General features: G+C 67.4%; 49 protein-coding genes, 1 tRNA gene and 1 other RNA gene (1 of these 51 only partly in view). 39 read left to right on the top strand and 12 right to left on the bottom strand.

Features of this window, described 5'->3' with window-relative positions; translation table 11 throughout:
* Window positions 1-3036 carry the 3' portion of a UvrD-helicase domain-containing protein gene (locus AC3WQZ_RS11430; protein ID WP_492298574.1) on the top strand. Its footprint begins 573 nt before the window's first position, so only the last 3036 of its 3609 coding nucleotides appear in the window; its start codon lies off the left edge, out of view; its stop codon occupies window positions 3034-3036.
* A gap of 159 nt (window positions 3037-3195) precedes the next feature.
* Here the strand turns inward: AC3WQZ_RS11430 and ffs are convergent.
* Window positions 3196-3294, bottom strand: an RNA gene (ffs, locus tag AC3WQZ_RS11425) — signal recognition particle sRNA small type.
* Between the two features lie 167 nt (window positions 3295-3461).
* Between ffs and AC3WQZ_RS11420 the strand changes: the two genes are divergently transcribed.
* The 11 genes from AC3WQZ_RS11420 (at window position 3462) to AC3WQZ_RS11370 (ending at window position 16753) form a co-directional block, all read left to right on the top strand.
* Window positions 3462-5945 carry an adenosylcobalamin-dependent ribonucleoside-diphosphate reductase gene (locus AC3WQZ_RS11420; RefSeq protein ID WP_010814261.1) on the top strand — a complete coding sequence of 828 codons (2484 nt, stop codon included), beginning with the start codon at window positions 3462-3464 and terminating at the stop codon, window positions 5943-5945.
* A gap of 120 nt (window positions 5946-6065) precedes the next feature.
* Window positions 6066-8348: a DNA polymerase III subunit gamma/tau gene (locus AC3WQZ_RS11415; RefSeq protein WP_492300562.1), complete on the top strand. Its 2283-nt coding sequence runs from the start codon at window positions 6066-6068 to the stop codon at window positions 8346-8348.
* Window positions 8349-8418: 70 nt separating this feature from the next.
* Window positions 8419-8751, top strand: a complete 333-nt coding sequence (locus AC3WQZ_RS11410; RefSeq protein WP_010814258.1) for a YbaB/EbfC family nucleoid-associated protein — start codon at window positions 8419-8421, stop codon at window positions 8749-8751.
* 8 nt (window positions 8752-8759) lie between these two features.
* Entirely contained in the window at window positions 8760-9374 is a 615-nt protein-coding gene (gene recR, locus AC3WQZ_RS11405; RefSeq protein WP_010814257.1) for a recombination mediator RecR, read from the top strand.
* 76 nt (window positions 9375-9450) lie between these two features.
* Window positions 9451-10356, top strand: coding sequence for a LysR family transcriptional regulator (locus AC3WQZ_RS11400; RefSeq protein WP_010814256.1), 906 nt, complete (start codon window positions 9451-9453; stop codon window positions 10354-10356).
* Between the two features lie 178 nt (window positions 10357-10534).
* Window positions 10535-11731 carry a CaiB/BaiF CoA transferase family protein gene (locus AC3WQZ_RS11395; protein WP_010814255.1) on the top strand — a complete coding sequence of 399 codons (1197 nt, stop codon included), beginning with the start codon at window positions 10535-10537 and terminating at the stop codon, window positions 11729-11731.
* Window positions 11728-12696, top strand: a complete 969-nt coding sequence (locus AC3WQZ_RS11390) for a hydroxymethylglutaryl-CoA lyase (RefSeq protein ID WP_058697192.1) — start codon at window positions 11728-11730, stop codon at window positions 12694-12696. Before AC3WQZ_RS11395 ends, AC3WQZ_RS11390 begins: the two co-directional genes overlap by 4 nt.
* Before the next feature lie 48 nt (window positions 12697-12744).
* Window positions 12745-13761: a Bug family tripartite tricarboxylate transporter substrate binding protein gene (locus AC3WQZ_RS11385; RefSeq protein WP_011615631.1), complete on the top strand. Its 1017-nt coding sequence runs from the start codon at window positions 12745-12747 to the stop codon at window positions 13759-13761.
* 180 nt (window positions 13762-13941) lie between these two features.
* Window positions 13942-14985, top strand: a complete 1044-nt coding sequence (locus AC3WQZ_RS11380; protein WP_010814252.1) for an ABC transporter substrate-binding protein — start codon at window positions 13942-13944, stop codon at window positions 14983-14985.
* A 133-nt stretch (window positions 14986-15118) separates the two neighbouring features.
* Complete coding sequence (locus AC3WQZ_RS11375; RefSeq protein WP_439668041.1) at window positions 15119-15931, top strand: ABC transporter ATP-binding protein; 813 nt, start codon at window positions 15119-15121, stop codon at window positions 15929-15931.
* 30 nt (window positions 15932-15961) lie between these two features.
* On the top strand, window positions 15962-16753 hold the full coding sequence (locus AC3WQZ_RS11370; RefSeq protein ID WP_010814250.1) for an ABC transporter permease: 792 nt from the start codon (window positions 15962-15964) through the stop codon (window positions 16751-16753).
* Between the two features lie 78 nt (window positions 16754-16831).
* On the opposite strand, the gene AC3WQZ_RS11365 is transcribed toward AC3WQZ_RS11370, so the two are convergent.
* Window positions 16832-18250: a sensor histidine kinase gene (locus tag AC3WQZ_RS11365; protein ID WP_010814249.1), complete on the bottom strand. Its 1419-nt coding sequence runs from the start codon at window positions 18248-18250 to the stop codon at window positions 16832-16834.
* On the bottom strand, window positions 18247-18921 hold the full coding sequence (locus AC3WQZ_RS11360; RefSeq protein WP_010814248.1) for a response regulator: 675 nt from the start codon (window positions 18919-18921) through the stop codon (window positions 18247-18249). Before AC3WQZ_RS11360 ends, AC3WQZ_RS11365 begins: the two co-directional genes overlap by 4 nt.
* A 220-nt stretch (window positions 18922-19141) precedes the next feature.
* Between AC3WQZ_RS11360 and AC3WQZ_RS11355 the strand changes: the two genes are divergently transcribed.
* A complete protein-coding gene (locus tag AC3WQZ_RS11355) occupies window positions 19142-20200 on the top strand; it encodes a porin (protein WP_037024946.1) in 1059 nt (352 codons plus the stop codon).
* A gap of 223 nt (window positions 20201-20423) precedes the next feature.
* Here AC3WQZ_RS11355 and AC3WQZ_RS11350 read toward each other — a convergent pair whose 3' ends face one another.
* Window positions 20424-21398 (bottom strand): NADPH:quinone oxidoreductase family protein, encoded by a 975-nt coding sequence (locus tag AC3WQZ_RS11350; RefSeq protein ID WP_010814246.1) that lies wholly within the window; start codon window positions 21396-21398, stop codon window positions 20424-20426.
* Between the two features lie 207 nt (window positions 21399-21605).
* Between AC3WQZ_RS11350 and surE the strand changes: the two genes are divergently transcribed.
* Genes surE through AC3WQZ_RS11325 form a run of 5 tightly spaced genes read left to right on the top strand, consistent with a single transcriptional unit; the run spans window position 21606 to window position 26194 of the window.
* Window positions 21606-22358 (top strand): 5'/3'-nucleotidase SurE, encoded by a 753-nt coding sequence (surE, locus tag AC3WQZ_RS11345; protein ID WP_010814245.1) that lies wholly within the window; start codon window positions 21606-21608, stop codon window positions 22356-22358.
* A 28-nt stretch (window positions 22359-22386) separates the two neighbouring features.
* Window positions 22387-23307: a protein-L-isoaspartate(D-aspartate) O-methyltransferase gene (locus AC3WQZ_RS11340; protein WP_011615630.1), complete on the top strand. Its 921-nt coding sequence runs from the start codon at window positions 22387-22389 to the stop codon at window positions 23305-23307.
* Window positions 23308-23315: 8 nt separating this feature from the next.
* On the top strand, window positions 23316-24176 hold the full coding sequence (locus AC3WQZ_RS11335; protein ID WP_058697189.1) for a peptidoglycan DD-metalloendopeptidase family protein: 861 nt from the start codon (window positions 23316-23318) through the stop codon (window positions 24174-24176).
* A 6-nt stretch (window positions 24177-24182) separates the two neighbouring features.
* The gene (gene rpoS, locus AC3WQZ_RS11330) at window positions 24183-25361 is read left to right on the top strand and encodes an RNA polymerase sigma factor RpoS (RefSeq protein ID WP_011615628.1); all 1179 of its coding nucleotides are present in this window, start codon (window positions 24183-24185) and stop codon (window positions 25359-25361) included.
* Window positions 25358-26194, top strand: a complete 837-nt coding sequence (locus AC3WQZ_RS11325) for a 3'-5' exonuclease (protein ID WP_058697188.1) — start codon at window positions 25358-25360, stop codon at window positions 26192-26194. The genes rpoS and AC3WQZ_RS11325 overlap by 4 nt, the downstream gene beginning before the upstream one ends.
* 30 nt (window positions 26195-26224) lie before the next feature.
* Here AC3WQZ_RS11325 and AC3WQZ_RS11320 read toward each other — a convergent pair whose 3' ends face one another.
* Window positions 26225-27079, bottom strand: coding sequence for an endonuclease/exonuclease/phosphatase family protein (locus AC3WQZ_RS11320; protein WP_439668038.1), 855 nt, complete (start codon window positions 27077-27079; stop codon window positions 26225-26227).
* A gap of 227 nt (window positions 27080-27306) precedes the next feature.
* Between AC3WQZ_RS11320 and rlmD the strand changes: the two genes are divergently transcribed.
* A complete protein-coding gene (gene rlmD / locus AC3WQZ_RS11315; RefSeq protein ID WP_041687438.1) occupies window positions 27307-28635 on the top strand; it encodes a 23S rRNA (uracil(1939)-C(5))-methyltransferase RlmD in 1329 nt (442 codons plus the stop codon).
* 69 nt (window positions 28636-28704) lie between these two features.
* On the opposite strand, the gene AC3WQZ_RS11310 is transcribed toward rlmD, so the two are convergent.
* Entirely contained in the window at window positions 28705-29409 is a 705-nt protein-coding gene (locus AC3WQZ_RS11310; protein WP_010809421.1) for a Bax inhibitor-1/YccA family protein, read from the bottom strand.
* A 372-nt stretch (window positions 29410-29781) separates the two neighbouring features.
* Here AC3WQZ_RS11310 and ndk point away from each other — a divergent pair, with 372 nt between their 5' ends.
* From ndk to AC3WQZ_RS11230, 16 genes are all read left to right on the top strand, one after another.
* Window positions 29782-30207 carry a nucleoside-diphosphate kinase gene (gene ndk / locus AC3WQZ_RS11305; protein ID WP_010809422.1) on the top strand — a complete coding sequence of 142 codons (426 nt, stop codon included), beginning with the start codon at window positions 29782-29784 and terminating at the stop codon, window positions 30205-30207.
* A gap of 53 nt (window positions 30208-30260) precedes the next feature.
* On the top strand, window positions 30261-31415 hold the full coding sequence (gene rlmN, locus AC3WQZ_RS11300) for a dual-specificity RNA methyltransferase RlmN (protein WP_010809423.1): 1155 nt from the start codon (window positions 30261-30263) through the stop codon (window positions 31413-31415).
* Window positions 31412-32191, top strand: a complete 780-nt coding sequence (pilW, locus tag AC3WQZ_RS11295) for a type IV pilus biogenesis/stability protein PilW (RefSeq protein WP_010809424.1) — start codon at window positions 31412-31414, stop codon at window positions 32189-32191. The genes rlmN and pilW overlap by 4 nt, the downstream gene beginning before the upstream one ends.
* Window positions 32184-33149, top strand: coding sequence for a RodZ domain-containing protein (locus tag AC3WQZ_RS11290; RefSeq protein ID WP_492300561.1), 966 nt, complete (start codon window positions 32184-32186; stop codon window positions 33147-33149). Before pilW ends, AC3WQZ_RS11290 begins: the two co-directional genes overlap by 8 nt.
* Window positions 33150-33187: 38 nt before the next feature.
* Window positions 33188-34480: a flavodoxin-dependent (E)-4-hydroxy-3-methylbut-2-enyl-diphosphate synthase gene (gene ispG, locus AC3WQZ_RS11285; protein ID WP_010809426.1), complete on the top strand. Its 1293-nt coding sequence runs from the start codon at window positions 33188-33190 to the stop codon at window positions 34478-34480.
* A gap of 39 nt (window positions 34481-34519) precedes the next feature.
* Window positions 34520-35890: a histidine--tRNA ligase gene (gene hisS, locus AC3WQZ_RS11280; RefSeq protein WP_010809427.1), complete on the top strand. Its 1371-nt coding sequence runs from the start codon at window positions 34520-34522 to the stop codon at window positions 35888-35890.
* A 68-nt stretch (window positions 35891-35958) separates the two neighbouring features.
* On the top strand, window positions 35959-36591 hold the full coding sequence (locus AC3WQZ_RS11275) for a tetratricopeptide repeat protein (RefSeq protein WP_010809428.1): 633 nt from the start codon (window positions 35959-35961) through the stop codon (window positions 36589-36591).
* Between the two features lie 68 nt (window positions 36592-36659).
* On the top strand, window positions 36660-37835 hold the full coding sequence (gene bamB / locus AC3WQZ_RS11270) for an outer membrane protein assembly factor BamB (protein ID WP_011615625.1): 1176 nt from the start codon (window positions 36660-36662) through the stop codon (window positions 37833-37835).
* Window positions 37836-38055: 220 nt separating this feature from the next.
* Complete coding sequence (der, locus tag AC3WQZ_RS11265; RefSeq protein WP_010809430.1) at window positions 38056-39399, top strand: ribosome biogenesis GTPase Der; 1344 nt, start codon at window positions 38056-38058, stop codon at window positions 39397-39399.
* Between the two features lie 211 nt (window positions 39400-39610).
* Window positions 39611-39850, top strand: a complete 240-nt coding sequence (gene hfq, locus AC3WQZ_RS11260; protein WP_010809431.1) for an RNA chaperone Hfq — start codon at window positions 39611-39613, stop codon at window positions 39848-39850.
* Window positions 39851-40075: 225 nt separating this feature from the next.
* Window positions 40076-41338, top strand: coding sequence for a GTPase HflX (hflX, locus tag AC3WQZ_RS11255; protein ID WP_010809432.1), 1263 nt, complete (start codon window positions 40076-40078; stop codon window positions 41336-41338).
* A gap of 152 nt (window positions 41339-41490) precedes the next feature.
* Window positions 41491-42852, top strand: a complete 1362-nt coding sequence (hflK, locus tag AC3WQZ_RS11250; protein ID WP_010809433.1) for an FtsH protease activity modulator HflK — start codon at window positions 41491-41493, stop codon at window positions 42850-42852.
* A 10-nt stretch (window positions 42853-42862) separates the two neighbouring features.
* The gene (hflC, locus tag AC3WQZ_RS11245) at window positions 42863-43771 is read left to right on the top strand and encodes a protease modulator HflC (protein ID WP_010809434.1); all 909 of its coding nucleotides are present in this window, start codon (window positions 42863-42865) and stop codon (window positions 43769-43771) included.
* A 200-nt stretch (window positions 43772-43971) separates the two neighbouring features.
* Window positions 43972-45123, top strand: a complete 1152-nt coding sequence (locus AC3WQZ_RS11240) for an ATP phosphoribosyltransferase regulatory subunit (protein WP_010809435.1) — start codon at window positions 43972-43974, stop codon at window positions 45121-45123.
* Between the two features lie 85 nt (window positions 45124-45208).
* The gene (locus AC3WQZ_RS11235) at window positions 45209-46549 is read left to right on the top strand and encodes an adenylosuccinate synthase (RefSeq protein WP_492300560.1); all 1341 of its coding nucleotides are present in this window, start codon (window positions 45209-45211) and stop codon (window positions 46547-46549) included.
* Between the two features lie 125 nt (window positions 46550-46674).
* Entirely contained in the window at window positions 46675-47241 is a 567-nt protein-coding gene (locus tag AC3WQZ_RS11230; RefSeq protein ID WP_010809437.1) for a phosphoribosyltransferase, read from the top strand.
* Between the two features lie 48 nt (window positions 47242-47289).
* Here AC3WQZ_RS11230 and AC3WQZ_RS11225 read toward each other — a convergent pair whose 3' ends face one another.
* The 3 genes from AC3WQZ_RS11225 to AC3WQZ_RS11215 all read right to left on the bottom strand — a co-directional run bounded on the left by AC3WQZ_RS11225 (window position 47290) and on the right by AC3WQZ_RS11215 (window position 48876).
* On the bottom strand, window positions 47290-47901 hold the full coding sequence (locus tag AC3WQZ_RS11225) for an NAD(P)-dependent oxidoreductase (RefSeq protein ID WP_010809438.1): 612 nt from the start codon (window positions 47899-47901) through the stop codon (window positions 47290-47292).
* 65 nt (window positions 47902-47966) lie between these two features.
* Window positions 47967-48401, bottom strand: a complete 435-nt coding sequence (locus tag AC3WQZ_RS11220) for an Rrf2 family transcriptional regulator (protein ID WP_010809439.1) — start codon at window positions 48399-48401, stop codon at window positions 47967-47969.
* Window positions 48402-48789: 388 nt separating this feature from the next.
* Window positions 48790-48876 (bottom strand) — tRNA-Leu (locus AC3WQZ_RS11215).
* A 70-nt stretch (window positions 48877-48946) separates the two neighbouring features.
* Between AC3WQZ_RS11215 and rnr the strand changes: the two genes are divergently transcribed.
* The 3 genes from rnr to AC3WQZ_RS11200 all read left to right on the top strand — a co-directional run bounded on the left by rnr (window position 48947) and on the right by AC3WQZ_RS11200 (window position 53147).
* Window positions 48947-51550, top strand: a complete 2604-nt coding sequence (gene rnr, locus AC3WQZ_RS11210; protein WP_010809440.1) for a ribonuclease R — start codon at window positions 48947-48949, stop codon at window positions 51548-51550.
* Between the two features lie 78 nt (window positions 51551-51628).
* Window positions 51629-52372: a 23S rRNA (guanosine(2251)-2'-O)-methyltransferase RlmB gene (rlmB, locus tag AC3WQZ_RS11205; protein ID WP_010809441.1), complete on the top strand. Its 744-nt coding sequence runs from the start codon at window positions 51629-51631 to the stop codon at window positions 52370-52372.
* A gap of 4 nt (window positions 52373-52376) precedes the next feature.
* Window positions 52377-53147: an SIR2 family NAD-dependent protein deacylase gene (locus AC3WQZ_RS11200; protein ID WP_051398485.1), complete on the top strand. Its 771-nt coding sequence runs from the start codon at window positions 52377-52379 to the stop codon at window positions 53145-53147.
* A 33-nt stretch (window positions 53148-53180) separates the two neighbouring features.
* On the opposite strand, the gene tal is transcribed toward AC3WQZ_RS11200, so the two are convergent.
* Window positions 53181-54137: a transaldolase gene (gene tal, locus AC3WQZ_RS11195; protein ID WP_010809443.1), complete on the bottom strand. Its 957-nt coding sequence runs from the start codon at window positions 54135-54137 to the stop codon at window positions 53181-53183.
* 158 nt (window positions 54138-54295) lie between these two features.
* Between tal and rpiA the strand changes: the two genes are divergently transcribed.
* Entirely contained in the window at window positions 54296-54982 is a 687-nt protein-coding gene (gene rpiA, locus AC3WQZ_RS11190) for a ribose-5-phosphate isomerase RpiA (protein ID WP_011615619.1), read from the top strand.
* Between the two features lie 68 nt (window positions 54983-55050).
* On the opposite strand, the gene AC3WQZ_RS11185 is transcribed toward rpiA, so the two are convergent.
* Both AC3WQZ_RS11185 and argA read right to left on the bottom strand, forming a co-directional pair.
* A complete protein-coding gene (locus AC3WQZ_RS11185; protein ID WP_010809445.1) occupies window positions 55051-55323 on the bottom strand; it encodes an oxidative damage protection protein in 273 nt (90 codons plus the stop codon).
* Window positions 55324-55421: 98 nt separating this feature from the next.
* A partial coding sequence (gene argA / locus AC3WQZ_RS11180; protein ID WP_492300559.1) for an amino-acid N-acetyltransferase occupies window positions 55422-56757 on the bottom strand: 1336 nt, incomplete at its 5' end.

Below are 56757 nucleotides of genomic sequence, written 5' to 3'. Positions count from 1 at the left end.
TGGGAAACGCTGGTCGATGCCGTGGGCGACTTCCAGGCACGCGCGCTGCTGGACGCGATGTTCCATGCCCGCAGCGAATGGTGGGCGATGCAGGAGGGCGGCGACCCGCTGCAGGCGCTGTCCGACTGCCTGGGCGAAGACGCCCGGGGCGACGTGCTGCTGCAGGCGCTGTCCGACGAAGGCTGGCGCGATGCCTGCGAGTCGCTGGCGCTGCGCCTGGGCGCGGCCGGCAAGACCGAGCAGACCCACGCCGCCCGCATCACCGATGCGCTGATGGCGATCACCGCGTGGCGCGAAGCGGGCGCGGCGCCCGGCAAGCCCGCCGAACGGGCGTTCGCGCAGTTGCGCGCCGCGTTCTTCACCACCACCGGCGGCCCGCGTTCGCTGCGGCGCACCGCGGCGCTGGTCAAGGCCGCCGGCGGCGAAGGCATGGTCGATGCGTTGCTGGACGAGCATGCCTCGATCTGCGCCATGCTTGACGACATCAGCGCGCGTTGTTGCGAAGCCGCGGTGCTGGCGATCAACCGCGCGCTGTTCTGCATCGGCGATGCCTTGCTGACGCGCTACCAGCGGCACAAGGACGAGCAGCGCGCGATGGACTTCGCCGACCTGGAATGGCAGGCCGCGCGCCTGATGTCGGACGAAGAGACCGCCACGTACCTGCAGGTGCGGCTGGACGCGCGTTACCGCCATCTGCTGCTCGACGAGTTCCAGGACACCAACCCGCTGCAGTGGCGCATCCTGCAGGGCTGGCTGGCCGGCTATGCGGGCCTGGGCGAGCGGCCGACGGTGTTCCTGGTGGGCGATCCCAAGCAGTCGATCTACCGCTTCCGGCGCGCCGATGCACGGCTGTTCGGCGCGGCCGGCGAGATGCTGCGCGATACGTTCGGCGCCACCGTGCTGCGCACCAACCGCACCCGGCGCAACCGTGCCGAAGTGCTGGACTGGGTCAACGCCGTGTTCGACACCGCACGCGCCGAGGGCCGCTATCCGCTGTACGCGACCCAGACCACGGCACTGGCCGGAGGCAACGGGCCGGTCTGGCTGCTGCCGCTGGTGGAGCCCGAGGACAAGGCCGAAGACGCCGTTGACGATGGTGCAGAGGACAAGTCCGCCGAAGCCGCCTCCGCCCATCGCGACACGCTGCTGCAGCCACGCCGGCAGGCCGGCGATTCGCTGCGGCTGGAAGAGGGCCGGCGCGTGGCCGCGTGGCTGCGCCTGGTGCGCGACACCGTGCCGGTCCATGAGGGCGGCGAACAGCGCCCCGCGCGCTGGAGCGACATGCATCTGCTGGTGCGCCGCAAGACCCATCTGGCTGACTATGAGCGCGCGCTGCGCGAGGCCGGCATCCCGTGCCTGAGCCCGCGCCGCGGCGGCCTGCTGGCCACGCTCGAGGCGCTGGACCTGTCGGCGTTGCTGGCGTTCCTGATGACGCCGGAATCGGACCTGGATCTCGCGCACGTGCTGAAGAGCCCGCTGGTGGGAGCGACAGACGACGACCTGCTGGCGCTGGCCCGGATCGAAGGCGAGGGCGGCTGGTGGGCACGCATCGAGTCAGGCGGCCTGCCCGAACACGTATCCGATGCGCTGCGCGAAGGCGTGCAGCGCTTGCGCCAGTGGTTGCGCGTCGCGCCGCACCGGCCGGTGCATGACCTGATTGACCAGATCTTCCACGGCGGCGAAGTGCGGCGCCGTTATGCCGAGGCCGCGCCGCCGGATATCCGCGAACAGGTGCTGGCCAACCTCGACGCCTTCCTGAAGCTGTCGCTTGACCTCGACGGCGGGCGCTATCCGAGCCTGCCGAAATTTATCGACGAGCTGCAGGAAATCCGCCGCGGCGACGAGGGCGAAAGCCCCGATGAAGGCGGCATGGGCGAGAGCGCCGAAGACGTGGAGCCGGCCGAGGACGATCCGGCGTTTGCCGGCCTCGACGCGGTCCATATCCTGACCGTGCATGCGGCCAAGGGCCTGGAGGCGCCGTTCGTGGTGCTGCTCGATGCCAACCACAGTGAGCCGGCCGCGGACCGGGGCGGCATCCTGGTCGACTGGCCGCCGTCGTCGCCGGTGCCTCGGCATTTCTCGGCCTACGGCAAGCGCAGCGAGCGCGGGCTGGCGCGGGCGCCGTTGTTCGAGGCGGAGGCGGCGCTGGGCGAGCGCGAGAACTGGAACCTGCTGTACGTGGCCATGACGCGCGCGCAGCAGGGCCTGCTGGTCAGCGGGGTCAAGGGCCGTGCCAGCCGCAGCGGTTCGGGCGAGGGCAATGCCGAGATCGCCGGCAGTTGGTATGTGCGGCTGCAGGCCGCAGGCGTCGGCGAGATGGTGCCGGCCTATCCGGGCGAGCTGGCCGATGCGCAGGACCAGGCTCCGATGCCCGCGCGCCTGAGCGAGCCGGTGCGCTTTACCGACTTCCGGCTGCGCTATCGCGATGCGGCGGATGCGCGGCAGGGGATCGGGTTTGAAGAAGAGGGCGAGGCCGAAGCCGAAGACGAGTCCGACGGCATCGTCTTCAACGCTGCGGCCGCCCGCCACGGCGAGCTGGTGCATGCCTTGCTGGAACGCCTGACGCGCTATCCCGAAGCCTTTGCCGGCGTGCCGGGGATCGACACCGTATTGCGCTGGTTCCCGCTGACGGGCGCGCACACCGGGGCGGCACGGCAGGCGTGGCGGCAACAGGTGGCGCAAGCGCTGGAGGCGGTGGCTGCGATGCTGCGCGCGCCGGCACTGGCGCCGTTGCTGGGGGCGGGGGACGCCCGCAGCGCGCGCAATGAAGTCGAACTCTATGACGCGCGCGGCAGGCTGCTGCGTATCGACCGGCTGGTGGAGTTCGACGACCGCGTGGTGATCGTCGACTACAAGCTGCGGCTCCTGCCGCAGGAGCATGAAGCCTACCGCGCGCAGCTGGGCCGCTATGCGGCCGCGCTTGCGCCGATGTTCCCGGGCAAGCGTATCGAGGCCGGCGTGGCCACCGCGGACGGCGAATGGATTCCCGCCGAGCGTCTGGCGCCGCCGATGCCGCAGCAGGGCTCGCTGTTCTGACGGCTGGCGTGGCACCCGGACAGGGTGCCAGAATCGGCGCAAAATGGGATATGCGGCGCGCGCGCTCGTGGCCCGGCTGTACTAAAGTGACAGGGACTGCGCTGCAAACGACTCGTGCGTGCGGAGATAGCGGGAGGGGTACGGCAGGAGGGGTGTGAGGTGGACGAGCCTGGCCCTCGGCACTGGCGGAAAACGGCTGTGGCTGCTTCGTTCCCGACCTGACCAGGTTGACCGCGCCACCATGCGAGGAGGCCCGTCCGAGCGGCATTGTACCCCAGACCGCGATACCGCGGAGAAATTGCGTTGAATGCCCTTTGCAGTGGTGGGTCATTGCCCGCGGCAAATGCGTCGGCTTGATCTGGCGCAGGTAACGCGGGCCGCGGCGGCCCGACCATTCACCGACCCAGACCGTGGTGAGCCAATACATGAACGCAAACGACCAGATCATTCGCGGCGCCCTGGCGCCGCAGGAAATCTCCACCGAAGTCCTGATCGAGAAATACGCCAAGGGCGAAGAGCGCAGCATTGCCGATGTCAGGCAACGCGTGGCGCGCGCGCTGGCCCAGGCCGAACCCGAGGACCAGCGCGAGGCCTGGAGCGCGCGCTTCCTGTGGGCGCAGGAAAACGGCTTCGTGCCGGCCGGACGCATCAACTCGGCGGCGGGCACCGGCATCCAGGCCACGCTGATCAACTGTTTCGTGCAGCCGGTGGGCGATTCGGTGTCGGAGCCGCGCGAAGGCCGCCCCAGCATCTACACGGCGGTGGCGCAGGCCGCCGAAACCATGCGCCGCGGCGGCGGCGTGGGCTATGACTTCTCGGCGATCCGACCGGCCGGCGCGCTGGTGCGGGCCACGCATTCGCGCGCCTCGGGGCCGGTGTCGTTCATGAAGGTGTTCGACGCATCGTGCGCCACCGTGGAATCCGCCGGCGCGCGCCGCGGCGCGCAGATGGGCGTGCTGCGCTGCGACCATCCGGATATCGAGAGCTTTATCCACGCCAAGGACAAGGGCGACCTCAGCAACTTCAATATCTCCATCGGCGTCACTGACGCCTTCATGCAGGCCGTGCAGGCCGACGGCGAGGTCGAACTGGTGCATGAGGCCGAGCCGGGTGCCGACATGATCGCCGCGGGCGCCTATCGCCGCGACGACGGCCAGTGGGTGTACCGGCGCGTGCCGGCCCGCAACCTGTGGGACCAGGTCATGCAGGCCACCTACGACCATGCCGAGCCGGGCATCCTGTTCCTGTCGCAGATCAACGCCGACAACAACCTTTATTACTGCGAGCGCATCGAGGCCACCAACCCGTGCGCCGAGCAGCCGCTGCCGTCCTATGGCTGCTGCTGCCTGGGCTCGATCAACCTGACGCGCTTCGTGCGCCAGCCGTTCTCGCCGCAGGCCGAATTCGATTTCGATGCCTTTGCCGAAGTGGTGCGCGTGGCCACGCGCATGCTCGACAACGTGCTCGACGTGACCTTCTGGCCGTTGCCCGAACAACAGGCCGAGGCCCACGCCAAGCGCCGCGTCGGGCTGGGCTTCCTGGGGCTGGGCAGCGCGCTGGTGATGCTGGGCCTGCGCTATGACACCGAGCCGGCGCGGCAGCTGGCGGCGCGGATCTCGGAACGCATGCGCGACGATGCCTACCTGGCGTCGACCGAACTGGCGGTGGAGAAGGGCGCCTTCCCCCTGTTCGATGCCAACGCCTACCTGCAGAGCGGGTTTGCCGGCCGGCTGCCCGAACGCTTGCGCGATGCCATTGCGCGCAACGGGCTGCGCAATTCGCACCTGCTGTCGATCGCACCCACCGGCACCATCACGCTGGCCTTTGCCGACAATGCGTCCAATGGCATCGAGCCCGCCTTCTCGTGGACCTATAACCGCAAGAAGCGGATGCCGGACAACAGCTACCGCAGCTTCGAGGTGGCGGATCATGCCTGGCGGCTTTACCGTCACATGGGGGCCGACATGGCACAGTTGCCGGATGCCTTCGTCACCGCGCTGCAGATGTCGGCGCTGGACCATATGCGGATGCTGGAAGCGGTGCAGCCGTATATCGACACCAGCATCAGCAAGACCGTCAACGTGCCGGAGGATTATCCGTACGAAGCCTTCCGCAACCTGTACCTGGAGGCGTGGAAGGCCGGCCTGAAGGGGCTGGCGACCTATCGCCCCAATTCGGTGCTGGGGGCCGTGCTGTCAGTAGAGGCGCCGGCGGTGGCGCCCGCTGCCGTGGCCGACGATAATCCGTTGGTTCGCCCCTTCGGCAGCCGGCCGGTGGGCGACCTGGAGGGGGTGACGTCCAAGGTCGAATACCTGACCTACGAAGGCCACAAGACCGTCTACCTGACCGTCAACTTCATGCGCGTCGCCGGCGTTGCCGACGGCAAGCCGGTGGAGATCGAGCGCCCGGTGGAGTTCTTCATGCCGGCGGGGCAGCGCAGCGAGGGCCAGCAGTGGATCACCTCGACCATGCGGCTGTTGTCGATGGTGGCGCGCTCTGGCGGCTCGGTGGCCAAGGCATTGGCGGATATGCGCAACGTGGTGTGGGACAAGGGCACGGTGCGCTACGGTACGCTGCTGCGCCAGGACGGTACCGAGGTGCCGCGCTTCCATGACTCCGAAGTGGCCGCGCTCAGCTACGCGCTGCAGCGCATCCTGATCAAGCGCGGCTTCCTGGATGCCGAGGGCGGCCAGGTGCCGGTAGCCGCGCTGGCGGCCAGGCTGGCCCAGCGCGAAGGCGGGGGGCAGGCGCCGGATGCCGGGGCGGATCTCGCCAGCCCGGTCCGAGCCCCCGGCACCCCCGGTGTCGGCACCGGCAAGCCGTGTCCGGAGTGTGGCGCGCACGCCCTGCACAAGGTCGACGGATGCGCCAAATGCGCTAATTGCGGCTACGTGGGCGAGTGCGGCTGAGCCACGCCGCGGGCTGGTTGCGGCCACCGGAGCCAGCCCGCGCGGCGCGTGGCGAATAAAGACCGCGAGGTAGGGGCGGCGGCGGCCGGAGGGGGGCTGCATTTTGCTACAATCGCCGCCATGAGTTATCAAGTTCTAGCGCGCAAATGGCGCCCCAGGGATTTCACCACGCTGGTCGGCCAGGAGCACGTGGTCCGCGCGCTCACGCACGCGCTGGAACAGCAGCGGCTGCACCATGCCTACCTGTTCACCGGCACGCGCGGGGTCGGCAAGACCACGCTGTCGCGGATCCTGGCCAAGGCCCTGAACTGCACCGGCCCTGACGGCAACGGCGGCATCACCGCCCAGCCGTGCGGGCAGTGCAAGGCCTGCCAGGAGATCGACAGCGGCCGCTTCGTCGACTACATCGAGATGGACGCCGCCTCCAACCGCGGCGTCGACGAGATGGCGCAGCTGCTGGACAAGGCGGTCTACGCCCCGACCTCCGGGCGCTTCAAGGTCTACATGATCGACGAAGTGCATATGCTCACCAACCACGCCTTCAACGCCATGCTGAAGACGCTGGAAGAGCCGCCCGGGCACGTCAAGTTCATTCTCGCCACCACCGATCCGCAGAAGATTCCGGTCACGGTGCTGTCGCGCTGCCTGCAGTTCAACCTCAAGCAGATGCCGCCGGGGCATATCGTCTCGCACCTGGACCATATTCTGGCGCAGGAAGGCATCGGCCACGACGGCAATGCGCTGCGCCTGCTGGCCCAGGCCGCGCACGGCTCGATGCGCGATGCGCTGTCGCTGACCGACCAGGCCATCGCCTACAGCGCGGGCCAGGTCTCGGAAGACGCGGTGCGCGGCATGCTGGGCGCGATCGACCAGGGCTACCTGGTGCAGTTGCTCGATGCGCTGGCCGCCGAGGACGGCGCCGCCATGCTGGCGATTGCCGATGCCATGGCCGACCGCAGCCTGTCGTTTGCCGGCGCGCTGCAGGACCTGGGCTCGCTGCTGCACAAGGTGGCGCTGGCGCAGGCCGTGCCGGCCTCGGTGCAGGACGAATGGCCCGAAGCCGATGAGGTGCGGCGCCTGGCCGGGGTGTTCGACGCGCAGGAAGTGCAGCTGTTCTACCAGATCGCCAACCTCGGCCGCAGCGAGCTGGCGCTCGCGCCGGACGAGTACGCCGGCTTCACCATGACACTGCTGCGCATGCTGGCGTTCCGGCCGTCGTCTGAACCCACTACGGCGCAAGGGCAGGGCGGTGGTGCCGCGCCTGCGCGCCAGCGTGGTGCCGAAGCCGCGCAAACCGTTGATACCCGCCATGCGACGGCTGTGGCCAATGCCGCCGAACAGGCCAAGGCCGGTGCTGCGGCGGCCCCGGTCCCTGCCCCTATGCCCGCACGGGCGGTCCAGCCCGTGGCAGTGGCTGAACCCGCTGCCGCACCTGCCGCTGTCCCTGCATCCCCTGAAGCTGCGCCGGCACGGCCGGCCGCTGGCGCCGGCAACGGGGCAATGTCGCCCGCCGCCGCCGCGCTGGCGGCCGCCCGCCAGGCTTCCGCTGCCCGTGGGGGCGGCCGCAAGGCGCCGCCGCCGGCCATGGCGCCAGCGCCGGCTGCCGCGCCGCGCCCGCCGGCCCAACCCTTGCGCGCGCCCGGCGCGGCAGCCGTGAGCCGGCCGCCGGCACCGGTTGCGAAGGCGCCCATGCAGTCGCCGGCAGCGCCGGCACGGCCCGCCGCGCGCCAGGCGGAGCCGGAATCCGTGCCGCCCTGGGAGCTGGCGGGTGGCAGCGACGTGCCGCCGTGGGAAGAGCTGCCGCCTGACCTGCCGGTCATCGGCCCCTATGACAGCGATCCTGGCTACCGCGACAACGGTTTCAACGAACCGGCAGCGCGTGCCGCCGGGCCGCGCCGGGCGCCCGCGCGCGAGGCCGAGCCGGCGCGCGAGACCGCTCCGGTGCAGCCAGCCGCGGCGCCGGCAGAGTCCGCCAAGTTCGTCGCCCCGCGCCCGCCAGCAGCGGGCGAGGATGGCACCCCGCCGGCCTTCACCGGCGAATGGCCGGTGCTGGCCGCCGGCCTGCCCTTGAAGGGCCTGGCGCAGCAGCTGGCCTACCAGAGCGAACTGACCCAGGTGGTCGGACGTACCTTCCACCTGCGCATCCCGGTCGCGGCCCTGGGCGAGAACGGCGTGTCCGAGCGGCTGCAGCAGGCGCTGTGCGACCACTTCGGCGAGCCGGTGCGCGTGGTCTGCGAAGTCGGCGGGGTTTCCATCACGGCCGCGGCCGCCGATGCCGAGGCGCGCGCCGAGCGCCAGCGCCAAGCCGAGGCCGTGATCGAGGCCGATCCCTTTGTCCAGGGCCTGCTGCGCGATTTTGGCGGCCAGATCGTGCCGGGCTCGATCCAGCCGCGCGCCGCCTGATCCGCGGCCTGCGTTTGCTTTACCGAACTTACTTCACCGAATTTCTTACCGAATCCAGGAGCATTCCATCATGATGAAAGGTCAACTCGCCGGGCTGATGAAGCAAGCCCAGCAGATGCAGGAAAACATGAAGAAGATGCAGGAGCAGCTGGCCCAGATCGAGGTCGAGGGCCAGTCCGGCGCCGGTCTCGTCAAGGTGGTCATGACCTGCAAGAACGACGTCAAGCGCGTCACCATCGACCCCAGCCTGCTGGCCGAGGGCGAAGACAAGGACCTGCTGGAAGACCTGGTCGCCGCCGCCTTCAATGACGCCGTGCGCAAGGCCGAAGCCACCTCGCAGGAAAAGATGGGCTCGATGACCTCGGGCCTGCCGCTGCCCCCGGGCTTCAAGCTGCCGTTCTGAACGCCACTGTGAAGGCATCGTCCCCGACCTCGCTGCAGGCACTGGTCGAAGCGCTGCGGGTGCTGCCCGGCGTCGGGCCCAAGTCCGCCCAGCGCATGGCCTACCACCTGCTGCAGCACGACCGCGAGGGCGCGCGCAAGCTGGGCGATGCGCTGCGCGGCGCGGCGGACCATATCCGCCATTGCCAGCGCTGCAATACCTTCACCGAGCAGGAGATCTGCGAGACCTGCCTGGACGACCGCCGCGACGCCTCGGTGCTGTGCGTGGTGGAAACCCCGGCCGACCAGGTCATGATCGAGCAGACCCTGACCTACCGCGGCAAGTACTTCGTGCTGATGGGCCGGCTCTCGCCGCTGGACGGCATCGGCCCGCGCGAGATCCATCTTGACCGGCTGCTCGCGCGCGCCACCGAGCCCGAGCTGGGCGGCCCGGTCGGCGAAGTCATCGTCGCCACCAACTTCACCAGCGAAGGCGAGGCCACCGCGCACTACATCGGCGAAATGCTCAAGGCGCGCGGCCTCAAGGTGTCGCGCCTGGCGCGCGGCGTGCCGGTGGGCGGCGAGCTGGAGTACGTCGATGCCGGCACCATCGCGCGTGCGGTGATGGACCGCCGCAACCTCTGAGCACGATCGCGCGGGGCCGATTGCCCGCGCGCCGGTCACCGCGTTCTTCCGCCTTCTTCAGCCGCCTGCCTCTCCCATGAACCTGGCCCGCTTCGATCTCGTCACGCTTGGCTTGTTCGTCGCCGTGGCCCGGCAGGGCAGCATCTCGGCCGGCGCGCGCCAGTCGCACCTGGCCGTGGCCGCCGCCAGCAAGCGCATCTCCGACCTGGAAACCGCGGTCGGCGCGCCGCTGTTCTTCCGCCATGCCGCCGGCGTGCAGCTGACCGAGGCCGGCCAGGCCTGCTTCCACCATGCGCTGACCATCCTGCAGGACGTCGAACGCATGGCCGGCGTGATGTCGGACTACGCCTCGGGCGTGCGCGGGCAGGTGCGGGTGTGCGCCAACACCTCGGCGATCACGCAGTTCCTGCCCGACGACCTGGCGTCGTTCATGCAGCGTCATCCCACCATCCGCATCGAGCTGGAAGAGCAGAACAGCCGCGATATCGTCGCCGCGCTGGTCGAGAACCGCGCCGACGTGGGCATCTTTGCCGACCGCACCCCCGCGGCCGGGCTGATGACGATCGAGTACCGGCAGGACGAGCTGGTCATCATCACGCCGCCCAACCATCCGCTGGCCGCGCGCGGCCCGGTGCACTATGCCGATACGCTGGAATTCGACTTCGTCAGCCTGCCGCAGGAAACCTCGCTGGCCGCACGCCTGCTCGAGGAGAGCAGCCGGCTCGACCGGCCGTTCCGGCTGCGCATCCAGGTGCGCAGCTTCGATGCCATGTGCCGCATGGTGATGGCCGGCCTGGGCGTGGGCGTGCTGCCGCGCATCGCTGCCGAGCCGCACGTCAAGTCGATGGGGCTGTCGCTGGTGTCGCTGCAAGACGCCTGGGCGCGCCGCTCGCTGCTGATCGGGCTGCGCGACCCGGCCGGGCTGACAGTCTCGGCCCGTCTGCTGATCACCCACCTGTGCGGGGACCGGGCGCCGTTCTGACGCGCCCGCGCTGAAGCGGCTCCGCAGCCTTTCGCGTTCCGAGAAAGCCCGCTTCTCCGATTGCCGATTCCTGGCAGGCCCCCTGCTGGGGCACACTCCGTTCGAACGCAATGTATGACAAGCCAGTCATTGGGCTTGCCGCACTGCAACAAGACACCGCATCGCACGGAGACACCCCATGGCGCAACAGATCCTCGAGGGCATTCGCGTCCTCGAACTCGGACAACTCATCGCCGGCCCCTTTGCCGCCAAGACCCTGGCCGACTTTGGCGCCCACATCATCAAGGTGGAGCCGCCGGGGCAGGGCGACCCGCTGCGCAAATGGCGCATGCTGCATGAAGGCACCTCGGTCTGGTGGGAGGCGCAGTCGCGCAACAAGGAGTCGATCTGCATCGACCTGCGCCAGCCGGAAGGCCAGGCACTGGTGCGCAAGCTGGCCGCCGAGGCCGACGTGCTGATCGAGAACTTCCGCCCCGGCACCATGGAGAAGTGGGGCCTGGGCTGGGACGTGCTGCATGCCGACAACCCGCGCCTGATCATGCTGCGCGTGTCGGGCTATGGCCAGACCGGGCCGAAGAAGGATGAGCCCGGCTTTGCCGCGGTGGCCGAAGCCATGGCCGGCCTGCGCCACCTGACCGGCGAGCCCGGCCGCGCGCCGGTGCGCGCCGGCCTGTCGCTGGGCGACACCATCGCCGGCCTGCACGGCGCCATGGGCGTGCTGCTGGCGCTGTACCAGCGCGACGCGCGCGGCGGCGAAGGCCAGGTCATCGACGTGGCGCTGTACGAGTCGCTGTTCAACCTGAGCGAAAGTCTGCTGCCGGAATACTCGGCCTTTGGCGCGGTGCGCCAGCCCGCCGGCGGCGCGCTGCCGGGGATCGCGCCGTCCAACGCGTACCCCTGTGCCAGCGGCGAATACGTGCTGGTGGCGGCCAATGGCGACGCCATCTTCAAGCGCATGATGCTGGCCATCGGCCGGCCCGACCTGGCCGACGATCCGTCGCTGGCGCAGAACGATGGCCGCGTGAAGCGCGTCGACGAGATCGATGCCGCCATCGCCGACTGGACCCGCACGCAGACGGTGGACTCGGCGCTGGCCCTGCTGCGCGACGCGCAGGTGCCGTCGGGCCGCATCTATACCGTCAAGGACATTGCCGAAGACCCGCACTACCGCGCCCGCGGCGTGATCGAGTCGGTGACCTCGGCCGGCGGGCTCACGGTGGAAGTGCCGGGCGTGGTGCCCAAGCTGTCGGCCAGCCCCGGCGAGATCCATGACCGCGCGCCGACGCTCGGCGAGCATACCGATACGGTGCTGAAGCAGGCAGGCTTCGACGACGCCGCCATCGCCGACCTGCGTGCGCGCAAGGTGATCGCATGAGCGCCGCCACCAAACTGAGCGGTCCCGCCCGCGTCGAGATCAACGAAGTCGCGCCGCGCGACGGCCTGCAGATCGAGCCGGTGGTGGTGCCGACCGATGCCAAGGTCGCCTTTCTCGACGCGCTGTCGGCCTGCGGCTTTGCCCGCATCGAAGCCACCTCGTTCACCTCGGCCCGCGCCATCCCGGCGCTGGCCGACGCCGAGGCACTGATGCACCGCATGCGGCGCCACCCGGGCGTTCGCTACACCGCGCTGGTGCCCAACCTGCGCGGGCTGGAGCGTGCGCTGTCGTGCCGGCCGGACGAGGTCAACCTGGTGATGTCGGCCAGCGAGACCCACAACCGCGCCAACCTGCGCATGACGCGCGAGCAGTCGCAAGCGCAATTGCTGGCGATGATCGAGGCGGCGCGCGGCGCCGGAGTGCCGGTCAATATTTCGCTGTCGACCGTGTTCGGCTGTCCCTTCGAGGGCGAGGTCGACAGCGCCGCGGTGATGGCACTGGCCACCCGCTTCGCCGAGGCCGGCGCGGACGGCATCACGCTGTGCGACACCACCGGCATGGCCTACCCGAACCAGGTCGCGGCGCTGTGCGAGGCCTTCCAGGCCGCGCTGCCCGATACCGGCCTGACCATCCACCTGCACAACACCCGCGGCATGGGCCTGGCCAATGCCCTGGCTGCCTGGCAGACCGGCGTGACGCGCTTCGACGCGGCCGCCGGCGGCCTCGGCGGCTGTCCGTACGCGCCGGGTGCCAGCGGCAACGTCAGCACCGAAGACCTGGTCCACATGTTCGACTGCATGGGCGTGGAGACCGGCGTCGACCTGGGCGCGCTGCTCGAGGTGGTGGCCGGCATGCCGGCGCTGGTCGGGCGCGACCTCCACAGCCAGCTGCTGAGCGCCGGCCCGCGCCTGCGCACGCACCAGCCGCCGGCCTGGATGGCGGAGCATTTCGCCGGGCAGGCATAGCCGGCACCCAGACAAGAACAACACATCCAACAGATAACGGAGACCCTCATGAAGCAAGCCCTTCAACGCAAGTCCGCCATGCCCGCACGGCGCAAGGCCGTAGCCGCCACGCTGGCGGCACTCGGTGCGGCATGGTTCGCGCCCGTCGCCCTGGCGCAGGACGGTACCTATCCCGCCCGTCCGGTGACGCTGGTGGTATCGGCCGCGGCCGGTGGCACCACCGACATCGCGGCGCGCATGATTGCGGAACCGCTGTCCAAGGCGCTCGGCCAGCCGGTGGTGGTGGACAACCGTCCCGGCGGCAACGGCAGCATCGCCGCGCAACTGGTGGCGCGGGCCAAGCCGGACGGCTACACGCTGATGCTGCAGTACTCGGGCTTCCACGTGATCACGCCGCTGCTGGTCAAGAACCTGTCGTGGGACCCGGTCAAGGACTTTGCGCCGGTGGCCAACATCCTGTCGGCGCCGCAGGTGCTGGTGGTGCGCCCGAGCCTGCCGGTCAAGTCGCTGAAGGAACTGGTGGCCTACGCCAAGGCCAATCCGGACAAGCTCAACTACGCCTCGTCGGGCAACGGCTCGCTGCAGCACGTCTCGACCGAGCTGCTGAACCAGATGGCCGGCACGAAAATCACGCACGTGCCCTACAAGGGTACCGGTCCGGCCATGACCGACCTGCTGGGCGGCTCGGTGGACCTGACCATCACCACGCCGCCGCCGCTGATGGCCCATATCGCCGCCGGCAAGCTGCGTCCGCTGGTGGTGACCAGCAAGACCCGCCTGCCCAGCCTGAAGGACGTGCCGTCGGCGCCCGAGGCCGGCTACCCCGACCTGGACGTGTCGTCGTGGTTCGCGATGTACGCACCGGCAGGCACGCCCAAGCCGGTGATCGACAAGCTGACTGGCGAAATCGACAAGATCATGCGCACCGAAGCCTTCCGCAAGAAGGCCGAGGACCTGGGCGCCGAGGCCAAGTACATGAACCCGCAGCAGCTGGGTCAGTACCAGAAGGCGGAACTCGCGCGCTGGGGCAAGGTGATCAAGTCCGCCGACATCCACGCGGAATGATGGCGCGGGCTGCGGCAAGGTGATCGAAAGGTAAGGGCGTTATGCTGGCGGGTTTGCTAGGTGTTGATACCGATGCGGTGCATCGCACCGTCCGGTAGCATCGCAATTTGCCGCACCGCGGCGCGCCCCCTTCGAGCGCATGTCGCCGCAGCGCCAGTCCACACGGGTAGGAGATCTCGCATGTATAACAAGAAATTCTGGAAGCAATTCCTGATCGCGCTGGCGCTGTTCCTGGCCGGCTGGTTCACCTTCGGCCAGGCGCAGGCACAGGGCAAGCCCGAGAAGACCAAGGTCACCATCGCGGTGGGCGGCAAGAACCTGTTCTATTACCTGCCGCTGACCATTGCCGAGCGCCTCGGCTACTTCAAGGAAGAAGGGCTGGACGTCGAGATCGTCGACTTCGCCGGCGGTGCCAAGGCCCTGCAGGCCGTGGTGGGCGGCAGCGCCGACGTGGTCTCGGGCGCCTACGAGCACACCATCAACCTGCAGGCCAAGGGCCAGCGCTACCAGGAATTCGTGCTGCAGGGCCGCGCCCCGCAGATCGTGCTGGTGGTGTCGAACAAGACCATGCCCAACTTCAAGTCGATCGCCGACCTGAAGGGCAAGAAGATCGGCGTGACCGCGCCGGGTTCGTCGACCAACATGATGGCCAACTTCGTGCTGGCCAAGTCCGGGCTGAAGCCTTCGGACGTGTCGTTCATCGGCGTGGGCGCCAGCGCCGGTGCGGTGGCAGCGATGCGCTCGGGCCAGATCGATGCGATGGCCAACCTGGACCCGGTGATCTCGATGCTGACGCAGAAGAACGAAGTGCGCATCGCCTCGGACACCCGCACGCTCAAGGACACCCAGGCCGTGTTCGGCGGCAACATGCCGTCGGGCTGCCTGTATGCGTCGCAGGCGTTTATCCAGCAGAACCCCAACACCACGCAGGCGCTGACCAATGCCATGGTGCGCGCGCTCAAGTGGCTGCAGAAGGCGGGCCCGTCGGACATCGTCAAGACTGTGCCGGAAAGCTACCTGCTGGGTGACCGCGCGCTGTACCTGGCCGCGTGGGAAAAGGTCAAGGAAGCGATCTCGCCGGACGGCACCATGCCGGCCGACGGCCCGCGCACCGCGTTCAACGCGCTGAGCCAGTTCGACGCCGAGCTCAAGGGCAAGCCGGTCAAGCTGGAAGAGACCTACACCAACGCCTTCGTGCAGAAGGCCAACGCCAAGTACAAGTAAGACCCTCGCCGTCGATGCCATCGGCCCGCTGTCCGCAGCGGGCCTTTGCTTTGAATCCTTGACGGCCAATCCATCATCACCCGCCCGCGCCGCGCCCCCCGGCGCCGCCACGGCGGGACCGAGACGGTTCACCATGAGCACTCCCGCACTTTCCCTCGACAAGGTCACCTGCACTTTTGTCTCGCGCGATGACCGCAGCCAGCGCTATACCGCGGTCCAGGACGTCACGCTGTCGATCCAGCCCGGCGAATTCGTCTCCGTGGTCGGCCCCACCGGCTGCGGCAAATCCACGCTGCTCAACGTCGGCGCCGGCCTGCTGGAACCCTCCAGCGGCGAGATTCGCGTGTTCGGCGATCCCCTGCGCGGCATCAACCGCCGCGCCGGCTATATGTTCCAGACCGAGGCGCTGATGCCCTGGCGCAGCGCGCTGGACAACGTCGTCGCCGGCCTGGAGTTCCGCGGCGTGGCGCGCGCCGAGGCCGTGCAGCAGGGCGAGGAATGGCTGCGCCGCGTGGGCCTGGGCGGCTTTGGCGACCGCTATCCGCACCAGCTTTCGGGCGGCATGCGCAAGCGTGTCGCGCTGGCGCAGACGCTGGTGCTGGACCCGGACATCATCCTGATGGACGAGCCGTTCTCGGCGCTGGATATCCAGACCCGCCAGCTGATGGAGAACGAGGTGCTGGAGCTGTGGGCCGCCAAGCGCAAGGCCGTGCTCTTCATCACCCACGACCTGGACGAGGCCATTGCCATGAGCGACCGTGTGGTGGTGCTGTCGGCCGGCCCCGGCACACACCCGATCGGCGAGTTCGAGATCGACCTGCCGCGCCCGCGCGACGTGGCCGAGATCCGCAACCATCCGCGTTTTGTCGAGCTGCACGCCGCGATCTGGGACGTGCTGCGCGAGGAAGTGCTCAAGGGCTACGCCCAGCAGCGCAAGGTGGCGTGAGCCCTCCAACCTAACAAGACCTGAATCCCGATGGCATTCCGTACTGATTCCAAGGGCATGTTGCGCGTCTGGCAGCTGCTCGTCCTGGTGGTGATCCTCGGCGTGTGGCATATGGCCACGCGCTCGCAGCAGGTTGCCTTTTTCTTCGGCGAACCGCTGATGGTGGCGCAGCGCATCTGGAGCTGGTTTATCGTCGAGCGCGATATCTACCTGCACCTGGGCGTGACGCTGATCGAAACCGTGCTGGCCTTCGGCATCGGCACGGTGGCGGGGCTGGGCGTGGGCCTGTGGCTGGCGCTGAGCCCGATGACCTCGGCCATCCTCGACCCCTACGTCAAGGCCATGAACTCGATGCCGCGCGTGATCCTGGCACCGATCTTCGCGGTCTGGTTCGGCCTGGGCATCTGGTCGAAGGTGGCGCTGGCGGTGACGCTGGTGTTTTTCATCGTCTTCTTCAACGTCTACCAGGGCGTCAAGGAAGTGAGCCCGGTGGTGCTGGCCAACGCGCGCATGCTGGGCGCCAACCAGAAGCAGCTGCTGCGCCATGTCTACCTGCCCAGCGCCACCAGCTGGGTGTTCTCGTCGCTGCATACCTCGGTGGGCCTGGCCTTCGTGGGCGCGGTGGTGGGCGAATACCTGGGCTCGGCGCGCGGCGTGGGCTACCTGATCCTGCAGGCCGAAGGCACCTTCGACATCAATACCGTGTTTGCCGGCATCGTGGTGCTGACGGCGTTTGCGCTGGTGCTGGACTGGATGGTCGGCATGGGTGAGAAGCGGCTGATGAAGTGGCAGCCGAAGAGCGGGGAGACGGAGAAGCTTTGATGCAGGACTTGCCGGTAAGCGTTGCTGGCCGGCGGTTTGCTCCCTCTCCCGCTTACGGGAGAGGGAGCGCCCAAGCGGTCAAGAGCAAGTCTCGGGCTTGTGGCCGGCAGCGCTGAAGTTTACAGACACCGTCAGCCCGCCTCCGGGCGTATCCGCAAGCTCCACCGCTGCACCATGCAGCCGCGCGATCTCGCGCACGATCGACAGCCCCAGCCCGGTCCCTTCCACGGACTGTCCGCTCTCGCCGCGATAGAAGCGCCGGAACACCGCATCGCGCTCTGCCGGAGCAATGCCGGGGCCGTTGTCGATCACCTGCAGCCGCGGCACGCCGCCGTGCAGCGCCACGCGCACCGTGACCACCGCACCGCGCCCCGCATAGCGGATCGCGTTGTCGATCAGATTGCCCGTCAGCTCCTGCAGCAGCTCCGCCTGCCCGGCGACCTCCACCGACCCTTCCTGCTCGAAGCCCAGGTCGACCTCGCTGCCACGCGCCACCGGCGCCCAGTCCAGTGCCACGCCTTGCGCCAGCGCATCGAGCCGCAGCGGCCCGAGCGTGGGCATATAGCCCGCATCAGGCTCCAGCCGCGACAGCGACAGCAGCTGCTGTACGCCCTTGGAGGCATGGCGCACGGTGCCGTGCAGCAGCCGCATATGCTCGCGCACGCGTTCAGCGTCGCGCTCGCGCAGCGCCAGCTCGGACTGCGCCTGGATGATCGCCAGCGGCGTCTTGAGCTGGTGCGCAGCATCGGCAAAGAAGCGCTTGCGCGCCTGCACCATGCCGTGGAGCCGGTCCATGTACTGGTTCAGCGCCTGCACCAGCGGCTTCATCTCGGCGGGCAGGTCCTTCTGCTCGATCGGGTCGAGCTGCGTGCCGCGTCGCGCCACCGTGTCGGAGAGCCGGTTCAGCGGCCGCAGCCCGCGCCGCACGCCGAGCCAGACGATGCCCAGCGCCAGCGTCACCAGCATCAGCTCCTGCAGCAGCGAGCCGATCAGGATGTCGCGCGCCAGCAGCTGGCGCGGCTCGATGGTTTCGCCCACCAGCACCCACACCAGGCGCGTGCGCGCCGAGCCCACGTCGTGCACCGGCAGCGCCTGGGCCGCCATGCGCAGCGGGTGCTCGCGGAAGACAGTGTCGTAGAACTCGGTGCGGTACAGCCGCAGCGGCGCCTCGGCCGGCATCGGCAGGTCGTCGTAGCCGGTCACGGTTGCGCCGTCCTCGTCGCGGATGCGGTAGAAGATGCGCGGGCCGGCCTGGTCGTCGAAGAGTTCCAGCGCGAGGTTTGGCACGTCGACCTGGAGCCGCCCCTCGCGCAGGCGGATGCCTTCGCGCATTGCGCGCAGCGACGCCTCCAGCGTGCGGTCGAAGGCGATATGCGCGGCAGACATGGCGCGCTCATAGGTCAGCCACGCATCGAAGGCGAGCAGGGCCATCAGCGGCAGCAGCAGCCATAGCGACAGCTGCAGGCGCAGGCTGGGCGCCTGTCGTGGAAGCCTCATGCCGCCGGCCGCGCTTCGAGCAGATAGCCCAGCCCGCGCAGCGTGACGATGGCCACGCCGCTGCCGTCGAGCTTCTTGCGCAGCCGGTGCACGTAGATCTCGATCGCATCCGGGTTGACCGATTCGTCGATGCCGAAGATCTTCTCCGACAGCGCCGCCTTGTTCACCGCGCGCCCATCGCGCAGCAGCAGCACCTCGAGCACGGCGCGTTCGCGCCCGGTCAGCGGCAGCAGCTCGCCGTGCAGCAGGACGGCACGGCTGACGCTGTCGTAGTGCAGCGGGCCGCAGGCGATCTGCGTGCTCTCATGCCCGTGGGCACGGCGGATCAGCGCGCGGGCGCGCGCTTCCAGTTCGGACAGGTCGAAGGGCTTGGCCAGGTAGTCGTCGGCGCCCAGGTCCAGGCCGCGCACGCGGTCTTCGACCGAGCCGTGCGCGGTCAGGATCAGCACCGGCAGCGGGTTGCGGCGCTGGCGCAGGCGGCGCAGCACTTCCAGGCCGTCCAGTCCGGGCAGGCCCAGGTCCAGGATCAGCAGCGCGTAGTCCTGCGTGCTGAGCAGGTTGTCGGCGCTGCGGCCGTCGTGCATGCAGTCGACCGTGAAGCCGGCCTGGCCCAGGGCCTGGCTCAGGGAATTGGCCAGCATCACGTTGTCTTCGGCAAGCAGGATACGCATGGGGCAGGGCAGTCAGGCGGCAATACGGAAATCCGGCCGGAACGGCCGAGGCCAGACAGATACAGGGAAGTGCGCCGGCTTAGAAGCTAGGGAAACCCCCAATCCCGCAGCGGCGCCGTGCCCGCGAAAAGCCTGCATTCCGAAAGCGAACTGAAAGTGCGCGTCCCCTACCATCCGGCCGGCTAATGATTCACACAACAAGCACAAGCAAGGAGATAGCATGAAGCGTAGGGCAATGGCATTCGCAGCGATGGGTCTGGCTGCGGCCGGATCGGCATCCGCCCAATCGAGCGTGACCATGTATGGCCTGGTGGACGCCGGCATCGAATATGTCAGCCACGCGGGTCCGGACGGCTCGGCGGTCAAGCTGACCTCGGGCGGCAAGAACACCTCGCGCTGGGGCATCCGCGGCAGCGAAGACCTGGGCGGCGGCCTGAAGGCGATCTTCGCCCTGGAAAGCGGCATCGCCATCGACACCGGCAGGCTGGACACCGACAACACGCTGTTCGATCGCCGTGCCACGGTGGGCCTGGCAAGCCGCTACGGCCAGGTGGTGCTGGGCCGCACCTTTACCACGACCTACGACTTCATGCTGCCGTTCGACCCGATGGGCTACGCGCCGGCCTATTCGTGGGCTACTTCGTCGACCGCCACCGGCGGCCGCAAGGACGGCCTGTTCTCGCGCGCCTCGAACGCGGTCCGCTATGACGGCAGCTTCGGCGGCCTGAAGCTGGGCGCCACCGTGGCCATGGGCGAGGTGGCGGGGGACTTCAAGAGCTCGTCCAAGTACGCGCTGGGGGTGGGCTACAGCGCCGGCAAGTTTGCCGCGGCCGCCACCTGGGACCGCCAGAACGGCGCCGGCAGCAGCACCACGCCGGCCGACAGCACCGACTACATCCAGGGCATCCATGCCGGCGCCAGCTATGACTTCGGCGACCTGAAGCTGTTTGCCGGCTACCGCAACTACAAGCGCACCTTCACCACCGGCGCGGCGACGGACCGCAGCGACATGTACTGGGGCGGCGCCAGCTATGACTTCACGCCGGCCTTCACGCTGTACGGCGCGGTCTACAAGCAGAACATCAAGGGCGGCAACAACGCCGACCCGATCCTGTTCTCGCTGCGCGGCCAGTACGCGCTGTCCAAGCGCACGCTGGCCTACCTGTCGGTGGGCTATGCTGATGCGCGCAACGGGCAGAACGTCAGCGTCTCGCGCGACCTGGTCGGCTTCGCCAATAACCAGACCGGCGTCATGGCCGGCCTGCAGCACCGCTTCTGAGGAAGGGGCGGCCTGAATGGCCTGAATGGCCTGAATGGCCGGAATGGCCGGAATGGCCTCATCGGCCTGTTGGGAACTGCCGGCCGCCTGGCGCATGGGTGTGCGCCATCGAGGGCGGCTGGCAGCTTGAGGTGCGTTGCCTCAGCCGGGCGCAGGGCGTAGCCGCACGCCTTGCGCCCTTCTTTTACCGGCGGGCAGGGCGCGCCGCCGGCGTGCGTGCCGCTCAGGGCACGATCACGATCTTGCCGGTGACCTTGCGCGCTTCCATGTCCTTGAGCGCCTGCGGAGCCTGCTCCAGCGGATAGCGCGCCGAGATATGCGGGCGGATCTTGCCTTCCTTCATCCAGCCCAGCATCTGCGCCATATTGGCCTGGTTGGCCTTGGGCTCGCGCCGCACGAAGTCGCCCCAGAACACGCCCACCAGCGAGGCGCCCTTGAGCAGCGCCAGGTTCAGCGGCAGCTTGGGGATCTCGCCGTTGGCAAAACCCACTACCAGGTAGCGGCCGCGCCAGCCGATCGAACGGAAGGCCGGTTCGGCATAGATGCCGCCCACCGGGTCATAGATCACGTCCGGACCCTTGCCATCGGTCAGCGCCTTGATGCGTTCGCGCAGGTCCTCGGTGCTGTAGTTGATCAGCGCGTCGGCGCCGTGCTCCTTGCACACCGCCAGCTTCTCGTCGGTCGAGGCGGCGGCGATCACGCGCGCGCCGATGGCCTTGCCGATCTCGATCGCCGCCAGGCCCACGCCGCCGGCCGCGCCCAGCACCAGCATGGTCTGGCCGGCCTTCAGCTCGCCCCGGTCGATGACCGCGTGGTGTGAGGTGCCGTAGGTCAGCGTGAACGCCGCCGCGGTCTCGAAGTCGATGCCGGGCGGCATCGGCACCACCGACGCCGCAGGCGCCTTGGCCTGGCTGGCGAACGCGCCGTTGCCCAGGTAGGCGATCACCTTGTCGCCGGGCTTGACGTGGGTGACGCCTTCGCCGACCGCATTGACCACGCCGGCCAGCTCCGAGCCCGGGCTGAACGGCAGGGCAGGCTTGGCCTGGTATTTGTTCTGGATGATGAGCACATCCGGGAAGTTGACGGCGGCCGCCTTGACGTCGATGACCACTTCGCCCTTGGCCGGCACCAGGTCAGGCAGGGTTTCGATGGTCAGCGAATCGGGCGGGCCCCAGGCTTTGCACAGTACGGCTTTCATCTTGTCTCCGGTGATGTTGGTGGCATTTCACGCCAGTCAAGCTTATGCGGGCGGGCAGGGCAAGTGTAGCGTAGAAATAGCACGGTCGTTCTGTTCCATGTCCAAGCTATGGAGGTGGTTATTTGCGGGCTGCATACAGCGCCAGAAACGTGCTTTCAGGGCGGCGCACGGGCCGCTTGCGCGCGCGCGCTCAGGTACAATCGCGCCATGCATATCCTTCTCGCCAACGACGACGGTTATCTCGCGCCGGGACTGGCCGTTTTGCATGCCGCGCTCGCGCCGCTGGGCCGGATCACGGTCATCGCGCCGGAGCAGAACCATAGCGGTGCCTCCAACTCCCTGACCCTGCAGCGGCCGCTGTCGATCTACGAAGCGCGCGAAGGCGTGCAAAAAGGTTTTCGCTTCGTCAACGGAACACCGACCGACTGCGTGCATATCGCACTGACGGGCCTGCTGGAAGAGAAACCCGACCTGGTGGTGTCCGGCATCAACCAGGGACAGAACATGGGCGAAGACGTGCTGTACTCCGGCACCGTCGCCGCCGCCATCGAGGGCTACCTGCTGGGCATTCCGTCGGTCGCCTTCTCGCAGGTGGACAAGGGCTGGGAGCACCTGGACGCCGCGGCACGCGTGGCGCGCACCGTGGTGGAGCGCATCATCGGCACGCCGCCGGCCGAGCCGTTCCTGCTCAACGTCAATATCCCGAACCTGCCGTTCGAACATATCAAGGGCTACCGTGCCACGCGCCTGGGCAAGCGCCATCCGTCGCAGCCGGTGATCACGCAGGTCAATCCGCGCGGCGACACCAACTACTGGATCGGTCCGGCGGGCGATGCGCGCGATGCCAGCGAGGGTACCGATTTCCATGCAGCTGCGGCGGGCTATGTTTCGCTCACGCCGTTGCAGCTCGACCTGACGCACCGCGGGCAGCTCGACGCGCTCGACCAGTGGTTGAAGTAGGCCACCGATCCGCAGTGTCGCGCCCCCGATGAGCACCACGCCCCCTCGCAACAAGTTTCCGCTGCCGCTCGATGCGGTAGTCGAGCGCAAGCCCGCACCGGCCCGCACCGCCGGCTTGCCTGCCGTGGGCACGCCGCGGCCGGCCGCGCCCACACCGGCGCCAGCCAAGCCGGCCAAGCCGCGCCTGCCGCGCACCGCCGCACCGGCGCCCGCGCCGGTGCCTGCAAGCGCGGTCGAGCAACGCGCCTCGGCGGCCACCGCGGGCGGCGGCGGCATGGCCTCGGCGCGCGCGCGCGCGGCGCTGGCGGCGCGGCTGCGTGCCGCGGGCATCCGCGACGAGCGCGTGCTGTCGGCCATTGCCACCGTGCCGCGCCACTTGTTCGTCGAGCCGGGACTGGCATCGCAGGCGTATGAGGACGCCGCGCTGCCGATCGGCCACCAGCAGACCATTTCCAAGCCGTCGGTGGTGGCGCGCATGATCGAGCTGCTGCGCGAGGGCCTGGCCGCCGACGCGCCGCTGGAGCGCGTGCTCGAGATCGGCACCGGCTGCGGCTACCAGGCCGCGGTGCTGAGCCAGGTCGCGCGCGAGGTCTTCTCGATCGAGCGCATCCGCCCGCTGCACGAGCAGGCCAAGGCCAACCTGCGGCCGCTGCGCGTGCCCAACCTGCGCCTGCACTACGGCGACGGCATGCTGGGGCTGCCCCAGGCGGCGCCGTTTTCGGCCATCATCCTGGCCGCGGCCGGCATGGAGGTGCCCGAGGCGCTGCTGGAGCAGCTGGCCATCGGTGGGCGCCTGATCGCCCCGGTGGCGGTGATGCCGCCGGCGGGCGTGCCAGGCCAGACCGTCACGCAGCAGCTGTTGCTGATCGAGCGGCGCAACCGCCATCGATTTCACAGAACCGCGCTTGAAGCCGTTTTCTTTGTGCCCTTAAAATCGGGCACCATCTGAGTCGAACTATGCACAACATCGTGAAATCGCAATATTTCGCACGCGCCGGACAACTTTTTGCGGCCTCGGCGCTGACGGCCCTGCTGGCCGCCTGCGCCAATTCGCCGATGCCGGCACCCGTGGTTGATCGTACCTCCACTTCCGGTACCACGGCCGCGACGCTGGAACCGGCGCCCCCCGGATACTATCGGGTCAAGCGAGGCGATACCCTTTACCGTATCGCGCTGGAGAACGGCCAGTCGTATCGCGATGTGGCAACGTGGAACAACCTGACCAATGTGAACCAGATCGAGGTCGGCCAGCTGCTGCGCATCGTGCCGCCGGGTGCCGACGTCAACACTGCGCCCGGCGTGGCCACCATGCCGGTGGCGCCGGGCACGGTGCAGGCGCAGCCGATCGACCAGGCCCGCCCGGCCGCCACGCCGGTGCCTCCGGCCGCGGCCGCTTCGGCGCCTGCGGCAACGCCCGCCGCGCCCGCCGCGGCCGCCGCGCCGGTCACCGATGGCTCGATGAAGCTGGCCTGGCCGGCAACCGGCCAGACGGTCGGGAAATTCGACGACAAGGGTAATAAAGGCATCGATATTGCGGGTAAGAAGGGCGATGCGGTGCTGGCCGCGGACGATGGTCGGGTGATTCACGTTGGCCCCTTGCGCGGCTACGGGAATCTTGTCATCATCAAACACAACGAGACATTTCTTACTGCTTACGGGCACAACGACAAGGTGCTCGTGGCTGAGCAATCCGCGGTCCGAAAAGGCCAGAAGATTGCGGAGATGGGCAACAGCGATACCGACCGGGTAAAGCTTCACTTCGAAGTCCGCAAGAACGGAAAACCGGTTGATCCGATGCGGTACCTGCCGCCACAGTGAGGGTTCATGCCACGCCAGAAAACTGTCTCCTCCGGAACCGTAAGCAGGGCTCGCCGTCCCAAGCAGCCGGAAGTGAAGGCTGGTGTGGCACATCCCGACGCGCGCGCCGATGCTGAAGGCTTCGAGCCTGATCTCGCCGCCGAACTGATTCCCGTGACCGACGAGCCCATCGCCACGTCCACTTCGGTGGGCCTGCGCGAGGCCGACCTGCTTGCCGACGACAGTGAGCGCATCGTGCGCGACGACGACGAGGACGAGTCGGAAGACGAGGAAGAAGAGAGCGCGGAAAATGGCACCGACAGTGCCGCCCCCGAGCATGATGATTTCCGCACCGTGCTGCATACCGAGCTGGCTGCGGACACCGTCCAGCACTACCTGAACCGCATCAGCATCAAGCCGCTGCTGTCGGCCCCGGAAGAGCTGCATTTCTCCACGCTGGCCAAGGACGGCGACTTTGCCGCGCGCCAGGTCATGATCGAGCGCAACCTGCGGCTGGTGGTCAGTATCGCCAAGGGCTACCTCAATCGCGGCGTGCCGCTGCTCGACCTGATCGAGGAAGGCAACCTGGGCCTGATGCACGCGATTGAAAAATTCGATCCGTCGCGCGGTTTCCGCTTCTCGACGTACGCGACCTGGTGGATCCGCCAGAGCATCGAGCGCGCCATCATGAACCAGGCGCGCACGGTCCGCCTGCCGGTCCACGTGATCCGCGAACTCAACCAGGTGCTGCGCGCCAAGCGCCATCTGGAGAAGGGCGGCACCGACGGGCGCGACGCCAGCCTTGAAGACATCGCCCACCTGCTGGGCAAGACGCCGGACGAAGTGCAGGACGTCCTGGCACTCAACGAACATACCACCTCGCTCGATACGCCGTTCGATCTCGATCCTGGCTCGAGCCTCCTGGATTTCCTCTCCGACGAGCACAACGCCGCCCCCGACCAGGAGGTGGCGCACCGCGAGCTGGAAGGGCTGATGAAGCTCTGGCTGGCGCGCCTGTCGGAAAAGCATCGCTATGTGGTGGAGCGCCGCTTCGGCCTCAACCATATCGAGCCCGCCACGCTGGAAGAGCTGGCCGAGGAAATGGGCCTCACGCGCGAGCGCGTGCGCCAGATCCAGCAGGAGGCGCTGGTCAAGCTCAAGCGGCATTTCGCTTCGCAAGGTGTCAGGAAGGACGCTGTTCTATGACCCCTGTGCTGGTATTCGACATCGAGACCATTCCCGATGTTGCCGGCCTGCGCCGTTTGCATGACCATCCCGATGCGATGAGCGACGCCGAAGTCGCCGAGCATGCGTTTGCCGCCCGCCGCGAAAAGACCGGCAGCGATTTTCTCCCGCACTACCTGCAGCGCATCGCGGCGATTTCCTGCGTGCTGCGCCGCACGCACCGCGACGGCTCGGCGGTGTTCCACGTCGGCTCGCTCGGCACGCCGGAAGACGGCGAGGCCACGCTGATCCAGAAGTTCTATGAACTGATCGCGCGCTACAGCCCGCAACTGGTTTCATGGAACGGCGGCGGCTTTGACCTGCCGGTGCTGCATTATCGCGGCCTGGTCAACGGCGTCACCGCGCCGCGCTACTGGGAGATGGGCGAGGGCCGCGACGACGACAGCCGCGACTTCAAGTGGAACAACTACATCAGCCGCTACCACATGCGGCACCTGGACCTGATGGACCTGCTGGCCATGTACCAGCCCCGCGCCAGCGCGCCGCTGGATGACCTGGCCAAGCTGTGCGGCTTTCCGGGCAAGATGGGGATGGACGGCAGCAAGGTCTGGCAGGCGTTCCAGGCCGGCCAGCTCGACGAGATCCGCGCCTATTGCGAGACCGACGTCGTCAACACCTACCTGATGTACTGCCGCTTCCAGCTGATGCGCGGCGGCATGTCGCCGCGCGAGTTCGACATCGAGATGGAGTTCGTCCAGGAGTCATTGGCCGAGCTGCCCGGCGAGCAGTGGATGGAATACCTGCAGGCATTCCGGCTGCAGCGTCTCACGCCCGAAGCCGAAGACCTCGACTGAGCACGGCGGCGACGCGCCGCCGACACGAATTCACAAATCCAGCGACAGCAGGATCGGCTGGTGGTCCGAGTTGGCCGTATCGGCATCGACCTCGCAGCGCCGGATCCGCCCGGCGAGATTCTCGGTCACGAACATGAAATCGCAGGCGAACGGCGGCTCCGGCCATTGCTCCTTGTCGTACAGGGCGCAGGTCGGCGCATGCGGCTGGCCTGGGTGTGTGTGCAGCCAGGCATCGCGCCAGGGCGGCGTGGCATCGTCAAAGGGCTCGAGCACACGGCGGTAGGCGATATCGTCAGGCTTGCTATTGAAGTCGCCGCACAGGACGGCCTCGGCCGGGCGCGGCTCCGGCGTGAACGGGCCCGGCCATTTCTCGCTGCGGCCTGGGCGGCGCGCATGGTCGCAGGCTTCGGCGTGCCAGGTGCGCAAGGCTTCGGCCTGGGCGGCGCGCTGGTGTGATGAGTAATACTCCAGGTGCGTGCAGATCACGCGCAGCCGCCGGGTGCTGACTTCGACCGAGGCTTCCAGCGCCACGCGCGGCATCGAGGCCACCTGCGGGTCCGCCGGCCAGGGCAGGGCGTGGCGGAAGACTTCGCGCACCGGCAGGCGCGTGGCGATGAGGTTGCCGAACTGCTTGCGTCCTCCGGTGGTGGTGCGCCGGTCGACACCAGGCGCGTAGAGCAGGTGGTAGCCGGGCAGCAGGGCAGTCAACTCCGTCACCTGGTCTTCCCCCGGGCTGCCGCGCAGTTCACCGAAGCCGCGCGTGACCTCCTGCAGGCAGATGACGTCGGCATCGGCAATGCCGCGCAAGGTGTCGACCTGCCGGCCCAGGTCGACATGCCCGTCGGCGCCGCGACCCCATTGGATATTCCAGGAAATCAGTTCCATTTGCCGTCTCCGTCACGTCGCCGGGAAGCAGCCGCCGATGCCGGCCCGGTCTGGCATACAATCCCGCTTTCACAAAACAATACGTCAGGTTTCGTCTGGTGTCCCAAGCCGTGTCCTCCCCACAAGAAACGCCGGCAGCCCCGGCCGCTGTTGCCGATCAAGGTGCTGCTCCCGTCGCAAAAGAGTCCCGTGTCCGCGCCGACGCTGGCGCCCCCGCGGCCGATCCCGTGGTGTCGATCGACAGCCTCGACATGGAGGCCCGCGGCGTTGGCCGCCTGCTGAATGAGGACGGCACGCCCGGCAAGGTGATCTTCGTCGAAGGCGCGCTGCCCGGCGAGACCGTCAGCTACCGCAGCTTTCGCCGCAAGCCCAGCTACGAGCAGGCCCACCTGGTCGAGGTCCGGCAGGAATCGGTGATGCGCGTGAAGCCCGGTTGCCAGCATTTCGGGGTCTGCGGCGGGTGCTCGATGCAGCATCTCGATTCGCGTGCCCAGCTGGCGATCAAGCAGCGCGTGCTGGAAGACAACCTGTGGCACCTGTCCAAAGTGAAGCCCGACGTGGTGTTCCGTCCCATCGCCGGGCCGGACTGGGGCTATCGCTACCGCGCGCGGCTGACTGTGCGCCATGTGGCCAAGAAGGGTGGGGTGCTGGTCGGCTTCCATGAGCGCAAGAGCAGCTATGTGGCCGACATGACCCGTTGCGAGATCCTGCCGCCGCACGTGTCGGCCATGCTGGTGCCGCTGCGCGAGCTGGTCGGCGGCCTGTCGATCCGCGACCGCATGCCGCAGATCGAGCTGGCCGTGGGGCAGGAAGTCACCGCGCTGGTGCTGCGCATCCTGGAGCCGCTGACCGATGCCGACAAGGACCTGCTGCGCGCCTTCGCCGACCAGCACAAGGTGCAGTTCTGGCTGCAGCCCAAGGGCCCGGATACGGTCTACCCGTTCTACCCGGCCGATGCCGAGCTGGCCTATACGCTGCCGGAATTCGGCATCCGCATGCCGTTCAAGCCGACCGATTTCACCCAGGTGAATCACCAGATCAACCGCGTGCTGATCGGCCGCGCGCTGCGCTTGCTGGACGCGCAGCCGCAGGACCGCCTGCTCGACCTGTTCTGCGGCATCGGCAACTTCACGCTGCCGCTGGCCACGCAGGGCAAGTCGGTGATGGGCATCGAAGGCAGCGAGGCGCTGACCACGCGTGCGCTGGCCAACGCCGAATACAACGGGCTGGCGGCCAGGACCGAGTTTGCATGCCGCAACCTGTTCGAGGTCACGGCCGAGGACATTGCCGCGCTGGGCCGCTTTGACCGCTGGCTGGTCGATCCGCCGCGCGAAGGCGCGCTGGCCGTGTGCAAGGCGCTGGGCGAACTGGCGCAGCAGGGCAGCAACGTGCTGCCGCAGCGCATCGTCTACGTCTCGTGCAGCCCAGCCACGCTGGCGCGCGACGCCGGCCTGCTGGTGCACGGGGCGGGCTACCGGCTCGCCGGCGCGGGCGTGGTCAACATGTTCCCGCACACCTCGCACGTGGAGTCGATCGCGGTGTTCGAGCGCGGCTGATCGCGCAAGTCGCACCAAAGAAAAACCGGCCATCAGGCCGGTTTTTTCATGCTGCAGGGGAGGTTGCCGTCACTCGCGGCTGCCGCCGAAGATGCCCAGCAGCGCCAGCAGGTTGACGAAGACATTGTACACGTCCAGGTAGATTGCCAGCGTGGCGGTGATGTAGTTGGTCTCGCCGCCGTTTACCACGCGCTGCACATCGAACAGGATGTACGCCGAGAAGATACCGATGGCGATCACCGACACCGTGATCATCAGCGAGGGCAGCTGCAGCCAGATATTGGCGACGCTGGCCAAGATCAGCAGGATCACGCCGACGAACAGGAACTTGCCCAGGCCGGAGAAATCACGCTTGCTGACCGTGGCGATGGTCGCCATTGCGCCGAATACCGCCGCCGTGCCGCCAAAGGCATACATGATCAGCGCCGGCCCGTTGGAGAACTGCAGCGTCACGCCGATCAGCCGCGACAGCATTAGCCCCATGAAGAACGTGAAGGCCAGCAGCAGGACCACGCCCATGCTGCTGTTCTTGGTCTTCTCGATACCGTAGAAGAACCCGAACGCAATGCCCAGGAACAGGATCAGCGACAGGAACGGGTTGCCCGCCATGAAGCTGAAGCCGGTGGCCACGCCGATCCACGCGCCGAGCACGGTGGGGATCATCGAGAGGGCCAGCAGCCAGTAAGTGTTGCGCAAGACCCGGTTGCGAACGACGACGTCAGTGACGGTCGACGCACTGTTGCCGAAACCGTAGGTGTTCAGCTTGTTATCCATGGTGACTCCTGTCTCAAAACGGTGAGGCGCCGGGCTGCGAGGCTTCGGATGCGAAGATTCGTATGGAACCCGGACGGAACCATCGTCAATGTGGCACCTGGGAGGCTAAATTGCAAGGGCGAGGTAACCCATGAGTCACCTATTGCATGCTTTGCGCCGTTCGGTGCCGCTCACATTGGATGTTAGCCGGGGCGGCGTGTTCCTGGCATGACAAGCTTGTAATGTGCTCATTGGCGCACTTTGCGCCCGGTTGTGCGGCAAGGGCGGCCCGACACACGGCAGAGCAGGGAAGACCCTCGAAAGGGTCATAGTCTTCGTGCTAGAATCGCACGTTTAATCCATTTGTAACCCCTTCATTTTTCGGAGTTTTTCATGGCGATCGAACGCACCCTGTCGATTATCAAGCCGGATGCCGTGGCCAAGAATGTCATTGGCCAGATCTACGCCCGTTTCGAGGCCGCCGGCCTGAAGATCGTTGCTGCCAAGATGGTGCACCTGTCGCGCGGCGAGGCCGAGCAGTTCTACGCTGTCCACAAGGAGCGTCCGTTCTTCAAGGACCTGGTGGATTTCATGGTTTCCGGCCCGGTCATGATCCAGGCCCTGGAAGGCGAGAACGCCATCGCCAAGAACCGTGACCTGATGGGCGCCACCGACCCGAAGAAGGCCGAGAAGGGCACCATCCGCGCCGATTTTGCCGACAGCATCGACGCCAACGCCGTGCACGGCTCGGACGCCGCTGAAACGGCTGCCGTGGAAGTGTCGTTCTTCTTCCCGGGCATGAACGTCTACAGCCGCTGATTGTCCAGCGCTGCTGCCAGGACTAGACTGACACCGAAGCTGAGTTTGCCGTCATGAACGCTCTCGTCAACCTGCTCGACCTCGACGCGGACGCGCTCACCGCTTATTGCGGCGAGCTCGGCGAGAAGCCGTTCCGTGCGCGGCAACTGCAACGCTGGATCCACCACTACGGTGCCAGCCGCTTCGACGCCATGTCGGATCTCGCCAAGTCGCTGCGCGAAAAGCTCGCGACGCGGGCCGAGATCCGCGCGCCTGCCGCCATTACCGACCACCTGTCGGCCGACGGCACGCGCAAGTGGCTGCTCGACGTGGGCCAGGGCAACGCGGTGGAAACGGTCTACATCCCCGAGGAAACGCGCGGCACGCTGTGCGTTTCCTCGCAGGCAGGGTGCGCCGTCAACTGCCGCTTCTGTTCCACCGGCAAGCAAGGCTTCTCGCGCAACCTCAGCACCGGTGAAATCATCGGCCAGCTGTGGATGGCGGAGTTCGCCATGCGCGAACAACTGGGCCGCGGCCCCAAGGACGACCGCGTCATCTCCAACGTGGTGATGATGGGCATGGGCGAGCCGCTGCTGAACTACGATGCTGTCGTGCCGGCCATGCGCCTGATGCTCGACGACAACGCCTACGGCCTGTCGCGCCGCCGCGTGACGCTGTCCACCTCCGGCGTGGTGCCGATGATGGACCGGCTGTCCAAGGATCTCCCGGTGGCTCTCGCCGTGTCGCTGCACGCGTCCAATGACGCCTTGCGCGACGTGCTGGTGCCGCTGAACAAGAAGTACCCGCTGGCCGAGCTGATGGCGGCATGCCGCCGCTACCTGGAATTCGCGCCGCGCGATTTCATTACTTTCGAATACTGCATGCTGGACGGCGTCAACGACGGCGTCGAGCATGCGCGGGAACTGCTGAAGCTTGTGGCCGACGTGCCGTGCAAGTTCAACCTGATCCCGTTCAATCCCTTCCCCGAATCGGGCCTGAAACGCTCCAACAACGATCAGATCCGGCGCTTTGCGCAGGTGCTGATGGACGCAGGGATCGTGACCACCATCCGCAAGACCCGCGGCGACGATATCGACGCCGCCTGCGGCCAGCTTGCCGGTGAGGTGAAGGACCGCACGCGCCTGGCCGAGCGCGGCAAGTTCGGCAAGATCACGCCACTGGTGCCGGTCGCTGCTTCCGGCCAGCCTCGGGAGGTTCGCCCTGCATGATCCGTCTGATCGCTGCGGCCCTGCTGGGGCTGCTGATGTTGTCCGGCTGCCAGCTGCCGCATGCGCCGGCGCAGGATCCCCAGACCGCTTCCGACCAGACCGATGCAAGGCGCCGCGCCGGCATCCGGCTGCAGCTCGCCACCAACTATCTGGAGGCCGGCCAGAACGCGGTCGCCCTTGACGAGATCAAGCAGGCCATTGCCATCGATCCGGCGCTTGCCGATGCCTACCATGTGCGCGCGCTGATCTACATGAACATGAATGAGCGCACGCTGGCCGACGACAGCTTCCGCACGGCGGTGTCGATGCGTGCCAACGACGGCGACCTGCTCAACAACTACGGCTGGTTCCTGTGCCAGGAAGGGCGCTACGGCGAGGCCGTGCCGATGCTGCAGCGCGCGATGGCGGCGCCGTCAGCAGGCGGCCCCGCCAAGCCGCTGATCAGCCTGGGCGCGTGCGAACTGCGCCAGGGCCACAGCGCCGAAGCGGAAAAGAACCTGAAGGCCGCGCTCGGCTACGACCGCAACAACCCGGTGGCCAACACCAACCTCGCGCTGGTCTTCTACCGGCGCGGCGACTTCGCGCAGGCCCGGCAATATATCCAGCGCGTCAACAACAGCCAATATGTCAATGCGCAATCCCTCTGGCTGGGAGCGCGCATTGCCCACCGTCAGGGCGACAGCCGCACGCAGGATGCGCTTGGGGCGCAACTGCGCAGCCGCTTCCCCGACTCGCGTGAGTTGACCGCCTACGAACAAGGAGCATGGGATGAGTGAGCACGACCGCGCCGCAGGCCAGGCCGTACCGACGCAACAAGTCGGCGGGGGCGCGCACGAAGGAGAACGCGAAGCTGCCGCACGCGAGATCGGCGCAGCGCTGGCGCGCGAGCGCGAGGCGCAGCGCATGTCGGTGGAAGACGTCAGCGCGCGCCTGAAGGTGGCTGCAGGCAAGCTGCGCGCGATCGAGGCCGGCAACCTGCAGGCACTGCCCGACGTGACCTTCGCCAAGGGCGTGATGCGTGCCTATGCGCGCATGCTGCACGTCGACATCGACCCGCTGCTGGCACGCTTCCAGCCGCGCCCGGTGGCGCAGGTGGCGGAAATTGCCCGGCAGCGCGAAGGTGGCATCAATGCGGCCTTCGACGACCGCAACCGCTTCCGCTCGGGCGGCAACGGCGGCCGCTGGGTCTGGCTGGCGCTGGTGGCCGTGCTGGTGGCCGCGGGCGGCTGGTTCGGGCTTGACCATATCCGCGCATGGATCGATGCGCGCAGCAGCGCTGCCGAGACCGTAACGGCTGAAGCGCCTGCCGTGATCCAGAGCACGGAAGCCGGCACCGTGACGGCGGTGCTGCCGCCGGTCATGGCCGCCGGCGATTCGCCGGCGCCGTCTGCCGAAACCGCTCCGGCCAGTGCCGCCGCGGCCCCCGTGGCCGCGCTGGCGCCCGCAGCCGCTTCCGCGCCTGCAGCTGCCGCGGCACCGGCTGCGCCAGCAGGAGAGGGCGAACTGCAGATCCGCTTTGCCGCCGATACCTGGTATGAGATCCGGGACAATAGCGGCAAGATCGTCATGGGCGGTACCGCCAAGGCTGGCCAGACCGTGGCCGGTGGCGGCACGGCCCCGTACAAGGTGGTGATCGGCAACGTCAAGGGCGTCGAGTCGCTGACGCGCAATGGCACGCCGGTCGACCTGAAGGCAGCCAACCGCAACAACGTGGCGCGCCTGACGCTGCCCTGACGCGGGCGCGAGGTGCGTCTTTGCAAGGTGGTAACGCTATGAACCAACAGCTCTGTCTCCCGGTCCTGCCCGGTCCGCTGCCGCGCCGCCAGACGCGCCAGGCGCGCGTTGCGTGGGGCGACAATGTGGTGACCATTGGCGGCGGTGCGCCGGTGCGCGTGCAGTCGATGACCAACACGGATACGGTCGACGCCATCGGCACGGCCATCCAGGTCAAGGAACTGGCGCGTGCGGGCTCGGAGATCGTGCGCATCACGGTGAACACGCCCGAGGCCGCCGCCGCGGTGCCGTCGATCCGCGAGCAGCTCGACCGCATGGGCGTGGACGTGCCGCTGGTGGGCGACTTCCACTACAACGGCCACAAGCTGCTGCAGGACTATCCGGCCTGTGCCGAGGCGCTGTCCAAGTACCGGATCAACCCCGGCAATGTCGGCCAGGGCGCCAAGCGCGACACGCAGTTCGCGCAGATGATCGAGATGGCGTGCCGCTACCACAAGCCGGTGCGCATCGGCGTGAACTGGGGCAGCCTGGACCAGGACCTGCTGGCACGGATCATGGACGAGAACGCCGGGCGCGCCGAGCCGTGGCCGGCGCAGAGCGTGATGATCGAGGCGCTGATCACCTCGGCCATCGACTCGGCCAAGAAGGCCGAGGAAATCGGCCTGCCGGGCGACCAGATCATCCTGTCGTGCAAGGTGTCGCAGGTGCAGGAACTGGTCGCGGTGTACCGCGAGCTGGCACGCCGCTGCGACTACGCGCTGCACCTCGGGCTGACCGAGGCCGGCATGGGCAGCAAGGGCATCGTGGCGTCGACCGCGGCGCTGTCGGTGCTGCTGCAGGAAGGCATCGGCGACACCATCCGCATCTCGCTGACGCCTGAACCCGGCGCGCCGCGCGAGAAGGAGGTGTACGTGGGGCAGGAGATCCTGCAGACCATGGGCATGCGCAACTTCACCCCGATGGTGATTGCGTGCCCGGGCTGTGGCCGCACCACCAGCACCGTTTTCCAGGAGCTGGCGGCAAGCATCCAGGCCTACCTGCGCGAGCAGATGCCGCAATGGAAGACCGCCTACCCGGGCGTCGAGGAAATGGATGTGGCCGTGATGGGCTGCATCGTCAACGGCCCGGGCGAGAGCAAGCACGCCAACATCGGCATCTCGCTGCCGGGCTCGGGTGAATCGCCGGCGGCGCCGGTGTTCGTCGACGGCGTCAAGGTGAAGACGCTGCGCGGCGAGCGCATTGCAGAAGAATTCCAGGCGATCGTAGATGAATACGTTCGCACGCATTACGGCCCGGGCGCTGCGCGGGCCGACAAAGAAGTGGCAGCCTGAGCCGGACCGGCCGGGTGCCAGCAGCCTGACAAGAACAGAATGACGCAATCCGAGAACGTTGCCGCCGCAGGCGGTGCCAAGACCGAACCGAAGGTGCGCCCCGCCAAGGCCCTGCAGGGCGTGAAGGGCATGAACGACATGCTGCCGGCGGATGCGCCGCTGTGGGAGCATTTCGAGAATGCCGCACGCGCCATGCTGCGTGCCTACGGCTACCAGCAGATCCGCACGCCGATCGTCGAGCATACGCAGCTGTTCGTGCGCGGCATCGGCGAGGTCACTGACATCGTCGAGAAGGAGATGTACTCCTTCACCGATTCGCTCAACGGCGAGCAGCTGACGCTGCGCCCCGAAGGCACCGCCGCGGCCGTGCGCGCCACCATCGAGCACAATCTGCTGTACGACGGCCCCAAGCGCCTGTGGTACACCGGCCCGATGTTCCGCCACGAGCGTCCGCAGCGCGGCCGCTACCGCCAGTTCCACCAGCTCGGCGCCGAGGCGCTGGGCTTTGCCGGCCCGGACGTGGATGCCGAAATCATCCTGATGTGCCAGCGCCTGTGGGACGACCTGGGCCTGGTTGGCGTGCGCCTGGAGCTCAATTCGCTGGGGCAGGCCCATGAACGCGCCGCGCATCGCGAACAGCTGATCAAGTACCTGGAAGGCTTCCAGGACATCCTGGACGACGACAGCAAGCGCCGCCTGTACACCAACCCGCTGCGCGTGCTGGACACCAAGAACCCGGCGCTGCAGGAGATGGCGGCCAACGCGCCCAAGCTGATCGATTTCCTGGGCGAGGAGTCGCTGGCGCACTTCGAGGGCGTGCAGCGCCTGCTCAAGGCCAACAACATCCCGTTCAAGATCAACCCGCGCCTGGTGCGTGGCCTGGACTACTACAACCTGACGGTGTTCGAGTGGATCACCGACAAGCTGGGTGCGCAGGGCACCATCGCCGGCGGCGGGCGCTATGACCCGCTGATCGCGCAGATGGGCGGCAAGCCGGCGCCGGCCTGCGGCTGGGCCATGGGCATCGAGCGCATCATCGAGCTGATCCGCGAAGAGGGCGTGGTGCCCGACGCGGCGGGCTGCGACGTCTACCTGGTGCACCAGGGCGAAGCCGCCGCGCAGCAGGCGATGATCGCCGCGGAACGGCTGCGCGACGCAGGCCTGGACGTGGTGCTGCACGCCAGCCCCGACGGCAAGGGCGGCAGCTTCAAGTCGCAGATGAAGCGCGCCGACACAAGCGGTGCGGCCTATGCCGTTATCATTGGCGACGACGAAGTGGCTGCCGGCGTGGTCCAGGTCAAGGAACTTCGCCAGCGCGAGCAGGCCGAAGGCGGTGGACAACAGGCCACCGTGCCGGCCGAGGGACTGGTCGATTACCTGATCGACGCCATGGTCGGCGCCAGCGAATAAATCGCGCACCGGCCACCCGGAAAACCCAGTACACGAGTACCTAACCCAACGCAGGTGATTGCCTCGACATGGCTTACGATCTAGAAGAACAGGAACAGCTTGAGAATCTGAAGGCCTGGTGGCGCCAGTACGGCAATGCGCTGACCTGGGTGCTGATCGTCGCGCTGCTGGCGTTCGCCGGCTGGAACGGCTGGAAGTACTGGGAACGCAAGCAGGCCGGCGAGGCCGCGGTGCTGTACGAGCAGGTGCTCAAGGCCGCCGAGGCGCGCGACATCGAGCGCATCAAGCGCGCCGCGACCGACCTGGAAGACAAGTACGGCCGCACCGCCTATGGCCAGATGAGCGCGCTGGTCGCGGGCCGCGTGCTGTACGATGCGGGCGACCTCGCCGCGGCCAAGAGCCAGCTGCAATGGGCCATCGACCATGGCGACCAGGAGTATTCGCACCTGGCGCGCGTGCGCCTGGCCGGCGTGCTGCTCGACGAGAAGGCCTACGACAAGGGCCTGGCGCTGCTCAAGGATGAACCGCCGGCAGCGTTCGTGGCGCTGTATGCCGACCGCCGCGGCGACCTGCTCGCCGCGCAGGACAAGCGCGACGATGCGCGCACGGCCTATCGCAAGGCGCTGGACAAGCTGGGCCAGGAAGAGCCTGCGATGCGCCAGATCATCCAGTTCAAGCTTGATGCGCTGGGCACGGCCTGATCCGGCCGCTCCCGAACGCATGCAAACACCGCATATCCAGCGGATCGTATAAACAGGACCGTAACCCTATGACGTCAGTGCTTTCCCGTGCCGTACATCGCCAGCCTGCCCGCGCCATGACCCGTGCGCTGGTGGCGGTTGCCTGCCTGGCCACACTGGGCGGCTGCTCGCTGTTCAGCAAGGAAAACAAGCACCCGCCCGCCGAGCTCAAGCCGGTCTCGGGCACGCTGTCGGTGCGCCAGGCCTGGAAGGCCGACGTGGGCAAGAGCGGCCCCTATTCGATGCAGCCGGCCGCGGCGGGCAACAACGTCTACGTGTCGTCCAATAACGGCAACGTGATGGCGCTGGAAGGCGCCAGCGGGCGCGTGCTGTGGAAGTCCAAGGCCGACCTGGACCTGACCTCGGGTCCGGGCAGCGATGGCTCGGTGACGGCGGTCGCCGGCGAGAAGGGCGCCATCTATGCCTTTGACGCCAGCGGCAAGCAGATCTGGAAGAAGCAGGTCAACGGCGAGGTGCTGTCGGCGCCGCTGGTCGGCAATGGCCTGGTGGTGGTGCGCACCACCGACACGCGCGTATTCGGCCTGGACGCCGAGACCGGCGAGCGCCGCTGGATCTACCAGCGTTCGCAGACGCCGCTGAACCTGCGCGCGGCGATGGGGATGGTGTTTGCCGGCGACGGCATCGTGATGGGCTTCCCCGGCGGCAAGCTGGGCGTGCTGACGCCGGGCAACGGCGTGCTGCGCTGGGAGAGTGCGGTCTCGTACCCGAAGGGCGTGTCGGAGATCGAGCGCCTGAACGATGTCACCGGCCTGCCGATGGTGAGCGGGCGCCAGGTCTGCGCCACCACCTTCCAGGGCCGGGTGGCCTGCCTGGAACTGGCCAGCGGGCAGCCGCAGTGGGGCAAGGATTTCTCGTCGCCGAGCGGCCCGGCGCAGGATGACAATGCAATTTACGCCAGCGACGAGCAGTCGGTCGTGCATGCGTTCGACCGCCAGAACGGCAACGAGCGCTGGAAGAACAACGACCTGCGCAATCGCCGCCTGGGCGCGCCGCTGGCCCTGGGCCGCTCGGTGGTAATGGGCGACTTTGAAGGTTATGTACACTTCCTGTCGCGCGAAGACGGCCAGGTCATCGCACGCATGAAGACCGATGGCAGTGCCATCACCGCCGCGCCCGTGGTGGCGGGGCAGACCCTGGTAATCCAGACCCGCGACGGCGACGTCTACGGTTTCCAGCCTGGCTGACAGGAATCCAATGCGCGCTGCCGTACACCTGTCGGTACGGCCAGCGCCGAATCCGGTAGCATGATCCTTAGCGCGGCAATTGCAGCGGGTCCGTTGACCCGGCGCCGCGCCCGACAGGACAAGCGGCAGACCGCGCCCTAGGTGGCGCGGCGTGCCGTCGGATCCATTGACTCCGGAGTTACCGGGGGGCGGCGTGCCGGCCCCCGTTTCCGTTTATTGCATGAAACCAGTTATCGCACTTGTCGGCCGCCCCAATGTGGGCAAGTCGACGCTATTTAACCGCATGACCCGATCGCGCGACGCCCTTGTCGCCGACCTGCCGGGCCTGACGCGCGACCGCCATTACGGGGAAGGGCGCATCGGCGAACGCCCGTTCATCGCCATCGATACCGGCGGCTTCGAGCCGGTGGTCAAGGAAGGCATCGTCGCCGAGATGGCCAAGCAGACCAAGCAGGCCGTGGTCGAGGCTGACGTGGTGATCTTCATCGTCGACGGCCGCCTGGGCCTGGCGCCGCAGGACCGCGCCATCGCCGACTACCTGCGCAAGACCGGACGGCGCATCATGCTGGCGGTCAACAAGGCCGAGGGCATGAAGTACACCTCGGTGGCGGCCGACTTCTATGAGCTGGGCATGGGCGATCCGTACGCGATCTCCGCTGCCCACGGCGACGGCGTGAGCGAACTGGTCGACGAAGCCATCGAACTCGCGGTCCAGGAGCGCCCCGAGCTGGGCGAAGAGATTCCGGACGAAGGCAAGGGCGTCAAGATCGCCATCGTCGGGCGCCCCAATGTGGGGAAATCCACGCTGGTCAACACGCTGATCGGCGAAGAGCGCGTGATCGCGTTCGACATGCCCGGCACCACCCGGGATGCCATCTACGTGGAGTTCGAGCGCGGCGGCAAGCCCTACACGCTGATCGACACGGCAGGCTTGCGCCGGCGCGGCAAGGTGTTCGAGGCGATCGAGAAGTTCTCGGTGGTCAAGACGCTGCAGTCGATCGCCGATGCCAATGTGGTGATCCTGCTGCTCGATGCGCAACAGGATATTTCCGACCAGGACGCGCATATCGCCGGCTTTATCGTGGAATCGGGCCGCGCACTGGTGGTGGGCGTCAATAAATGGGATGGGCTGGACGGCCATACCCGCGACCGCATCAAGCATGACCTGGAACGCAAGCTGCAATTCCTTAGCTTCGCGAATTTCCATTTTGTCTCGGCACGCGAGCGTACCGGCATTGGCGCGCTGATGCGTTCGGTCGATGACGCGTTCGCCGCGGCCATGGTCAAGCTGCCGACGCCGCAGCTCACGCGTGTGCTGCAGGAAGCGGTGGAATTCCAGCAGCCCAAGCGGGTCGGCGCGTCGCGGCCCAAGCTGCGCTACGCGCACCAGGGCGGCTCGAATCCGCCCATTATCGTGATCCACGGCAATGCGCTCTCGGGCGTTGCGGAAACCTACCGGCGCTACCTGGAAAATCGTTTCCGTACGGCATTCAAGCTAAAGGGCACCCCTCTTCGCATCGAATTTCGTACGAACAAAAATCCGTACGCGGACTCGAAGGATTGAGTCCGGAATCGGATTCCTGGCGGGGCAAGTTTTCGTTTGCGTTCGTTTGGAACTGCGGCTAAATTTGCGGTAGCAGGGGGTTCCCTGTGCATTGACGCCGACTTGGTACCGTTTTTGATCTTTTTTCTGGCGCGTTTTTGCGCCGCCTGACTTGAACCGGGGATTTCCATCCCCATCATTCACCACTAAACCTATAAATTTGGAGTGTGCCATGAGCAACAAAGGGCAACTGCTACAAGACCCGTTCCTGAACGCGCTGCGCAAAGAGCACGTGCCGGTTTCCATCTACCTCGTCAATGGCATCAAGCTGCAAGGCAATATCGAATCGTTCGACCAGTATGTCGTCCTGCTGCGCAACACCGTGACGCAGATGGTCTACAAGCATGCGATTTCCACTGTCGTTCCTGCGCGCGCGGTCAATTTCCGCGTGGATGACGCCGCCGAGGCCTGATCTCCTTGCGGGCATCGTGCGGGCGCCCCGCGGCGCCGCACCGATGCCCGGCGCCGGTGCGCCATTGCGCCCGGTGCCGCGCGGCCTGGCGGTTGCCAATGCCGCCACCGCTGCCGCCACGTTCCGCATCATGCGGCGGCCTGTCCCGGCAGGGGCCGGGACAGTGTCCGACATCCGCCCGCCTTCCCCCTGAACCCGTTTTTCCCTGCGCTTTCGCGCCCGCCCTTGGACCCCAGAGCCACTTCAAATACCGCCCCTTCGCGCGCCATTCTGGTCGGCGTCGACTTCGGCAAGCATGATTTCCAGGAAAGCCTCAGCGAACTGGCGCTGCTGACCTCTACCGCTGGCTCTGTGCCGGTGCATACGTTGACGGGCCGCCGCTCGCGGCCGGATCCGGCGCTGTTCATCGGCTCGGGCAAGGCCGAGGAGCTGAAGGAGGCCGCCGACGCGCTGGATGCCGACGTGGTGGTGTTCAACCACGCCCTGAGCCCGGCACAGCAGCGCAACCTGGAGCGCTTCCTGAACCGCCACGTGATCGACCGCACCGGCCTGATCCTGGACATCTTCGGGCAGCGCGCGCAGAGCCACGTGGGCAAGGTGCAGGTGGAGCTGGCGCAGGTCCAGTACCGCGCGTCGCGGCTGGTCCGCGCGTGGAGCCACCTGGAGCGGCAGAAGGGCGGCATCGGCATGCGCGGTGGCCCCGGCGAGCGCCAGCTCGAGCTGGACCGGCGCATGCTGGACGAGCGCGCCAAGCGGCTCAAGTCCGATCTGTCGCGGCTGCAGCGCCAGCACAGCACGCAGCGGCGCGCGCGCGCGCGCAATGACACGCTCAGCATTTCGCTGGTGGGCTATACCAACGCGGGCAAGTCGACGCTGTTCAATGCGCTGACTAAGGCTGGCGCCTATGCGGCCGACCAGCTGTTCGCCACGCTCGACACCACCTCGCGCCGCCTGTTCCTGGACGGGCTGGGCAACGTGGTGCTGTCCGACACGGTCGGCTTTATCCGCGACCTGCCCACGCAACTGGTGGCGGCATTCCGCGCCACGCTGGACGAGACCGTGCATGCCGACCTGCTGCTGCATGTGGTGGATGCATCGAGCCCGGTGCGCCACGAGCAGATCGAGCAGGTCAACCGCGTGCTGGCGGAAATCAACGCGCTGGACATCCCGCAGATCGTGGTGATGAACAAGATCGATGCCGCGCCCGAGCTGCTGGAGCAGGGCCCGCGCCTGGAGCGCGACGAGGACGGCATCCCCACCCGCGTGTTCCTGAGCGCGCGCGAGGGCATGGGCCTGGATGCGCTGCGCGAGGCCGTGGTCGAGGTGGCGCAATGGCTGGCCAGCCGCCCGCCCGAGCCGCAACCCTATGACCCGCGCCTGGCCGACGTGCCCCAGTACGCCGATGCCGGCGATGATGGCAGTGCAGATGAGGGCGGCGTGGCTGACGGCAGCGACGACGCCGATGCGGGGGATTCGGACAGGCTGTAGCCTGTCAAGTTGCCGTCAGTTCGCCGCCAGTGCTCCGGCCGTTCTGCCCAATCCCGGTGCGATTGCTGCCGGGATTGCGCGAATTGGCCAAAAGTGGCTCGGATGACTGCTAGAATCCCCCTGTTACAAACTTCCCCGGACCCGTGCACTTCATGCCCCAGTTTCCCCGGAATGCTGATTCGAGCCTGACACCAGGCGGCCGCTTCGCGCTGCGCGCGGGCTGGCAGCGCCTGCGCGCCATCTTCTCGCTGAACGATCCGCGCTGGGGTCGCAACGGTCAGGACGACGACGACAAGAAGGACGGTCGCGACGACAACCGCCAGCAGAACCAGCGCCCGCAGCAGGACGGCGGCCCGCCTGACCTGGACGAACTGTGGCGCGACTTCAACCGCCGCCTGAACGGCCTGCTCGGCCGCAAGGACAACGGCGGCGGCAACAACCAGGGCTTTGGCGGTCCGCGCACGCCGGGCAAGGGCTCGGGGGTGGGCGCTGGCGTGATCGTCGCGGCCGTGGTCGGCATCTGGCTGGCCAGCGGCTTCTTCATGGTTCAGGAAGGCCAGACCGCGGTGATCCTGCAGTTCGGCAAGTTCAAGTACTCCACCGGCCCCGGCATCAACTGGCGCATGCCCTGGCCGGTCCAGTCGGCCGAGATCGTCAACCTGTCGGCGGTGCGTTCGGTCGAGGTGGGGCGCTCCACCTCGATCAAGGACAGCAACCTGAAGGACTCGTCGATGCTGACGCAGGACGAGAACATCATCGACGTGCGCTTTACCGTGCAGTACGTGATCCAGGACGCCGGCGAATTCCTGTTCTTCAACAAGACCGACCGCGGTGGCGATGAAGAGCTGGTGACGCAGGCCGCCGAGACCTCGGTGCGCGAGATCGTCGGCCGCAACAAGATGGACGCGGTGCTGTACGAGAGCCGCGAACAGATCGCGCAGCAACTGGCCAAGTCGATCCAGGCCATCCTGACGGCGTACAAGACCGGCATCCGCGTGCTGTCCGTGAACGTGCAGAGCGTGCAGCCGCCCGAGCAGGTGCAGGCCGCGTTCGACGACGTCAACAAGGCCAGCCAGGACCGCGAGCGCGCGATCAGCGAAGGCCAGGCCTATGCCAATGACATCCTCCCGCGCGCCAAGGGTACCGCGGCGCGCCTGAAGGAAGAGTCCGAAGCCTACCGCTCCCGCGTGGTGGCGCAGGCCGAGGGCGATGCCTCGCGCTTCCGTTCGGTGCAGACCGAATACGCCAAGGCGCCGCAGGTGACGCGCGACCGCATCTATCTGGAAACCATGCAGCAGATCTACACCAATTCGACCAAGGTGCTGGTGGACGCGCGCCAGGGCAACAATCTTCTCTACCTGCCGCTGGACAAGCTGATGGCACAGGCCGACGGCCGCGCTGCGCCGCAGCCGGGCCAACCGGGTGCGGCCAGCCCGCCGGCGTCCGCGCCGGATGCATCGACGGACGCCCGCTCGCGCGAAGCGCTGCGCAACCGCGACCGCGACTCGCGCTGAGGAGACCGTCATGAACCGACTGATTTCCTTCGCGATTGGCTTTTTCATCCTGCTGGCCGTGGTTTCGTCCATGCTGTTCGTGGTCGACCAGCGCCAGTACGCCGTGGTGTTCGCCTTCGGCCAGATCAAGCAGGTGGTGCGCGAGCCCGGCCTGCACTTCAAGCTGCCGCCGCCGTTCCAGAACGTGGTGTTCATGGACCGGCGCCTGCAGACCATCGACGTCGCCGCCAACGAGCGTTTCCTGACCGCCGAGAAGAAGAGCATGGTGGTGGACTGGTTCGTCAAATGGCGCATCACCGATCCGCGCAAGTTCTTCGTGGCCTTCGGCGGCAACCTGCGCGGCGCGCAGGACCGCATGACCCAGCGCATCGACTCGGTGGCGCGCGAGGAGTTCGGCAAGCGCACCGTGGCCGACGTGGTCGCCGGCGAGCGCGAGCAGGTGATGCAGGCCATCCGCAACGGCATGGCTGAATATGCCAAGTCGGTCGGCGTCGAGATCCTGGACGTGCGCCTCAAGCGCGTTGACCTGCTGCCCGCGATCAGCGAATCGGTGTACCGTCGCATGGAGGCCGAGCGCAAGCGCGTGGCCAACGAGCTGCGCTCAACCGGCGCCGCCGAGGGCGAGAAGATCCGCGCCGATGCCGACCGCCAGCGCGAAGTGGTGCTGGCCGAGGCCTACCGCGACGCCCAGGTGATCAAGGGCCAGGGCGATGCCAAGGCCTCGCAGATCTATGCCGACGCGTTTGGCCGCGATCCGCAGTTCGCGCAGTTCTGGCGCAGCATGGAGGCTTACCGCAACACCTTCCGCGACAAGCGCGACGTGCTGGTGCTTGAGCCCAACTCCGAGTTCTTCCGCTACATGCGTTCCAGCGGTGGTGCCGCCGCGGCGGCCTCGGGCGGATCCGGAGGCAAGCGCTAGCACCGTCGCTTGTCCGTGTGGCGAATTGACGAAACCCCGGCTTGCCGGGGTTTTGTCCGGCTGGAGCCATCCTCGCCGGGTGATGGCGCGGGCGCGTGGCGCCTGCGATGACGTTTCTGGTCAAGGACCGGTGCCTTGGGGCATTGCCTCGCGAGGTGGTCCGAATGACTGAGAAGAGATTGACTGAGAAGAGATTCACTATGTCCAACCATTGGCTGCTGCCAGAAAACATTGCCGACGTGCTGCCGTCGGAAGCGCGCAAGATCGAAGAACTGCGCCGCCGCATGCTGGACCTGTTCCGCACCTACGGCTATGAGCTGGTGATGCCGCCGATGCTGGAATACCTGGAGTCGCTGCTGACCGGCACCGGCCATGACCTGGACCTGCGCACGCTCAAGCTGGTGGACCAGCTGTCGGGCCGCACCATGGGCCTGCGTGCCGATATCACGCCGCAGGTGGCGCGCATCGACGCGCACCTGCTGAACCGCCCGGGCGTGACCCGCCTGTGCTACGCGGGCAACGTGCTGCATGCGCGCCCGGCGGGCTTCCACGCCACGCGCGAGCCGATCCAGATCGGCGCCGAGATCTATGGCCATGCCGGCCTGGAAGCCGACATCGAGATCCAGGACCTGATGCTGGCCGCGCTGCAGGCGGCGGGGTTGTCCGATGTCCGCATCGACATGTGCCATGCCGGCATCCTGGAAGCGCTGCTGGCGGGCCTGCCGTCGATCCGCAAGATCGAGGACGCGCTCTTTGCCGCGCTGGAAACCAAGGATGTGCCGGCCCTGCGCGAACTGACCGTGGGCATGCCGCAGACCGAGCGCGATGCGCTGCTGGCGCTGCCGACGCTGTACGGCGGCGTGGACGTGATCGATCGCGCGCGCGCGACGCTGCCGGCCAGCCCGGCCATCGGCCGCGCGCTGGACGAACTGGCGGCACTGGCGGTGCAGGTGCGCGGAGCCAGCGTGAATATCGACCTGTCGGATTTGCGCGGTTACCACTATCACAGTGGCGTGATGTTCGCGGCCTATGTTGCTGGCCTGCCCAATTACGTGGCGCGCGGCGGCCGTTACGACAAGGTGGGCGAGGCCTTCGGCCGTGCGCGCCCGGCCACGGGTTTCTCGCTGGATCTGCGAGAAGTGGCGGCGCTGTCGCCCGTGGAAGTGCGCGCCCAGGCGATTTTTGCGCCCTGGGATGCGGATCCGGCACTCCGGGCCGCGATTTCCGCGCTGCGCGCGGCCGGCGAGATCGTGATCCAGTCGCTGCCCGGCCATACCCACGAGCTCGATGAATTCAACTGCGACCGGCAGCTGGTGCGCCAGGATGCCGGCTGGGCCGTGGTGCCGCGCTGACGCTTGGGCGCCGGGCGTGCCCAAAAATCGAGAATCGCCCGGCAACAAGAGTAGAATACGTTTTTAACCTATTGACCAAAGCAATATGTCCGCATCCGCAGTAGGCCAGGGACGCAATGTCGTCGTGATCGGCACCCAATGGGGTGACGAAGGCAAAGGAAAAATCGTCGATTGGCTTACCGACCAGGCACAGGGTGTGGTGCGGTTCCAGGGTGGCCACAACGCTGGCCACACGCTGATCATCGGTGGCAAGAAGACCATTCTCCGCCTGATTCCGTCCGGGATCATGCGCGACGGCACGGTCTGCTACATCGGCAACGGTGTGGTGCTGTCGCCCGAAGCTTTGTTCCGTGAAATCGAAGAGCTCGAAGGCGCAGGCCTGCAGGTGCAGAGCCGCCTGCGCATTTCCGAGGCTGCCACGCTGATCCTGCCGTACCACGTTGCCATCGACAAGGCGCGCGAAGCGCGCCGTGGCGCCGCCAAGATCGGCACCACCGGCCGTGGCATTGGCCCGGCCTATGAAGACAAGGTGGCCCGCCGCGCGCTGCGCGTGCAGGACCTGTTCGATCCGCAGCAGTTCGCCGAGCGCCTGCGCGAGAACCTGGACTACCACAACTTCATGCTGACCCAGAACCTGGGCGCCGAAGCCGTGGACTTCCAGCAGACCCTGGACGAAGCGCTGGCCTACGCGCCGCGCCTGGCGCCGATGGTGGCCGACGTGTCGGCCGAGCTGTACGCGGTCAATGCCGCCGGCGGCAACCTGATGTTCGAAGGCGCGCAAGGCACGCTGCTGGACGTGGACCACGGCACCTATCCGTTCGTGACCTCGAGCAACTGCGTGGCCGGTGCTGCCGCGGCGGGCGCCGGCGTCGGCCCGGGCCGCCTGAACTACATCCTGGGCATCACCAAGGCCTACTGCACGCGCGTGGGCGCGGGCCCGTTCCCGAGCGAGCTGTACGACAACGACAACCCGTCGCGCCAGGACCCGGTCGGCGTGCGCCTGGCCAACGTCGGCAAGGAATTCGGTTCGGTCACCGGCCGTCCGCGCCGCACCGGCTGGCTGGATGCCGCCGCGCTCAAGCGCTCGGTGCAGATCAACGGCGTGTCGGGCCTGTGCATGACCAAGCTGGACGTGCTCGATGGCCTGGAAACCATCAAGCTGTGCGTGGGCTACGAGCTCGACGGCAAGACCGTCGACATCCTGCCGCGCGGCTCTGATGCCGTGGCTCGCTGCGTGCCGGTCTACGAGGAATTCCCCGGCTGGAACGAGTCGACCTTCGGCGTGAAGACGTGGGACGCGCTGCCCGAGCAGGCCCGCGTCTACCTGAAGCGCGTGGAAGAAGTGGTCGGCATTCCGATCGACATGATCTCGACCGGCCCGGACCGCGACGAGACCATCCTGCTGCGTCATCCGTACAAGGCCTGACCCGGCAGCAGCCCACCACCAGGCTGCGGCGCCACGAGCGCTGCGGCCCGCCAGAAATAAATCGGCCCGCGCAAGCGGGCCGAGCCATATCGGTCAACCGACCCGACGATACAAAGAGTAAAACGATGAACCTGCCAACGAACGATGACGAGAACCTGTGGGTCTCCTGGGACGAATACCATCGCCTGATCGCACGCCTGTCGCTGAACGTGCATGAGTCGGGCTGGAAGTTCGACAAGATCCTGTGCCTGGCGCGCGGCGGGCTGCGCGTGGGCGACCAGATGTCGCGCATCTTCGACGTGCCGCTGGCCATCCTGGCCACCAGCAGCTACCGCGAGGCCGCGGGCACGCAGCAGGGCAACCTGGACATCGCTCAGTACATCACCATGACCCGCGGCGAACTGACGGGCAGGGTGCTGCTGGTCGACGACCTGGTGGATTCGGGCATCACGCTGGAACGTGTGGGCCGCCACCTGAAGGAACGCTATCCGGCCGTGACCGAGGTGCGTTCGGCCGTGCTGTGGTACAAGGCGTGCTCGAAGGTCGAGCCGGACTACCACGTGACCTTCCTGCCGTCGAACCCGTGGATCCACCAGCCGTTCGAAGAGTACGACACGCTGCGCCCGCACAACCTGGCCGCCTGGCTCAAGCGCGGCAAGCGCGCCAGCCAGGACGACGGCGCGCAGGCCTGATGCGCTTGTGCCGGGGCCTGCCGCTACGGGCGGCCCCCGGCGGCCGGCTTAATAGCCGACCGTGAAACGCTGGCGCGAATGCGCCGGCTTTTCGATCTCATCGAGCATCGCGATGGCATAGTCTTCCATCGAGATCCAGCTCTTGCCTGCTGCGTCGCTCAGCAGGTTTTCCTCGCCAACGCGGAACTTTCCGGTACGCTCGCCCGGCTCGAACAGTGCCGACGGCGACAGGAAGGTCCAGTCGATCTGTTGTTCGCCGCGCAGCGCGTTGAGGAAGTCGCGGCCTGCGAGGGCTTCGGGCTTGTAGGCATCGGGGAAGTTCGGGGTGTCGACCAATTGCACCCCCGGCGCGACATGGAGGCTGCCGGCGCCACCCACCACCAGCAGGCGCGGCACGCCGGCCTGGCGCACGGCCGAGGTCACCTGCTGCGCGTTCAGCTGCGCAAAGCGCGCGCTGCTGATGACCACGTCGTTGCCGGCCAGGGCGGCAGCCAGTGCGGCGCCGTCGGCGCCGTCCACGTCCGCGGTGGTCACGCCGTCGCGTGCGGGCAGTTTGCTGGCCTGGCGCGCAATGGCGGTCACCTGGTGGCCGCGGCGCAGGGCTTCGTCGGTCAGGCGCGTGCCAACACGGCCGGTGGCGCCGATGATTGCGATCTTCATGGTCACTCCTTCTTTCGGTCAGGTTGATATGAAACCATTGTGGTTACATATCGGGGCAAAAAAATTCAGCGCTTGCGGCGCTGGCTGTTGCCTTCGACATCGGCGAGCATGCTGGCGATGGTGGCGCCGGCAAGGGTATCGTCCATGGCCGCCTGCGCACGGTCCGCGACCTTGCGCAGCGCACCGGTGATCTCGCGCCCGACCGGGCAGGCCGGGTTGGGCGCGCTCTGGTGCAGCGTGATCAGCGCGGTGGTTTCCACCACGCGGAACACGTCGAGCAGCGTGATTGACGCAGCCGGGCGCGCCAGCGTGGCGCCGCCGGTGCTGCCCATGGTGGTCGCCACCAGCCCGGCTTCAGCCAGTTGACCGACCAGCCGCCGGATCAGCGCCGGGTTGGTGCCCACGCTGGCGGCGATCAGCGACGAGGGCACCGGCTCGGCCGAACTGGCGAGCAGGGTAAGGATGTGGACTGCCACGGCGAACCGGCTGCTTGTGCTCAACGCTTGTGCTCGGGATGTCAGGTGCAATGTGAAACCATGATAGTTACACATTGTCGGGCATGTCAAGCACGGACAGGAGCGCAAGGAGGGCGGAGTACCGGGAGGGAAGGAGGTAATACGCCGATGTGGCAGCCAATGGTCGGTGGAATGCCGGAATCGCCACTGAAGCTGTTACACTCCTCGACATTGCCGTACCGTTGTGGTTCGGCTGTCGCGCGGGGTACGGTGCGCGGTTTCACGGACGGGAAAAAACCCGTACGCTCGCAGGTATGACATCGCGGCATGGCCGCCAAGCAAGGAGTGCAAGTTGCCGGATCTGATGCGCGAAACAGGCGTCAAAAACAAAAAACCCGCAGGGCTCGAAAGCGCTGCGGGTTTTCCGGTAACTTGGTGCCCAGGAGAGGACTCGAACCTCCACAGTGTTGCCACCGCTAGGACCTGAACCTAGTGCGTCTACCAATTCCGCCACCTGGGCAGGTGTCGAAACAACCGAAGCGCTCATTATAGAGAGCGCGAGAATTTTGTCAATTAGTTTCCAGAAAAAATTGAATCAGAACAACTATCCGATCCCCAGCCGGGAAGAAATCCTGGGCGTGCTGAGAACGTCGGGATCCCCGCAGTCGGCCGGCGATATTGCCAAGGCCCTCTCCGTCACGCGCAAAGAGCATGACGGTTTCCAGAAGCGCCTGGCGGCCATGGAGCGCGACGGCCAGATCGAGCTGAACCGCAAGGGCCGCTATGAGCTTGCCCATCAGCCGAACTTCGTCACCGGCCGGGTGCAAGGTCACCGCGACGGCTTCGGCTTCCTGATCCGCGACGACGGCGAAGACGACATCTTCCTGCCCGAGCGCGAGCTGCAGAAGGCCATGCACAACGACCGCGCGCAGGTGCGCGTGGTGGGCTACGACCGGCGCGGGCGCCCTGAAGGGCAGATCGTCGAGATCATCGAGCGCGCCAACCGTTTTGTCATCGGCCGTCTGCTCAGTGAAGGCGGCGTGCTGGTGGTGGCGCCTGAAGACAAGCGCATCAGCCAGGACATCCTGATCCCGCCCAAGGCGCAGGGCAAGGCACGGGTGGGGCAGGTGGTCAGCGTCGAGCTGATCGAATTCCCCGACCGCTACGTGCAGCCGGTGGGCCGCGTGGTGGAGGTGCTGGGCGAAATCGACGATCCCGGCATGGAGATCGAGATCGCCGTGCGCAAGTACGGCGTGCCACATGCGTTCTCGCCGGCCGCTGCCCAGGAAGCCTCCGCGCTGCCCGACGAGGTGCGCCAGGCCGACCTGGACCACCGCATCGACCTGCGCGACATCCCGCTGGTGACCATCGACGGCGAAGACGCACGCGACTTCGACGATGCGGTCTATTGCGAGCCGGTCAAGATCGGCCGCGCCAAGGGCTGGCGCCTGATCGTGGCGATCGCCGACGTGTCGCACTATGTGCGCCCCGGCACCCCGCTGGATGCGGATGCGCTGGACCGGGCCACTTCGGTCTACTTCCCGCGCCGCGTGATCCCGATGCTGCCGGAGAAGCTGTCCAACGGGCTGTGCTCGCTCAATCCGCACGTGGACCGGCTGTGCATGGTGTGCGATGCCGTGATCACCGCCAAGGGCGAGCTCAAGGGCTACCAGTTCTACCCGGCCGTGATGCATTCGACCGCGCGCCTGACCTACAACGAGGTCTGGTCGGTGCTGTCCAACACCAAGGGCCCCGAGGCGCACAAGCGCGGCGAGCTGGTGCCGCACCTGCAGAACCTGTATGAGTTGTTCCAGGTCCTGCTCAAGGCACGGCGCGCGCGCGGCGCGATCGACTTCGACACCACCGAGACCTATATCGTCTGCAACGCGCAGGGCAAGATCGAGCAGATCCTGCCGCGCACGCGCAACGATGCGCACCGGCTGATCGAGGAGTGCATGCTGACCGCCAACGTCTGCGCGGCCGACTTCCTCGAACGCTTCAAGCACCCGGCGCTGTACCGCATCCACGCGGGCCCCAGCGAAGAGAAGCTGAAGAACCTGCGCGACTTCCTGCGCACCGCCGGCCTGTCGCTGGGCGGCGGCGACAAGCCGCAGGCATCGGACTACGCCGAGGTGATGGACAAGATCAAGTCCCGTCCCGACGCGCCGATGCTGCAGACCATGCTGCTGCGCTCGATGCAGCAGGCGGTGTACAGCCCGGACAATATCGGCCACTTCGGCCTGTCGTACGAGGCCTACGCGCACTTCACCAGCCCGATCCGCCGCTACCCCGACCTGCTTGTGCACCGCGCGATCAAGGCGGTGCTGGCACATACCAAGTACCAGCCGGCGTTTGCGCACGGGACCGAGCTGAATACCGCGATCTCGCCCAAGGCGCGCCGGCTGCAGGCCAAGGACGCCGAGCAGAAGGCAGAACTGACCGCGGCGCGCGCCAGGCGCAACGAGGCCATCTGGGACGAGCTTGGCCTGCACTGCTCGGCCAATGAGCGCCGCGCGGACGAGGCTTCGCGCGATGTCGAGGCCTGGCTCAAGTGCTACTTCATGCGCGACAAGCTGGGCAGCGACTACGCCGGCACCGTCAGCGCCGTGACCTCGTTCGGCATCTTCGTGCAGCTCGACGAGCTGTACGTGGAAGGCCTGGTCCACGTGACCGAGCTGGGCAGCGACTACTTCCAGTACGACGAGGCCCGCAACGAACTGCGCGGCGAGCGCACTGGCATCCGCTACCGCCTGACCGACCGCGTGCGCGTGCAGGTATCGCGCGTGGACCTGGATGCGCGCAAGATCGACTTCCGCCTGGTGCAGGAGCCGTCGGCGAAAACCCTGCGCGCCCGCGCGGGGGGCACCGAGACCCAGCCGCGCGTGCCCGCCGCCCATGCGGTGCCAGCACGCAAGAAGGGCCGCCAGCTGGCGGCGCTGCTGGGCGGCTCGTCCAAGCCGGAAGAGTCGTTCGACGAGACGCTGGACCGCGTGATCGAGGAGCAGCCGGTGTTCGAGGCCGTGATCACGCCGCTCAGGCCGCACGTGAAGACCGGCGGCAAGCCGGCCAAGCGCGCGGCCAAGCCCAAGCCCGCGCACCTGGAGAAGCCGCACAAGCCGGCCTCCAAGTCGCACCAGGCCAAGCCGGCGGGCAAGACGCCGGCCAAGAGCCCGCGCACCCCGCGCAAGCGCTGAAGCTTGCGGCGGCCGCCATGCCGCCGCCTCTCGCCCCCGGCCTGCTGCCGGGGGCGAGAGGGCGAGTACAATCGCGCCATGGCTAAAAACAAACTCCTGATCGGCTTTCACGCCGTCACCGCACGCCTGCGCCAAGATGCCAAGGGCGTGACCGATGTCTATATCGAATCCGCGCGCCGCGACCGGCGCATGCAGGACTTCGTGCGCCTGGCCGAAAGCCTGGGCGTGCGCCTGCATCCGGTCGATGCCGAGCGCCTGCGCGGCATGGCCGGCACCGACCGCCACCAGGGCGTGGTGGCACGTGCCGAAGACGTGGCACTGGCGCTGAACCTGGATGAACTGCTCGACGGCATCGAAGGCACGCCGCTGCTGCTGGTGCTGGACGGCGTCACCGACCCCCACAACCTGGGTGCCTGCCTGCGCGTGGCCGACGGCGCCGGCGCGCATGCCGTGATCGCCCCCAAGGACCGCAGCGTCGGCCTCAATGCCACCGTGGCCAAGGTCGCCAGCGGCGCCGCCGAGACCGTGCCCTATATCACCGTCACCAACCTGGCCCGCACCCTGCGTGAGCTGCAGGAACGCGGCATCTGGGTCATCGGCACCGCCGACGGCACCGAAAAATCGCTGTATGACATCGACTTCAAGGGGCCGACCGCGATCGTGATGGGCGCCGAGGGCGAGGGCATGCGCCGCCTGACGCGCGAGACCTGCGACGAGCTGGTCGGCATCCCGATGGCGGGCGGTGTGGAAAGCCTGAACGTCTCGGTCGCCAGCGGCGTATGCCTGTACGAAGCCGTGCGCCAGCGGCGCCTGCCGCGATAAGTCCATGGCCGCTGATTACGGTCTCCTTGACATGCCGGGGCTTGAGGAAGCACGCCGGCTGATCGCGGCCGCCGGCAATATCTTCGTGCTGACCGGCGCCGGCATTTCCGCCGAATCCGGCGTGCCGACCTTCCGCGACGCGATGACCGGGCTGTGGCAGCAGTTCGACCCGGAAGAGCTGGCCAGCGAGGACGCCTACCGCCGCCAGCCGGCGCTGGTCTGGGAGTGGTACCTGCATCGGCGCGAGCTGGTCGCAGCCGTGCATCCCAACCCGGCGCACCATGCGCTGGTCGCGCTGGCTGCGCAGAGACCTTTCACGCTGGTTACGCAGAACGTGGACGGCCTGCACCAGCGCGCCGGCAGCGCGGGCGTGATCGAACTGCATGGCAACCTGTTCGCCAACAAATGGCTGGACGGGTGCGGACGCTGCAACGAGGCGACCGCGCTGCCCGGCATGCCGCCGCGCTGCAACCTGTGCGGCGCGCTGATGCGTCCGGGCGTGGTGTGGTTCGGCGAGGACCTGCCGCGCGTGGCGCGCTACCGCGCCGAGCATGCGGCGCAGCACTGCGACCTGTGCCTGGTGGTCGGCACCTCGGGGCTGGTCTATCCGGCGGCGGGGCTGCCGGGCCTGGCGCGCGAGCATGGCGCGCCGGTGATCGTGGTCAATCCGCAGCCGTCGGCGCTGGACCAGACCGCGGATATCGTGCTGTCCGCCGCGGCGGGGGCATGTCTGCCATTGCTGTGGCCGCCGCAGCCGGCGCCCTCGGCCGGCTGAGCCTGGATCCGGGCGTTGCCGCCCGGACCATCCTTACTTCGCAATCTCGCCGATCAGCTTCTCCAGCTTGACCGCATCCGCCGCAAACAGGCGGATGCCTTCGGCCAGCTTCTCGGTCGCCATCGCATCCTCATTCAACTGCCAGCGGAAGGCCGGCTCGTCGGCCGCGATGCGGGCGATATTGGCGGCCTGGGCCTGGTCCACCGACAGCTTGTGCGCCACCGGGCCCTGGCCGGCCGCGAGCTGCTCGAGCAGCTCGGGGCTGATGGTGAGCAGGTCGCAGCCGGCCAGCGACAGGATCTGCGTGGTGCTGCGGAAGCTGGCGCCCATCACCTCGGTCGGGTAGCCGAACTTCTTGTAGTAGTCGTAGATCTGGCGCACCGAGCGCACGCCGGGGTCGTTGTCGCCGCCATTGGCGGCCGCGTCCCATTGCTCGCCGGCCTGCTTCTTGTACCAGTCGAAGATGCGGCCGACGAAGGGCGAGATCAGCTGCGCGCCGGCCTCGGCGCACGCCACCGCCTGCACCAGCGAGAACAGCAGCGTCATGTTGCAGCGGATGCCGTCGCGCTGCAGGATCTCGGCTGCGCGGATGCCTTCCCAGGTGGAGGCAATCTTGATCAGCACGCGTTCGCGCGCAATGCCGCGCTGCTCGTACAGCTGGATCAGGTGGCGCGCCTTGGCCACGCTGGCCTCGGTGTCGAAGGACAGGCGCGCATCGACTTCGGTCGAGACGCGGCCTGGCACGATCGCCAGGATCTCGCAGCCGAAGGCGATCAGCACTTCGTCCATCACCGCATCGACGCCGCCGTTGCCGTGGTGGTCCTGTACCGCCTTCTCCAGCAGGTGCCGGTATTCGGGCTTTTGCACGGCCTTCAGGATCAGCGACGGATTGGTGGTCGCGTCCTGCGGGGTGTACTGCTTCATCAGCTGGAAGTCGCCGGTATCGGCCACTACCGTGGTGAACTGCCTGAGTTGTTCGAGCTGGTTCATGGTCGCTTGGTCGTCTGCTTGTGCGTCTGCAAAATCGTTCGCGGGCATCAGGGGTGCGCGTACGGCACCCGGTCCGGTCCATTGTACCGTCGCCCGCGTGACCTGCCGCCGCAATCCGCTACACTACGCGTTTCCCCCAACGCAATCTGGCTGTTGTCATGACTCAGGATGAACTCAAGGCGCTGGTCGCGCAAGCTGCCGCCGACTACGTGAAGCAGGAAGTGCCCGAAGGGGCAGTGCTCGGGGTGGGCACTGGCTCCACTGCCAATCTCTTCATTGACGCCGTGGCGGCATTCAAGGAGCGCTTCGCCGGTGCGGTGTCGAGCTCCGAGGCCTCCACGCGCCGCCTGCAGCAGCACGGCTTCAAGGTGCTGGACCTGAACGAAGTCGACGAGATCCCGGTGTATGTCGACGGCGCCGACGAGATCGACGCCAGCGGCGCCATGATCAAGGGCGGCGGCGGGGCGCTCACGCGCGAGAAGATCGTGGCTTCGGTCGCGAAGCGCTTTGTCTGCATCGCCGACGGCAGCAAGCTGGTCCAGACCATGGGCACCTTCCCGCTGCCGGTCGAGGTGATTCCGATGGCACGTGCAGCGGTGGCGCGCAAGCTGCAGGCCCTGGGTGGCCAGCCGCGTCTGCGCATGACCAAGGAAGGCGGCATCTACAAGACCGACAACGGCAATGTGATCCTGGACGTGGCCGGCCTGAAGATCGACGATCCGCGCGGCCTGGAACAGGCCGTCAACCAGGTGCCGGGCGTGGTCACGGTGGGCCTGTTCGCGCTGCGCGGCGCGGATGTGTTGCTGCTGGGCACCGGCGACGGCGTGCAGCGCACTGACTACTGAGCAAAGTCGTCCGCTGCCAAGCAAAAAGGGGTGCCTGAGGCACCCCTTTTGTCATTTGCCGGTCCGGTTCAGGACTGCGGCGGCACGTAGCCCTGGGCCTGGTCGGCGCCCTCGCCGAAGAAGTACTTCTCGGTCTGCTTGAGCAGGTACTGGCGCGCGCGCGCATCGGCCATGTTCAGGCGGTTTTCGTTGATCAGCATGGTCTGGTGCTTGAGCCAGCCAGCCCAGGCTTCCTTCGACACGCTTTGCCAGATCTTCTTGCCCAGTTCGCCGGGCAGCGGCGGGAAGTCGAGGCCTTCGGCTTCCTTGTTCAGCTTGATGCATTGGACCATGCGGGCCATGGGGACTCCTTGGTATGTTCGTTAGAGCTTCGGCGCTGGCGCTATTGTAGCCAAGCGGGGCACCGGGCCGCGGCGCTGCGGCGATTGCCCCTACGGCTTCAGAGCTTTTTCATCAGCACCATGGACTTGCGCTGCCAGTTGTAGAGCTTGCGCTTGTCCTCGGGCAGGTCGTCGACGTTGGCGTGGACGAAACCGCGCTTCAGGAACCAGTGTTCGGTCCGGGTGGTGAGCACGAACAGCTTCTCCAGGCCGAGCGCGCGGGCGCGGCGCTCGATGCGCTTGAGCAGGCGCTCGCCGTCGCCGGTGCCCTGGGCTTCCTGCGATACCGTCAGGCAGGCCATCTCGCCCATGTTCTCGCGCGGGTAGTCGTAGAGCGCCGCGCAGCCGAACAGCACGCCGTCGTGCTCGATCACCGAGAAGTTGGAGATATCGCGCTCGATCAGGTGGCGTCCGCGCGGCACCAGCGTGCCATCCTGCTCCAGCGGGGCGATCAGCTGGACGATGCCGCCGACGTCGTCGAGCGTGGCTTCGCGCAGGCTTTCCAGGTCGGTGTCGGACAGCATGGTGCCGACGCCGTCGTGCAGGAACAGTTCCAGCAGCACCGCACCGTCGAGCGAATAGGGGATCAGGTGCGCACGCGGCACACCGCCCTTGAGCGCCTTGACCAGGTGCTGCAGGTAGTTGGCCACGTCCGGCGGCAGATGGTTGTTTTGCAGGCGCTCCACGGCGGTGCGCAGGGACATTTCCTGCATCATCTTGCCGACCGGATCGGGCACGCCCGGCACCTCGGTGATGAAGATCAGCTTGTCGGCCTTGAGCGCCGTGGCGGTGGCGCTGGCCACGTCTTCCATCGACAGGTTGAAGGCCTGGCCGGTGGGCGAGAAGCCCAGCGGCGACAGCAGCACCACCTTGCCGTGCGACAGCGACATGCGCACGGACTCGGCGTCGATCTTGCGCACCAGGCCGGTGTGCTGGTAGTCGGTGCCGTTGACGATGCCGACCGGGCGGGCAGTCACGAAGTTGCCGGAGATCACCGACAGCTGGGCGCCGGCCATCGGCGTATTGGGCAGGCCCTGGCTGAAGGCGGCCTCGATGTCCAGGCGCAGTTCGCCGGCGGCTTCCTTGGCGCATTCGAGCGCGGCGTTGTCGGTGACGCGCACGCCATCGACGAACTGTGACTCGACATGGCGCAGCGCCAGCTGTTCTTCCACCTGCGGGCGCGAGCCGTGCACCAGCACGATCTGCATGCCCATGGCGTGCAGCAGCGCGACGTCGTTGACCAGCGCATTGAGCACGCCCGACTTGACCAGTTCTCCGGCGAAGGCGATCACAAAGGTCTTGCCGCGGAAGGCATGGATATACGGCGCCACCATGCGCAGCCAGTCGACGAACTGCTGGTGGTCGGGGCCGCTGCGCTCGGGCTCGGCCGCCGTG

The organism is Cupriavidus sp. FW305-26 (genome assembly GCF_058787975.1).
This window is presented reverse-complemented; position numbering and strand designations above follow the sequence as displayed.

Excerpts from the sequence above, each read along its gene's own strand:
- AC3WQZ_RS11230 (WP_010809437.1), top strand. The coding sequence starts at position 46,675 with ATGAACCTGCCAACGAACGATGACGAGAACCTGTGGGTCTCCTGGGAC.
- hisS (WP_010809427.1), top strand. The coding sequence starts at position 34,520 with ATGACGCAATCCGAGAACGTTGCCGCCGCAGGCGGTGCCAAGACCGAA.
- AC3WQZ_RS11185 (WP_010809445.1), bottom strand. The coding sequence starts at position 55,323 with ATGGCCCGCATGGTCCAATGCATCAAGCTGAACAAGGAAGCCGAAGGC.
- AC3WQZ_RS11415 (WP_492300562.1), top strand. The coding sequence starts at position 6,066 with ATGAGTTATCAAGTTCTAGCGCGCAAATGGCGCCCCAGGGATTTCACC.
- AC3WQZ_RS11365 (WP_010814249.1), bottom strand. The coding sequence starts at position 18,250 with ATGAGGCTTCCACGACAGGCGCCCAGCCTGCGCCTGCAGCTGTCGCTA.
- AC3WQZ_RS11225 (WP_010809438.1), bottom strand. The coding sequence starts at position 47,901 with ATGAAGATCGCAATCATCGGCGCCACCGGCCGTGTTGGCACGCGCCTG.
- AC3WQZ_RS11420 (WP_010814261.1), top strand. The coding sequence starts at position 3,462 with ATGAACGCAAACGACCAGATCATTCGCGGCGCCCTGGCGCCGCAGGAA.
- der (WP_010809430.1), top strand. The coding sequence starts at position 38,056 with ATGAAACCAGTTATCGCACTTGTCGGCCGCCCCAATGTGGGCAAGTCG.
- hflK (WP_010809433.1), top strand. The coding sequence starts at position 41,491 with ATGCCCCAGTTTCCCCGGAATGCTGATTCGAGCCTGACACCAGGCGGC.
- AC3WQZ_RS11390 (WP_058697192.1), top strand. The coding sequence starts at position 11,728 with ATGAGCGCCGCCACCAAACTGAGCGGTCCCGCCCGCGTCGAGATCAAC.
- bamB (WP_011615625.1), top strand. The coding sequence starts at position 36,660 with ATGACGTCAGTGCTTTCCCGTGCCGTACATCGCCAGCCTGCCCGCGCC.
- hfq (WP_010809431.1), top strand. The coding sequence starts at position 39,611 with ATGAGCAACAAAGGGCAACTGCTACAAGACCCGTTCCTGAACGCGCTG.
- ispG (WP_010809426.1), top strand. The coding sequence starts at position 33,188 with ATGAACCAACAGCTCTGTCTCCCGGTCCTGCCCGGTCCGCTGCCGCGC.
- AC3WQZ_RS11290 (WP_492300561.1), top strand. The coding sequence starts at position 32,184 with ATGAGTGAGCACGACCGCGCCGCAGGCCAGGCCGTACCGACGCAACAA.
- AC3WQZ_RS11355 (WP_037024946.1), top strand. The coding sequence starts at position 19,142 with ATGAAGCGTAGGGCAATGGCATTCGCAGCGATGGGTCTGGCTGCGGCC.
- AC3WQZ_RS11395 (WP_010814255.1), top strand. The coding sequence starts at position 10,535 with ATGGCGCAACAGATCCTCGAGGGCATTCGCGTCCTCGAACTCGGACAA.
- AC3WQZ_RS11275 (WP_010809428.1), top strand. The coding sequence starts at position 35,959 with ATGGCTTACGATCTAGAAGAACAGGAACAGCTTGAGAATCTGAAGGCC.
- AC3WQZ_RS11360 (WP_010814248.1), bottom strand. The coding sequence starts at position 18,921 with ATGCGTATCCTGCTTGCCGAAGACAACGTGATGCTGGCCAATTCCCTG.
- AC3WQZ_RS11370 (WP_010814250.1), top strand. The coding sequence starts at position 15,962 with ATGGCATTCCGTACTGATTCCAAGGGCATGTTGCGCGTCTGGCAGCTG.
- rlmN (WP_010809423.1), top strand. The coding sequence starts at position 30,261 with ATGAACGCTCTCGTCAACCTGCTCGACCTCGACGCGGACGCGCTCACC.
- AC3WQZ_RS11235 (WP_492300560.1), top strand. The coding sequence starts at position 45,209 with ATGTCCGCATCCGCAGTAGGCCAGGGACGCAATGTCGTCGTGATCGGC.
- AC3WQZ_RS11310 (WP_010809421.1), bottom strand. The coding sequence starts at position 29,409 with ATGGATAACAAGCTGAACACCTACGGTTTCGGCAACAGTGCGTCGACC.
- AC3WQZ_RS11380 (WP_010814252.1), top strand. The coding sequence starts at position 13,942 with ATGTATAACAAGAAATTCTGGAAGCAATTCCTGATCGCGCTGGCGCTG.
- surE (WP_010814245.1), top strand. The coding sequence starts at position 21,606 with ATGCATATCCTTCTCGCCAACGACGACGGTTATCTCGCGCCGGGACTG.
- rlmB (WP_010809441.1), top strand. The coding sequence starts at position 51,629 with ATGGCTAAAAACAAACTCCTGATCGGCTTTCACGCCGTCACCGCACGC.
- AC3WQZ_RS11340 (WP_011615630.1), top strand. The coding sequence starts at position 22,387 with ATGAGCACCACGCCCCCTCGCAACAAGTTTCCGCTGCCGCTCGATGCG.
- AC3WQZ_RS11375 (WP_439668041.1), top strand. The coding sequence starts at position 15,119 with ATGAGCACTCCCGCACTTTCCCTCGACAAGGTCACCTGCACTTTTGTC.
- rpiA (WP_011615619.1), top strand. The coding sequence starts at position 54,296 with ATGACTCAGGATGAACTCAAGGCGCTGGTCGCGCAAGCTGCCGCCGAC.
- hflC (WP_010809434.1), top strand. The coding sequence starts at position 42,863 with ATGAACCGACTGATTTCCTTCGCGATTGGCTTTTTCATCCTGCTGGCC.
- AC3WQZ_RS11400 (WP_010814256.1), top strand. The coding sequence starts at position 9,451 with ATGAACCTGGCCCGCTTCGATCTCGTCACGCTTGGCTTGTTCGTCGCC.
- AC3WQZ_RS11385 (WP_011615631.1), top strand. The coding sequence starts at position 12,745 with ATGAAGCAAGCCCTTCAACGCAAGTCCGCCATGCCCGCACGGCGCAAG.
- AC3WQZ_RS11320 (WP_439668038.1), bottom strand. The coding sequence starts at position 27,079 with ATGGAACTGATTTCCTGGAATATCCAATGGGGTCGCGGCGCCGACGGG.
- AC3WQZ_RS11325 (WP_058697188.1), top strand. The coding sequence starts at position 25,358 with ATGACCCCTGTGCTGGTATTCGACATCGAGACCATTCCCGATGTTGCC.
- AC3WQZ_RS11335 (WP_058697189.1), top strand. The coding sequence starts at position 23,316 with ATGCACAACATCGTGAAATCGCAATATTTCGCACGCGCCGGACAACTT.
- AC3WQZ_RS11200 (WP_051398485.1), top strand. The coding sequence starts at position 52,377 with ATGGCCGCTGATTACGGTCTCCTTGACATGCCGGGGCTTGAGGAAGCA.
- tal (WP_010809443.1), bottom strand. The coding sequence starts at position 54,137 with ATGAACCAGCTCGAACAACTCAGGCAGTTCACCACGGTAGTGGCCGAT.
- ndk (WP_010809422.1), top strand. The coding sequence starts at position 29,782 with ATGGCGATCGAACGCACCCTGTCGATTATCAAGCCGGATGCCGTGGCC.
- AC3WQZ_RS11350 (WP_010814246.1), bottom strand. The coding sequence starts at position 21,398 with ATGAAAGCCGTACTGTGCAAAGCCTGGGGCCCGCCCGATTCGCTGACC.
- AC3WQZ_RS11240 (WP_010809435.1), top strand. The coding sequence starts at position 43,972 with ATGTCCAACCATTGGCTGCTGCCAGAAAACATTGCCGACGTGCTGCCG.
- pilW (WP_010809424.1), top strand. The coding sequence starts at position 31,412 with ATGATCCGTCTGATCGCTGCGGCCCTGCTGGGGCTGCTGATGTTGTCC.
- AC3WQZ_RS11410 (WP_010814258.1), top strand. The coding sequence starts at position 8,419 with ATGATGAAAGGTCAACTCGCCGGGCTGATGAAGCAAGCCCAGCAGATG.
- rpoS (WP_011615628.1), top strand. The coding sequence starts at position 24,183 with ATGCCACGCCAGAAAACTGTCTCCTCCGGAACCGTAAGCAGGGCTCGC.